The organism is Rhizobium sp. SRI_017 (assembly GCF_057586295.1).
Genome location: NZ_JBYCZP010000019.1, coordinates 1 through 55786 on the forward strand (window position 1 = coordinate 1; position 55786 = coordinate 55786).

A 55786-nucleotide genomic window follows, 5' to 3' on the forward strand; every position below is an offset into this window, starting at 1 on the left:
GAGCGTTGCGGAACCAGTCCGCATCGTAGCCGCGGTCTGCGAGCAGATCCTTTGCGCCTGGCAGTCGCTCGAGCAGGTGGCGCGCGCCTTGTAGTCACTGGTCTGGCCGGACGTCAGAAAGAGCAGCAAGGGGCTGCCCAAGCCGTCCGTGACAGCGTGCAGCTTGGAGTTCAGGCCGCCTTTCGTACGTCCGATACAGCGGGAAAGAGCCCTTTTTTAGCAGGCTGGCTGCGGTGCGATGAGCTTTGAGATGCGTGGCATCGATCATCAACCTGTCGGGCTGCCTCGCCGTTCACGCGAGCGCCTCGAAAATCCGGTTGAACACGCCGAGTTCGCTCCATCGCAGGAAACGATTGTAGAGCGTCTTGTGCGGACCGTATTCCTTCGGCGCGTCCTTCCACTGAAGTCCATGTTTCAGCACGTAAATAATGCCGCTGGGACCACGCGTCGGTCGTCGACGCGAGGGAAGCCGTGGGCCACTGGGAAGTACGGTCTGATCCGACCAGATTGCGACGGCGTCAGCAAAAACAAATCACTCATGGCAGTTTCTCCTGCCATCAGTGAATCAAAAACACGCAAAATGAAAAGCGCGTTAATCAATAGGGCCTGAGCCTAATCAGCTTGTTGACCGTGACAGATGACAAGAGATCGGCTTCACCCAATTTCTCTGCGCTGTCGGCGGCTTCAACGAGCGTCAACTTGCTGTACTCGGCCTTCTTGTGAGCGTTGGACGGTACGCGAAACAGGACCGACTTGAATTTTCGCCCATCGGCCTTGCTGCATGCGCCGATGGGGTTTGTCTCCGCAAGCCGCGGTGAAAGCTTCTAACGCGGCCTCGTGTTCATCTCGAGTGATCGTCGTCCATTCCTTGACGCGAAGCTTCTTCGCAAACCATTCCGGCGCGACGTCTGATAGCTTGGGGCCTGCGGCCGACGCGAGCGCAATGGCATTTTGTGCCGCAACGGGTTCGCCTATCGTCTCCCGCAAGACTGGCTCACGAGTGTGCCTGACGACTTCCTTGAGCGCTGCTTGCTTGGCCAAAAGAAGATTGCGGGCTTGCAGCGTGTCTCCGGCAGCCGCCGACAGAAACTGCCGGACATCGCCGCGGGTGAGGGCACGTCCTGTCGCCTCGAGCTCACCGACCCACTCCTGCCGTATACAATAGCTGAGGAATGGATCGAGGTCCCCGTTATGCAGCAGGTGTCGAGCGTACTCTGTTTCAGGAATCTGAATTAGCAGTCCAGACCCGACCTTGCCCGAATCTTGTTCGGCTTCAGCGCCGCTCGCATGCGAACGTCGTCTTCGATGATTCTTGCCCGCACCAGACCCGGTGACAGCGCCTCAGTTGACTGAGCCACACGAAAATTGTCGGCCAAGGCATCTGACTTCATGAGCTTGCGTTGCTGCTCAAAGTAGTCGTCAATTTTTCGTGGCTTCCACGCGATAGCGCCGAATGGCTTCGACTTCATCACCTGTTCTGAGAGGTCTCAGTATCTCCTTGCGCTTGAGGAACGCCTGTAGTTCGCCGGGTACCACCCTGCGAATCTGATAGGTCTTGCCTCTTTTGAAAAATCCAGCGTCCATCTTACACATAAATGTATTCGCTCCAATTCTGTAGCAAGAACTGCAGCAGTCAAGACGCGCAAACCCCTGCAAACCAGCAGGTTCAGGGTTTCCAATGGCTTAGGAGAAAATTGGTGGAGCTAAGCGGGATCGAACCGCTGACCTCTTGCATGCCATGCAAGCGCTCTCCCAGCTGAGCTATAGCCCCATCCGGTCCCCGGAGGGAGGAGGTGTCACCGAGGCGCTTCGGCTTCGGTGGCGGGTTATTACTTCTGCTTTTCCGCGTTGGCAAGCAGGAAATCGGGCGAGGCGGAGAAAAATCTGCCTCGCCCGATATAAAATCAGACTTCTTCGTCGTCGCCGGGCACGCCGATGAGGCCGGTCATGTCGTCGTCCTCCTCGTCTTCGTCCTGTTCGAGGAATGTGTCGTCGTCGTCATCGCCGATATCGACATCGTCGTCGCCGAGGTCGGGCAAGTCTTCGCCGGCCGCGGCTTCCTCGTCGGCATCCTCCAGCGACACGATCTCGACGCTCTCGTTCTCGGTATCGACTTCCGGCACTTCCTCCTCCTCGGCCACCTTCTCGAGAATGGCGGCAACCGAGGTCTCGGCGAAGAAGGAGAGCGGGTAGCTCTTGCCCGTATAGGGCGATACGACCGGATCCTTGTTCAGGTCGTAGAATTTCTTGCCCGTTTCCGGGTCGATGCGCTTGGTACCAAGTTCATTCTTAGCCACGTGTGGACCTCTTGATCGTCATGCCGCATTCGGCGGACCGGTCGTGCCGGCCGAGGGTAAAAAATGGGTGCTGAGCCCATAGCGATGTTGTGCGCGCCTGTCAAAGCCTAAGAATGCTGAGGGTTCGGCATTTTGCAACAACGGTGATGACCGGCAAAAAGCTTTGTGTTAACGAGCGGCCGGCTTCTCGCGGGGAGGGTGCTCTCCGCTCTGTTGTTCGCCCGATCGTTCAAAGGACTTTTTCATGTCGCATGCAGGCACACCGGCACCGGCCACGGCCCGGAAATCCGAAAATCTCAAGGGCACCGTTCGCATCCCGGGCGACAAGTCGATCTCGCATCGCTCCTTCATGTTCGGCGGACTGGCAAGCGGCGAAACCCGGATATCAGGCCTGCTCGAAGGCGAGGACGTCATCAACACCGGCAAGGCGATGCGTGCCATGGGCGCGAAGATCGAAAAGGTCGGTGACACCTGGATCATCCAGGGCACTGGCAATGGCGCGCTCCTCGCCCCCGAGGCCCCGCTCGATTTCGGCAATGCCGGCACCGGCTGCCGCCTGACCATGGGCCTGGTCGGCGTCTATGATTTCTCCTCGACCTTCATCGGCGACGCCTCGCTTTCCTCGCGCCCGATGGGCCGCGTGCTGAACCCGCTGCGCGAAATGGGTGTGCAGGTCGAGGCCCAGGCCGGGGACAAGCTGCCGGCCACGCTGCATGGGCCCAAGACGCCGAACCCGATCACCTACCGCGTGCCGATGGCTTCGGCCCAGGTGAAGTCCGCCGTGCTGCTTGCCGGCCTCAACACGCCGGGCATTACCACAGTCATCGAGCCGGTCATGACCCGCGATCACACCGAAAAGATGCTGCAGGGATTCGGCGCCAATCTCTCCGTTGAGACCGACAAGGAGGGTGTCCGCACCATCTGGCTCGAAGGGCGTGGCAAGCTGAGCGGTCAGGTCATCGATGTGCCGGGCGATCCGTCCTCCACGGCCTTCCCGCTGGTGGCTGCGCTGCTGGTGCCGGGCTCCGACGTTACTATCCTCAACGTGCTGATGAACCCGACCCGCACCGGCCTCATCCTGACGCTGCAGGAGATGGGTGCAAATATCGAGGTCATGAACGCGCGTAATGCCGGCGGCGAGGATGTCGCCGACCTCCGCGTGCGTCATTCCGAACTCAAGGGCGTAAACGTGCCGGCCGACCGCGCGCCGTCGATGATCGACGAATATCCGGTTCTCTCGGTCGCCGCGGCCTTTGCCGAGGGCGCGACGACGATGATTGGCCTCGACGAACTCCGCGTCAAGGAATCGGACCGGCTCGCAGCCGTCGCGCGCGGACTGGAGCTCAACGGTGTCGACTGCACCGAGGGCGAGACCTCGCTCGTCGTCCGTGGCGTTCCCGGTGGCAGGGGGCTGGGCAACGCGAGGGGCGAGGCGGTTGCGACCCATCTCGACCACCGCATCGCCATGAGCTTCCTCGTCATGGGCCTCGCCTCCGAGCATCCGGTCACGATCGATGACGCCCGCATGATCGTCACGTCCTTCCCGGAGTTCATGGACCTGATGGCCGGCCTCGGCGCGAAGATCGATCGGTAAGGTATGGATCCGCAGGCACCTGCGTCGCATTTCGCAGTCGCGTGCCGCATCATCCGACACGCCGCCACCATCGTTCTCCTGACGATTCTGACCCAGATCGGCGGGGTCCTATGGTTCGTGGCGCTGCTTCTCAGGCGATTCCTGCCTTCACGGCGACCAACGCTCTTCCTGCTTCTCTTCGTAGCACTCTACGCCGCCGCGACGCTTGTGACGCAACAGCTTGCGCCGCTCACGGGTCGTGTCGCCTTGCCCTGCTTTGCCGGCAAGGATGCGTCGCTGGCCGTCCGCTCGCCGTTCTTCTGCATGCTCAGTCGCAACTATGTCACGGCCGAACTGGCGGAAGCGGCGCAAGCCTATGCCGACCACATGGCGCAGACCTTCCCCGGCACTAAGACATTGGCGCTCGACGCCAACTTTCCTTTCTTCACCGGCTTCCCGCTGATCCCGCACCTGTCGCATGACGATGGACGCAAGCTCGATCTTGCGCTCTATTACCAGGACGCGGAGGGGAATTTCCGCAATGGCGAGACGCGTTCGCCGATCGGCTACTTCGCCTTCCAGGAGCCGGGTGTGAATGCACCTCAGCCGTGCGCGGATCGTGCCCGCTGGATGACGTTACGCTGGGATATGGGTTGGCTGCAGGGCGCCTTTGCGGATTGGCAGATCGAGCCGCAACGCATGCACGAGGCGCTGCGCTGGCTGTCGACCGAGGGGCAAAATCATGGCATCGGCAAGATTTTCATCGAGCCGCATATTCCCGCAAGTCTCGGCATTTCGAACGACGTGATCCGCTTCCAGGGATGTCGCGCCGCTCGCCACGACGACCACATTCATATTCAGCTCCGTTGATGGCTGACATCCCTCACGGCCTGCGCTAGAACCTCCTCGACAGATCGAGGAGACACCATGTTGAAACTCTTCTACGCCCCCGGGACTTGCGCTTTGGCATCCCGTATCGCACTCGAGGAAGCCGGTGCGGAATACGAGATTGCACGCATCAACTTTGCCCAGAACGAACAGCGCAGCGCGGAATATCTCAAGATCAATCCGAAGGGCCGTGTGCCGTCTCTTGTGACCGACAAGGGTATCCTCACCGAGACGCCGGCGATCCTGGCCTATATTGCCCAGACCTTCCCGGCGGCGAAACTTGCCATGCTCGACGATCCCTTCGAGTTTGCCCGCCTGCAGGCCTTCAATACCTATATCGCCTCGACCGTGCATGTGAACCACGCCCATGGCCGCCGTGGCGCGCGCTGGGCGAATGAGCAGTCGTCCTTCGACGACATGAAGGCCAAGGTGTCCGAGACTATGGCAGCCTCGATGCGGCTGATCGAGCTCGATTTCTTCGAAGGCCCCTGGGTCATGGGCGAGCAATACACCGTGGCCGACCCCTATCTCTTCACCATGTCCGGCTGGCTCGAAGGGGACGGCGTCGATATCGGCGACCTGCCGATCATCAAGGATCACTACGAGCGCATGCGCGAACGCCCGGCCGTGCAGCGCGCGCTCGCGGAAGTCTGAGCCTCTGCGGCATGGGCAGCGCCGCTGACAACATTATCGGTCTCTACGACCGCAATGCCGCGCTCTGGGATTCGTCGCGTGGCAAGACGCTGTTCGAAGCAGCCTGGCTCGACCGCTTTCTGGCGCTAATCCCGTGTGGTGGCACGATCCTCGACATCGGCTGCGGTTCGGGGGAACCGATCGCTCGCCACGTCGTCCAACGCGGTTATCGCGTCACCGGCATCGACAGTTCGGAGACGCTGATCGCACTTTGCCGTCAGCGAATGCCGGACAACGACTGGCATGTCGCCGATATGCGCCGGCTCTCTCTCGGGGCAAGGTTCGATGGGCTTATCGCCTGGGACAGCTTCTTCCATCTCACGGTCGAAGACCAGCGCGTGATGTTTCCAGTCCTCCGCGCCCATGCCGGCGCCGGCGCGCCACTGATGTTCACAAGCGGTCCCGATCATGGCGAGGCCATGGGCGAGTTTGGTGACGAACCACTCTATCACGCGAGCCTGGCGCCTGGGGAATACCGCGCCCTGCTCAACGCCAACCACTTCGAGGTCGTCGACTTCCGGGCGGAGGATCCGGACTGTGGCGGCCATACGATCTGGCTTGCGCGGGTTGCGGACTGAGCCTGTCTCTGGTCTTCTGCAGGCGCTTGAATCAGGAGACCATCATGACCGCTCTTACCCTCCCCCAGGACGGCAGCTGCCGCTGCGGTCGTGTAAAGCTTCGCATCTCCAAGGCGCCGCTTCTGGCGATGGCCTGCCATTGCACGGGCTGCCAGAAGATGAGCTCGAGCGCCTATTCACTCTCTGCCGCGGTTCCCGCAGATGGCTTCGAAGTGACCGAAGGCGAACCCGTCATCGGCGGCCTTCACGGCGCCGCACGGCATTACTTCTGCGGTCATTGCATGACCTGGATGTTCACCCGGCCCGATGGCATCGACTTCTTCGTCAATCTCCGCCCGACCATGCTGGATCACCCCAGCTGGTTCACGCCCTATGTCGAGACCTATACCGACGAGAAGCTGCCCTGGGCGACCACCGCTTCCAAGCACAGCTATCCAAAGTTTCCGGCGATGGAGGAATATGAGGAGCTGATAAAGGGCTATTCGGCGACGATCCTCTGAATTTCTGTGCCGCAGCGGGAAAGCCTTTCTTAACGATCATCAAGTTTCGAATTCTTCATTTGGATAATACCGACAATTTGAAGTACCCGCTTTCGGGTTGATTAAGCCGCGCCACCTAAGGTTTCATGCAGTGATGACGCAGGCCCGCCAGCCGCGCATTGCACGGGCGTTTGCGATGAGTTTACGGGGGCGCAATGAAGAACATACCAGAAGCCGGCTTTCATTGGCGAGCGGAGGCGGACGGCACGATTCTCTACCGGGTCAACGAGCATACACCGACCTATGTGATCTCGCGCGGCGAACTCGACCGCATTACCAATGCCGCCGAGCTTGTCGCCGCAGCGCTGTTCGCCAGCATCGCGTTCACCTTTGCCTTCAATGGCCACTGGTGGCTGACCGGCTTCCGCACGCCGGAATTTGCCTTTCTGATCGTGTCGATCATGGTGATCCCCGCCATCCTGATCGGCAACCTCGCCCGTATCAGGCACCAGGTCCTCTCGCGCGCCCCTCGGGCGGCGCGGGACATCGAAATCTTCGCGCTGGCAGAGTCGATCAACCTCGGCGCGCGCTATCTTACGCGCAACGTCGCCTCGTTCTGGCTCTGGCTGGCCAATGCCGTGCTGCTGTTCATCGGCTGCGAGCTTGCGATTGCAACCGTTCGCTTCCTTCGCGCGCCGGCCGCGGAGATCATGGGCAGCCATCGGCCCGGCCCGCTCGACGGCCTGTTCTATCTCGGCTTCGTGCTGTTTATCGTCTATGTGCTGACCGAAGAACTGTTCAGGCGCCGCAAGGTGAAGGCAGCCCCCTAGCGGCCATCGTCGTGCTGATAGCATCATGAGTGGCGGAGGCTGACCGAATGTCGGCGTCCGCAAATTGGTTTGTCGAAGGTTTGATATTGGTCTCGGCCAAGATCGTGCTATCCTGCCTCAAATCGGCATAGGCAGGTGCGGCGTCGGCCGTGCGCTACCCAGCGCCAAAGTCCACTCGGTCTTTCGCCTATCCGTATATTTTCATGGTCAAACTTCAGCCTCACGAGGCCGTGCTCATCCGGCGTGTCTACGACGCCATCAGCCAGGAATCCTGGTTCAATCTAAACGCGATCACCGAACGGGAACTGCTGAAGCTGATCCTCAGCAACTATGCTGAAGCCTTCAAGGACGAGGCGGCACTGCTGCTGACCTGCCGTGAAGAGGCGCGCGGCAGGTTCGCGAAGATGCGCTAGATCGTTCGGGCTATTTCCGCACGCTCGCCACGCCGAAGCACATTGCGAAGACAAGCACGATGATCCCGATCGAGATCGGTCCCGCCTGCGACGAGATGGCCTGCATGGCCGTACCGAACACCACCGTGCCGCTCGCACTTCCCACCGAATAGGCCAGCGCGAAGGCAGCACTGCCCGCCACCAGCATGCCACCGGAATATTTGTCGCCAAGCAGCGTCAGCGCCGCGGTGTAGAGGCCGAAGCTTGCGGTGCCAACCAGCGCGAGATCGATGAAAATCGCCGTCTGTGACGTGAGCGACGGCAGGCAGAGGAAGCCGCCCGCCGTGACCAAAGCTGCTCCCAGCGTCACCGTCTTGCGGTCGAACTTGTCGAGCAGGTAGCCGAACAGCGGCTGCGCCAGCGCGGTTGGCAGTGCCAGCATCGTGACCGAAACGGCAGCGAAGGACGGCGAGTATCCAAGCTCGGTGAAGTAGAGCGGAAGCCCCGAGACGGCGGCGATGTCGGCAAAGCCGAACACAAGGACCATGGCCACAAGCACGGGGGCTGCGACGACGAACTGCATGAACATGCCGGGCTGCGAGGCAGCCGGCGATGTGTAGGTCTTTCGGCTGAGGATGACGGTGACGAAGGCGACAAACGCGACATAGACGGCGAGCAGCGCGAAGGCGAAACCGTCCTCCATGCCGAACAGCGGGATGGCCAGCGGGCCCGCCGCAAAGCCCGCGCACATGCCGCCGCCGAACAGGCCGGACACGCGCCCGCGGATGCGATCGGGGCAGGCGGTGTTGAGCCAGGCTTCGCTGGTCATGAAGATGATGCTGGCCGAGACGCCGAGGAAAAAGCGTGCGATGAACCAGACCCAGAGCGCATCGAAGCTCGCAAAGGATGCGAGGCTGGCGGAGACGCCGACAAGCGCGCTGATGATCAGGCGGTGGCCGTTCATGACTGAGGTGATCGGGCCGATCAGCAGCGTGGAAACGCCGACGCCAACAGCGAAGACGGCGCCATTCAAGCCGATCACCGAAGTCGAGATGCCGCGATCAGCCAGCACCAGGGAGATCAGCGGATAGGTCAGGCCCTGCGAGACGCTGAAGGCCGTCACGCCGAAAACCACGACGGCAATCGCCGCCCAGTCGGCATCGACAACCCTGTTTTCAGCGATGTTCATGGCGACCTCCTGCATCGGCAATGCCCAGCTATCAGGTTATTGGGCAAATGGATAGCTGGGTCGGGAGCGCAAAATTTTAGCAATACTAAAAATCCGCTTGACAACAAAAAGTCCTTCCATAGATTGAAGTAATACTAAAAAAGAGGGGCAGGGTTTGAACCAGATCAAACCAGACGCCGCACCTTCCATGGCGGAGCCGGACCTGGCGCCGCTGGGCGAGCGGCTGCGCGTTCGGCGCAAGGAATTGAAGCTGACTTTGCAGGACGTGGCCGACAAGGCCGGGTTCTCCGTCGGTTTCATCTCGCAGATCGAACGTGGCATCACGGTTCCGTCGCTGACCTCGCTCGTGGCGGTCTGTCGGGCGCTGAAGCTCGAAATCGGCTCCTTTTTCCAGCAGCCAAGGGGCAACGATCCGGTGACGCGCCACGATAGCCGCCCGGTCTACGGCCTTGCGCAGAATGGCCAGACTGCGGTGACCTACGAGCGGCTGTCCGCATCCTTCCCAGGCAATGTGTTGCGCTCGACCCTGATCCACGAGCCGCCCGGCTTCCGAAGCGAACCGATGAGCCATGAGGGCGAGGAGATTTTCTACATCGTGTCGGGCGAACTGACGCTCGAGCTCGATGGCGAGCGCATGATCCTGGAAGCGGGCGACACCGTCCATTTCCCGTCCACCCGCACCCATGCCACCTGGAACCATACGACCGAACCGACGACCATTTTCCACACCTGCACGATGGACGTCTTCGGCGATGGCATTCCCAACGGAGATCCGCAGACGAGCCTGGCAGTGAACCGGGCCGTCCACCGGCGCAGTGCACCGAAGAAGCCTAAAGTCATCAAGGGGAACTAAAATGAAGACCAGATTCAGACTGCTTACGGCTGCCTTTCTGGCCGCCGCCTCCATTCATTCCTACGCGGCCGCCGAAACCGTGCTGCGTCTCGACGAAGTGCCAGTCGGCGAGATCGATCCGGCCAAGGCCACCGACTATGCCGACAGCGTCCTGATGTTCAATCTCTATGACACGCTCGTCATCCCCAAGCAGGGCCAGCCGGGTTACGACCCGTTCCTCGCCACGAGCTGGGAAAGCGACGGCAAGACCTATACGTTCAAGCTCCGCACCGATGTGAAGTTCCAGAGCGGCAATCCGCTGACAGCTGAGGACGTTGTCTTCTCCTTCGATCGCATGAAGAAGCTTGGCCAGGGCCTGTCCTATCTCTTCACCAATGTCGAGAAGGCGGAGGCCGTCGATGCCGCGACTGTGAAGTTCACGCTGACGCAGCCCTATGCCCCCTTCGTCTCCGCGCTCACCCGCCTTCCTGTCGTCGACAAGAAACTGGTGCTGGAGAATCTCGGCGAGGGCGAAGGTGAGATGAAGGATTGGGGCCAGGCCTATCTCTCCGGCCATGCCGCCGGCTCGGGCGCCTACAAGCTCGTCTCGCACAATCCGCAGGAAGAGACGGTCATGGCCAAGAACACGGCCTATTTTATCCCGATCTCAGCCAAGGCGCCGGACACCGTGCGTTACCGCTATGGCCTCGAGGCCGCGACCGTGCGCACCCTGATCGCCCAGGGTGAGCACGACATATCCTCGCAATGGCTGCCGCCGGAAGTGCTGAAGTCGGTCGCGTCAGAGGGTGGCCAGTTGCTCACCGAGAAGGGCACCAGCGAATTCTACATCAAGATCAATACGGCCAAGCCGCCCTTCGATGACATCAATTGCCGTCTCGCGGTGACCTATGCCTTCGACTACAGCGCCGGCATCCAGATGGTCGCCGTGACCGATACGGTCTCGCAGGGCTCGCCGGCCACCGGCGCGCTGCCGGTCGGCCTGCTCGGCTCGCTGCCGGCGGATCAGGTGATCGCCAAGGACATCGACAAGGCCAAGGACTATCTCTCCAAGTGCAAGTACAAGCCCGAGGAGATGAATGTCGAACTCTCCTGGATCGGCGAAGTGCCGCTCGAAGAGCGCTTCGCACTGCTGATGCAGGCGAATTTCTCCGAACTCGGCATCAAGTCCGAAGTCAAGAAGGTGCCGTGGGCGCTGTTCACCGAGCAGGTCACCAAGCCCGAGAATACGCCGAACATCAGCCAGGTCTTCGTCAACACCATGACGGGCGACCCTGATACCCTGCTCTACGGCATGTATCATTCCTCGGCCGCGGGCACCTGGATGTCGCCGGAATATCTCAAGGACGCCAAAGTCGACGAGTTGCTCGACAAGGGCCGTACCGCAGCCGATGCCGATCGGCCGGCGATCTATGAGGAGCTCAACAAGCGGCTCAAGGAACTGGCGCCCTCGATCTATGCACAGGACCAGACGGCGGTCTTCGCGGCCTCGAAGCGGGTGTCCGTGCCGGCGATGAGTGATCCGAGCAAGGCGTTTGCGCTGTCCGGGTTCGGGTTCACGTTCCGGCTGATGGAAATGAACGAATAGGCTGAAAGGTCTGAGGGGTATTGCGCTCTTGCTGCACCCCTCACCAAGTCCGTCCAGCCAATCGCCTTCGGCTCTTGGGGACTTCCTATCCTCTCCCACAGGGGGAGAGGTAGGTGCATCGAGTTCCGCCTCACTTGAGGCTCTGCGGACGCCACTGGCTTACCTCTCCCCTTGTGGGAGAGGATACGAAGGCCGCGAGAGGCAAAGCCGATTGCTTGGCCGAAGTTGGTGAGGGGTGAGCCACTCCCCTCGACGAAAGAAAGACCTCGAAATGCCGCCATTCGTCCGCCTCCTCGCGAAGCGGCTGGGAACCTCGCTCATCGTCCTGATCGGTGTGTCCCTGCTGATCTTCGCCATCGCCCGGGTGATCCCCGGCGATCCGGCCCGCATCGCGCTCGGCCCGAACGCGACCGCCGAAGCCGTGGCGACGCTGCGCGACAGGCTGCATCTCAACGAAAACTTCTTCACGCAATATGCCTATTTCCTCGGTGATCTGTTCCGTGGCGATCTCGGCATTTCTCTCTACACGAACCGCCCGGTCACAACAGATATCGCCCAGTTCCTGCCCGCGACGCTCGAACTGGTGATCGTCTCGGGCATCATGATGGTCGTCTTCGGCTTGCCGCTCGGCGTGCTCTCCGCCCGTTACCGCGGTAGCTGGATCGACCACACGGTCCGTCTGGTCACGCTGCTCGGCGTCTCCGCTCCCGGCTTCGTCTGGGCGGTGATCCTGATGCTGGTCTTCGCCTATTATGTCAGGATCTTCCCGATCGCCGGCCGCATATCCGATGTCTTCACGATCCCGCCCGTCACCGGCTTCATGCTGGTGGACACGATTGTGGCAGGCAATTTCAGGGCTTTCGCCGACGCGGCCTGGCACATCATCCTGCCGGCCTTCGCGCTGGCGCTGTCAGGCATCGGCCAGGCGGCGCGGCTCGTCCGCTCCAACATGGTCGAGACCTATGAGAAACCCTATATCGAGATGGCCGAGGCCTACGGCTTCCCGGAAAAGCGGATCGCCAACCGTTATGCCTTCCGCCCCTCGCTCATCCCGTCGCTCACCATCATTGGGCTCGATTTTGCCGCCATGCTCGGCAATGCCTTCCTCGTCGAGGCCGTCTACGCCTGGCCCGGCCTCTCCCGCTACGGCGTGGCCGTGATCCTGCGCAAGGATCTCAACGCCATCGTCGGCACCGTGCTGATCATCTCCGCCATGTTCCTGATCGTGAACCTGATCGTCGACCTCCTGGTTTCGGTGATCAATCCGCGCATCCGCCTGTCGCAGAGGACGTCGACATGAAGACGTTGTCGATCCTGGTGCGCAATCCGCTCTCGCTCATCGGCCTTGTGCTGGTCGCCATCGTGGTGCTCTCGGCCCTGTTCGCCGATTTCATTACGCCATTTCCGGCGCACGCCGGCGCTGTCGTCGACTTCACCAATTTCAACAAGCCGCCGCACTGGCCGAACTTGTTCGGCACCGATCTCGTCGGCCGCGATCTCTTCACCCGCGTCATCTACGCCTACCGCATCTCGCTGATCCTGGGCATCGTGGTGCTGGCGCTCGCCGTGCCCGTCGGCGTCGCCATTGGCCTGGCGGCCGGCTATCTCGGCGGCTGGACCGAATATGTGCTGATGCGCGTCACCGACGTCTTCCTGTCGATCCCGCCTTTGGTGCTCGCCATGTCGATGATGGGCCTGCTCGCGCCGACGCTGACCAATGGCATGATCGCGGTCACCGTCATGTGGTGGCCCTGGTACACGCGCCTCGTCTACAACATTGCCCGCTCCGAGAAGGAGGAAGGTTATGTGCTGGCCGCCGAGGTGATCGGCGCATCCAGGATGCACATCATGTTCCGCGAAATCCTGCCGAACTGCCTGCCTTCGATCGTCACCAAGATGACGCTCGATTTCGGCTTCGTCATCCTCATCGCCTCCTCGCTCTCCTTCCTCGGCCTCGGCGTCCAGCCGCCGACGCCCGACCTTGGCTCGATGGTGGCGGAAGGTGCCAAATACCTGCCCGACAGCTGGTGGCTCACCGTCTTCCCCGGCCTTGCCATCCTCGTCGCCGTCTTCGGCTTCAACCTGATCGGCGATGCGCTGCGCGAAATCCTGGGAGCCGACCAATGAGTGCTCCGACCCTCCGCATCGAAAATCTGAAACTTGGCTTCAAGAGCCACCGCGGCCTGATCGACGTGCTGCACGGCATTTCGCTCCACATCCGCAGGGGCGAGCGCGTCGCGCTGGTCGGCGAATCCGGTTCCGGCAAATCGGTCACCGCCCGCATCGTGCTCGGCATGCTGCAGCAACTGAAAAGCGCTCGCATCTCCGGCGCGGTGGAATTCGAGGGCACCAATCTCGAAACCCTCAAACCCGCATCGCGGCATGCGCTGCGCGGCACGCGGATGTCGATGATCTTCCAGGATCCGACCTCGTCGCTGAACCCGGTCTACCCGATCTTCACCCAGTTTCACGAAGTGCTGAAGCGTGCCGAGCCCGGCATATCCGTCGAGCGAGCCCGGCTGAAGGCGATCTCGGCGCTATCAGATGTCTCGATCAGCGAACCCGAACGCGTGCTCGATTCCTACGCCTTCCAGCTCTCCGGCGGCATGAACCAGCGGGTGATGATCGCGATGGCACTGGTCAACAATCCAGCGCTGCTCTTGGCTGACGAACCGGGCACAGCGCTCGACGTTACGGTGCAGGCGCAGACCCTGAAGCTGATGTCCGAGCTGGTCGAGAAGCACCACACCTCGGTGCTGTTCATCTCGCACAATCTCGGCGTCGTCCGCGAATTCGCCGACCGCGTCTATGTCATCTACAAGGGCAATATCGTCGAACAAGGCCCCACCGAGGCGCTGTTCGCGGGCCCGCTCCACCCCTATACGCGCGCGCTGCTCGCGGCAGTGCCTCGCATCACGGGCGGCGGCATCCCCGATATCGACGACGACCCGGCCACCTTCCTCGCGCCGCTCGAAACCCATCCCGGCGCCAGCGAGAAGGAGTTGCTGGCATGACCCCGCTTCTCTCCGTCATCGACGTCTCCAAGCAATTCGCGGTCAACGGCCGCAAGGTTCAGGCACTCGACAAGATCTCGTTCGATGTCTTGCAGGGCGAGTGCCTCGCGATCGTCGGCGAATCCGGTTCCGGCAAGTCGACGATCGCGAATATTATTCTCGGCATCTATGGCGCGACCGCGGGCGGCCTGGTGTTCAAGGGCCGGGAGCTGCCGGCGACCCGCCTGAAGGAGCATCGCCGCGCGATCCAGCTCGTGCAGCAGAATCCGCTCTCCTCGCTCAATCCTCGACGCTCGATCGGCGCCTCGCTCCGCCTCGCGCTCGATGTCCATGACATCGGCGATAAAGCCGGCCGCGTCAGCCGCATCGAGGAACTGCTCGAAGAGGTCGGCTTGCCCGGCGATTTCAGAACGCGTTCACCGTCATCCCTGTCCGGCGGCCAACGGCAGCGCGTCGCTATCGCCCGCGCGCTGGCCTGCCAGTCGGAACTTGTCGTGCTCGACGAGCCGACCTCGGCGCTCGACGTGCTCGTCCAGGCCCGCGTGCTGAAGCTCCTGAAGGAACTCAAGGACAAGCGCGGCCTGACCTATGTCTTCATCACGCATGACCTCTCGGTCGTGCGCAACATCGCAACCCGCGTCGCTGTCTTCGAACGCGGCAAGCTGGTCGAAATCGGAGCGACGGAAGCGCTCTTCGCCAACCCGCAGCATGAGTATACCCGCCGGCTGATCGGCGCGGTTCCGGTCGTCAGCCGGGAGGAAGCGGCGCTGCGCGACCGCATCATGGAGAATGGAAATGCCTGACTACCAGACTTTCATCGCAGCCCTGGAGGAGGGCGGCGGCCAGCCTGACAAGGCTTTTGCCGCGCTCGAGGTGATGACCCGCGAACTTGTCGGCGTGAAGCTGTTCACCGTCATGACGAGCGACACCAACAAGCATGAGTCCGAACGCGTCTATTCCAGCATGCCGGACGTCTATCCGGTCTCCGGCACCAAGCCCTATAACGAGACGCACTGGTCGGAGATAACGTTGAAGAACAAGCAGACCTTCGTCGCCAACACAATCGGCGAGATTGCTGAGGTCTTCGACGACCACGCGCTCATCCTGTCGCTGGGCTGCGAGTCCGTCATCAATGTCCCGATCATCGTCGACGGTTCGGTGATCGGCACGATCAACTGCCTCCATGAGGAGGGTTACTACACCGAAGCACGTGTGAAGGCCGCCGACCAGCTCAAGCTGCCGGCCGCCGCCTGCATGATGCTCCACGAAAGGATCAAAGGGGAAATGAGGTCATGAGCGCAAAGACGATCCGCGTCGCCACCGATGTCGGCGGCACATTCACCGATCTCGTCTGTTTCGAGACCGACACCGTCACCGGCGAAAGCCGCGTCATCACCGCCAAGTCCGACACGACCCCGCCGAATTTCGAAGAGGGCGTGCTCAATGTGCTGGAGAAAGGCGGCGTCGATGCCAGCACCGTGAACTTCCTCGCCCATGGCACCACCGTCGTCATCAATGCGCTGACCGAGCGCAAGGGCGTCAAAGTCGGCCTGATCACCACCGAAGGTTTTCGCGATTCGCTCGAAATTGCCCGCGGCAACCGCCCGGATTTCTTCAATCTCCACTACGAGAAGCCGGAAGTCTTCGTGCCGCGCTATCTGCGTCGCGAATTGCCTGGCCGCTTCACCTATCACGGGGTGGAAATCCGGCCGCTCGATCTCTCCGGCCTGCCCGCCATCCTCGACGACTTCAAGGCCGAGGGCGTCAAGGCCGTCGCCATCTGCTTCCTGCATTCCTACGCTAATCCCAGCCACGAGCGGGCGACAATGGCCGAAGTGCAGAGGCTCTGGCCGGAAGTCTCCGTCGTCTCCTCGCACCAGATCACCCGCGAATGGCGCGAGTACGAGCGCACCAGCACCGCCGTGCTCTCGGCCTATGTCCAGCCCGCCGCCCAGCGCTACCTCACGCGCCTGCGGGACGGCCTGCAGCAGAAGGGTTTTGGCGGCAATCTCTTCATCATGCAGTCCAATTGCGGCGTCGACTCACTCGAATCCGTGTCCAAAATTCCGATCACCATGGTCGAATCCGGCCCGGCCTCGGGCTTCTGGGGTGCGGCCGAACTCGGCAAGCTGATCGGCGAGAAGAACGTGCTTGCGCTCGATATCGGCGGCACGACCGCCAAGTGCTCGCTGATCGAGGACGGCAAGGTCAGGATCATGACCGACTACTGGATCGAGCGCGACAAGGTCTCCGCCGGCTATCCGATCATGGTGCCCGTGGTCGATCTCGTCGAGATCGGCAATGGCGGCGGCTCGATCGCCTGGGTCGATGATTTCGGAAAGCTGCATGTCGGCCCGCAATCGGCGGGCGCCATGCCCGGTCCGGCCGCCTATGGCCGCGGCGGCACCAGCGCGACGACGACAGACGCCAACCTTTGGCTCGGCCGCATCAACCGCGATTATTTCTGCGGCGGCGCCATAGAGGCCGACATGGCAGCGACCGAGAAGGCGCTCTCGGCCGTCGGCGCCAAGCTCGGCGTTTCCAACGAGGACGTGGCCCGCGGCATCATCCGCATCGCCAACAACAACATGGTCAATGCGCTGAAGCTGGTCTCGCTCAACCGCGGCCATGATCCACGTGACTTCACCCTGGTGGCCTTTGGCGGCGGCGGCGCGATGCATGCGGCGGCCCTCGGCGCCGAACTCGGCGTCAAGAAGGTCGTGGTGCCCGCCGGCGCCTCGGTCTTCTCGGCCTGGGGTATGATGATGTCGGATCTGCGGCGCGACTATTTCGTCACCACGCTCGCCGACCTCAAGCCCGGCAGCGCGGCGAATATCGAACTCGTCTTCGCCGAGACCGAGGCGCTGGCGCTCTCGCAATTTGGTGAGGAAGGCGTCGAGGCCGGCAAGGTGACGTTCCTGCGCTATGGCAAGTTCCGTTATCAGAACCAGGAGCACACGACCGAGGTTCTGGTCGAAGGCGCAATCACTGATCAGACACTGTCGGCCATCGAGAACGCATTTCACGAGACCTATGAGCGCGAATATACCTATCGCCTCAAGGCGCCGGTCGAACTCGTCGGCATCCATCTCGTCGCCTCGGCCGAGGTCGGCAAACTGACCATGCAGGAAAAGCCGCTCGGCCCGGCGGATACGTCTGCCGCCATCAAGGGCGAACGCAATGTCGACTACGCGCTCGAAGGCATCCACAAGGCCAAGATCTACGATGGCGAAAAGCTCCAGCCCGGCATGAAGCTCGCAGGCCCCGCGGTCATCGAGGATTCGGGCTCCACCGTCGTGATCCATCCCGGCAACCGCGTCGCGGTCGACGGCTTCGGCAATATCCACATCCATCTCGGGGAGGCGTGACATGAGCACGGCGACACACGATCCGATTACGCTCGAAATCATCCAGAATTCGCTTCAGGCAACCGCCGACGAAATGTTCGCGGCGATGAAGAAGACGGCGATGAGCTCGATCATCTATGAAGTGCTCGACATGGGCACCGGCATCACAGACGCCGTGGGCCAGCTCGCCTCGTCCGGCGCCGGCATTCCGGGTTTCATCGGCGTGCTCGACAAATCCGTGAAGGTGCTCCTGGAGAAATTCTCCAAGCCCGGCGATATCGAGCCCGGCGACGTCTTCATCACCAATGATCCCTATTACGGCGGCGTCACCCATCTCAACGACCTCGTCGTCTGCATGCCTGTCTTCGCCGAGGGCCGGATCATCGCCTGGACGGCCAACATCGCCCACAATTCCGACGTCGGCGGCAAGTCGCCCGGCTCGCTTTCCGCCGATGCGACCGAGATCTTCCAGGAAGGTCTGCGCCTGCCGGCGATCAAGATGATCTCCAAGGGCGAACCGATCCCGGGCATTTTCGACATCATCACCGTCAATTCCCGCATGCCCGATTTTCTCGAGGGCGACCTCTGGGCCGCCATCGCCGCCGTCCGCATCGGCTCGAAGCGTCTCAACGAACTCGCCACCAAATACGGCGTCTCGACTTTCGAGGCCGCCATGGCCAGCTTTATGGATCACGGCGAGAAGATCGCGCTCGCCGCGCTGGCGACGCTGCCGCACGGAACCTTCGAACTGACCGAGGAGCAGGACGACGGCCGCTTCTTCAACGTCAAGGTGACCATCTCTGACACCGAATTCGTCATCGACCTGCGCGACAATCCCGAGCAGGACGCCGGCCCCTCGAATGCCGGCTATGACGACACGTTGGTCTCGATGCAGGTCATCTTCAAGGCCCTAACCTCGCCGGATTCGCCCGCGAACGAAGGCTCGTTCCGGCCGCTCAAGGTGCTGACGACGGAGGGCACGACCTTCCACGCCAAGGAGCCGGCGGCCGTCGGCTTCTATTACGAGATCGGCATTCGCGGCAACGACCTGGTCTGGCGCTGCCTCGCCCCGCATATCCCGGAAAAGCTGCCGGCCGGCCACTTCTCCTCGATCGCCGGCACTTTCATCGGCGGCATCCATCCCGATACCGGCCGGCAATACACCATCATCGAGCCGCAGATCGGCGGCTGGGGCGCGAGCAACGGCCGCGACGGCAACAGCGCGATCTTCTCGGCGGTGCATGGCGAGACCTACAATTGCCCAGCGGAGATCTCCGAGGCCCGCAACGGCCTCTTCGTCGACCGCATGGAGCTCAACACCGAGCCGGGCGGCGAGGGCCAGTTCCGCGGGGGCCGTGGCATCCGCATGGATTACCGCATCCGCCGCGACAATTCCTTCCTGACGCTGGGCTACACCCGCTCCCGGATACTGCCCTGGTCGCTCGACGGCGGCAATGAAGGCTCCTCCAACCACGCGGTCGTCATGCGCACCGACGGCACCTTCGAACGTTACGCCTTCGGCTCCGGCATCCGTGTCGACAAGGACGATGTCATCCGCATCATGACTGGCGCGGGTGGCGGCATGGGCAATCCCCGGGATCGGGATCCGGCCAAGGTGCGTCAGGATGTGAAGAACGGGTACCTGACGGCCGAGCATGCTGCCGAGGTTTATGGCGTGAAGGTGTAGGCGTGACAGCGCATACCCCTCACCAAGTTCGTCCAGCCGATCGAGGACGAACTATCCTCTCCCACAAGGGGAGAGGTAGGTGCCACGAGCGCCGCGTGTCTACCTCTCCCCTTGTGGGAGAGGGTGAGCTTGCGAACGAAGGCCGGGTGAGCGGAGCGAACCCTTGGCCGAAGTAGGTGAGGGGTTAATCCCGCCATTTTCGTCTGGAAATTCATATCAGGAAATCACGACATGAACGAACAAACCTCAAAACGCCTCGCCGCGCTGCGCGAGCGCATGAAAGCCACCGGCACGGGCCTGATCGCCATCGGCCCGGGATCGCACATGGATTGGATGCTCGGCTTCCATCCGCATCCCGACGAACGGCCTTGCCTGCTGCTGATCGCCCAGGACAAGGAGTGCTTCCTGATGCCGGTGCTCAACGCCGAGGGCTCGCGCGAGCGGACGGACATCGAGTTCCACACCTGGGCCGATGATATCGGCCCGGACGCTGCACTCGCGGAAGCGCTCGAAGCCATCGACGCCACCGCGCCCGGCCTCGTCGCGCTCGATGAAACCATGCGCGCCGATTTCGCGCTTCTGCTCCTCGGCGCGCTTCCGTCCGACACGCGTCATACCTTCACACCGGAAACGCTCGGCGGCTTGCGCATGTGCAAGGATTCGGCCGAGTACCAGAAACTCAAGATGAACGCCGGCATCGCCGATCGTGCCATGCAGAAGGCCTTCAGCGTATTGAAGTCCGGCATGACCGAGCTCGAACTGGCCGACGCCATCAAGGAACACTTCTCCTCGGAAGGTGCCTCCCCGCAATTCTGGATCGTCGGTGCCGGCGGCAATGGCGCGTTCCCGCATCACGCCACCAGCGACCGGGTGATCCAGGACGGCGATGCCGTCGTCATCGACATTGGTGGCCGCAAGCTGGGCTTCCCCTCTGATATCACCCGCATGGCCGTTGTCGGCCAGCCGCCCGAAGGCTATGGCCAGATCCACTCGATCGTCGAGAAGGCCGTCCAGGCTGCGCTCAAGGCAGCCCGCCCCGGTGTGCTTGCCAAGGAGGTCGATGCGGCCGCGCGCAATGTCATCGCCGATGCCGGTTATGGCGAGTACTTCGTCCACCGCACCGGCCACGGCATGGGCATCGACGGCCATGAGCCGCCCTATATCACCGCGACTTCCGAGACTGTACTGGAGGAAGGCATGGTCTTCTCGATCGAGCCCGGCATCTACATCCCCGGCCGCTTCGGCATCCGGCTCGAGGATATCGTCATCCTGCGCGAGGATGGCCCCGAAATCCTGTCCAGCCTACCGCGTGACCTGCATATCGTGAAGACCTGATCGATCTCCGCGCGGCGCCGGGGAAAATTTCGGCGCTGCGCCGCCCCGGCGGCGTATGCGGGGAAGGCGCACAACGCTCCAACGTCGAAAGATCTGGATTGAGAAGTGGTGCCGCTTACAGGACTCGAACCTGTGACCCCATCATTACGAATGATGTGCTCTACCACCTGAGCTAAAGCGGCTTATCGATCCTTCCAGCCGGACCGGAAGCGCGATCGAGACGGCTGATAGCGCCAACCGGCCGAGAATGCAAGGTGGGCGGGAAGGAAAATCGCGCTGGGGCGATTGGCCTCGCCAATTGGCTGTGGTGAGCGTGCCTCAGCCGCAGATGCGGGCCTTGGCTGCCCTGTACTCGGCATCCAGCCGCTCGACCAGCGTCCGGGTTGGGACCACGGCCTTTACGGCACTGATCCCCTGGCCGGAGCCCCAGATCTCCTTCCAGGCCTTGGGTCCAGCGGTTGCCTTCTCGAAATCCATCTTGGAGGGATCGGCGGCCGGCAGGTTGTCCGGATCCATGCCCACGGCGCGGATCGAGCCCTTGAGATAATTGCCGTGAATGCCGGTGAAATAGTTGGAATAGACGATATCGGCGGCGTTCGATTCGACGATCATCTGCTTGTATTCGTCGGTCGCGCGGGCTTCTTCGGTGGCGATGAAGGGGGTGCCGATATAAGCGAGGTCGGCGCCCATGGCCTGGGCTGCGAGGATCGCGCCGCCATTGGCGATGGCGCCCGATAGCAGCAGCGGGCCGTCGAACCATTCGCGGATCTCCTGGATCAGCGCGAAAGGCGAGAGCGTGCCGGCATGGCCGCCGGCACCGGTGGCAACCGCGATCAGGCCATCGGCACCCTTGCGGATCGCCGAATTGGCATGGCGGTTGTTGATCACGTCATGCAGCACGGTCCCGCCATAGGAATGGATCGCCTGGTTGACTTCAGGCACCGCTCCGAGCGAGGAAATCACGATCGGCACCTTGTATTTGACGCACATGGTCAGGTCGTGCTCCAGCCGCTTGTTGGACTGGTGGACGATCTGGTTGACGGCGAAGGGTGCCGCCGGCGCCTCCGGATGGGCCGCATTATGGGCGGCCAGCGTCTCGGTGATTTCGGCCAGCCATTCGTCGAGTTGGGCCTCGGGCCGCGCGTTGAGTGCCGGGAAGGAGCCGACGACGCCCGCCTTGCACTGGGCTATGACCAGCGCCGGATGGGAGATGATGAACAGCGGCGCTGCCACGACCGGCAGACGAAGATTGTCTCTGAGAATAGGCGGCAGCGCCATCGGCATTTCCATCGTTCGAATAGGTGCGCAGCTAAGCCGAAACCCCGGGATTGTTCAAGGTTGAATTTTCTATCCACCGGAAACTTGCCACGATTTGCGCGCAGTGCCTGCGGACGTATCGGTTGCCGCGTGCCGTCCCGCTTGCCAAGGCCGAAGCGAATGGTTACCGGAGAATGAATCGGCGCATGCGCGCCGCGCAATAGGGAATATCGGGTTGAGCGGACTGGAACAGGCGATCAGGAATGCGCTGGAGCGCGCCGAGCGTTCGGATCCCGATATCCGCGCCCGGATCTACCAGTCCGCCCGCAATGCGCTCGATGTCGGCCTGCGCAAGCAGGAGATATCAGACATGACTGTCGTCGAGCGCCAGCGCCAGCGGCTCGAGGTCACGATCCGCGAGATCGAGGACGAGGAGCTGTCGCGTCTGCGCTCGATCGCACAGTTCGAGCGCGTGGCGCTGGAGCGCGAACCCGAGGAAGAGCCTGAGCCCGTCGTCGAGGCACAGCAGCCACATTCGTGGCCGGTCGAGCCGCCGAGCCGCAGCCATCAACCCACGCCGCTACCAGGCTCTGAACCGCTTGACGCAGAATTCGAGGATGAGCTTCCGACATCCGCGCCCGCCATCGAGCATGTTCGACAGTCAGAGCCGGCGCAGGGTGAACGCGCCACAGAACGCGTGGAACCCATGGCGGAGTTCGCCGCCCAGAGCCGGCCTGCAGCCAATGTGCGCGGCAACGAACCTGACATTGACGACTATCTCACCGGGCTGACGGCAACGCGCGAGGCGCAGTCTTCTGCGCCGGCAGCGCAGCCACAGGCCGCCGAATGGGACGACAAGGCTGCCGAGGCCATCGCACCGACGACGAAGCGCCGCCGCAGCTTCGCTTCATTCCTCGCTTCGACCTTTGTCTATCTTTTCCTCCTCGGTATCATCGGCGGGGGCGTCTGGTGGGTCTATGACACCGGCATGATCGAGGCGGCCATGAAGGGCGGCGGCGACTTCAACCTCGTGCCCGATGCACTGCGTTCCGAGAAGACGGACCCGGCGCAAGAGGAAGCGCGGCTCGATACGCTGCGCGGCTTTTCCGGCGACTGGATTGATATCTTCAAGCCGGGCACCAATGCCGATGCAGCCAAGCCACGCGCGAAGGCGGCCATCACGGAGCATCGCGACAGCGACGGGCTTGCCACGGTCATAACCTCGAATGCACCTGATCAGGACGGCGACGTGCTGGTCGAGGTGCCGGCCGGGCTTCTACAGGATTTGGCTGGCAAGACCTCGACCATCGCGATCACCGTCAAGTCCAATAGCGACAAGCCGGCCCAGATCTACATTCAGTGCGAATTCAAGACTCTGGGCGACTGCGGCCGCCATCGCTATACGGTCACCAACGAGCGTGCCGACGAACTCATCCAGGTGAAATTCGACGGCAAGATGAGTCCGAGCTCCTCTGGCCATATCGTCATCAACAGCGATCTCACGGGCGAGGGCAGTTCGATCCGCCTCTACGGCATCCGCGTCCTGCCGGGCTCCTGACCGCTCCGGAACGGAAAACGGCCCGCCTCCTGACTGGAAGCGGGCCGTTTCTCTTTCAAAACTTCCCGTCAGACTTCCATCGCATAGCCCGCGCCGCGCACGGTGCGGATGATGTCGGGCATGTTGGAAATGTTGAGCGCCTTGCGCAGGCGGCCGACATGGACGTCCACGGTGCGTTCGTCGACATAGATGTCGTGGCCCCAGACGCCGTCGAGCAGCTGTGAGCGTGAGAAGACGCGGCCGGGCGAAGACATGAAGAACTCGAGCAGCTTGAACTCGGTCGGTCCGAGCCGGATCTCGCGCGACCGGCGATGGACGCGATAGGTCTCGCGGTCGAGCTCGACATCGCCGCATTTCAGCACCGACGAGATCGCGCTGGGACGCACGCGGCGGAGCATGGCCTTGACGCGGGCCATCAGCTCCGGCGTCGAGAACGGCTTGACGACATAGTCGTCGGCGCCGGTGGAGAGGCCGCGCACGCGCTCGCTCTCCTCGCCGCGGGCGGTCAGCATGATGACCGGCAGGCGTTCGGTCTGCGGCCGCATCCTGAGCCGCCGGCAGAGCTCGATGCCGGACACGCCAGGCAGCATCCAGTCGAGCACCAGCAGGTCCGGCACCCGTTCCTGGAGCCGGATATCGGCCTCGTCGCCGCGGCCTATCACCTCGACGTCATAGCCTTCCGCTTCGAGGTTGTAGCTGAGCAAAGTACCCAGCGCTTCCTCGTCTTCCACCACCATGATTCTCGGCTGCATCGATACTATCCTGTAGGCCGCTATTCAGCGGGCTGGACGACGGACGCGGTATTGTCGTCCTTCGGCCGTTCGCCGGCCGGCTGCTCGCCGGTCGACATGTAGTAGATGGTCTCGGCGATGTTGGTCGCATGGTCGCCGATGCGCTCGATGTTCTTGGCGCAGAACAAGAGATGCGTGCAGGGCGTGATGTTGCGCGGGTCTTCCATCATGTAGGTGAGCAGCTCGCGGAACAGCGACGTGTACATCGCGTCGATCTCTTCGTCGCGGGCGCGGATCTGCTCCGCCTTCTCAGGAGAGCGCGTCGAGTAGACGTCGAGTACGTCTTTGAGTTGGGAGAGCGCCAGTTCGGAGAGATGCTCGATGCCGCGGGCGAGCGGACGGGGGATGCCCGTCGTCTGGACTGCAATCACGCGCTTGGCGGTTGACTTGCCGAGGTCGCCGACTCGCTCGAGGTCCGAGGCGATACGGATCGAGCCGATGATTTCGCGGAGGTCCGAGGCAACGGGCTGGCGCTTGGCGATCATCAGGATGGCCTTGTCGCCGATCTCGCGCTCGGTGGCATCCACGATCGTGTCTTCCGAAATCACGCGCTGGGCAAGTGCTGCATCGGAAGTCACGAGTGCGTGAATCGCGTCGGAAACCATCTGCTCGACCATGCCGCCCATTTCGGCGATGCGGCGGGCGAGCGTCTTCAGTTCGTCGTCGAAGACGGAATAGATATGTGCGGTGGACATGTCAGTACCTCATACTGTCGGGATACGTCTAAGGGCTTCGTCGGCTGGGATCAGCCGAAGCGACCCATGATGTAGTCCTGGGTGCGCTGGTCGTCCGGATTGGTGAAGATCTTGTCGGTGTCGTTCTCTTCCACGAGATAGCCGAGGTGGAACATGGCGGTCCGCTGGGACACGCGCGCCGCCTGCTGCATCGAGTGGGTGACGATGACGATGGTGAAGTTTTCGCGCAGTTCGTGGATGAGCTCCTCGACCTTGGCGGTCGCGATCGGGTCGAGCGCCGAGCAGGGCTCGTCCATCAGGATGACTTCCGGGCTGACGGCGACGGCGCGGGCAATGCACAGACGCTGCTGCTGACCACCGGACAGGCCGGTACCGGGCTCGTGCAGGCGATCCTTGACTTCGTTCCAGAGACCGGCGCGCTGCAGGCTCTTCTCGACGATCTCGTCGATCTGCGCCTTGTTCTTGGCGAGGCCGTGGATGCGCGGGCCGTAGGAGACATTCTCGTAGATCGACTTCGGGAACGGGTTCGGCTTCTGGAACACCATGCCGACGCGGGCGCGAAGTTCCACGACGTCAAGCGACGGGCGATAGACGTCGCCGCCGTCGAGCGTGATGCTGCCGGTGACGCGGCAGCCTTCGATCGTATCGTTCATGCGGTTGAGGCAGCGCAGGAACGTCGACTTGCCGCAGCCTGACGGGCCGATGAGCGCGGTCACCGTGTTCTGGCGAACGTTCAGGTTGACGTCGTACAGCGCACGCTTCTCGCTGTAGTAAACCGACACGTCCTTGCCGATCATCTTGTAGTTCTGTTCAGTCGCCATGGTCTTGCCAACAGCCTTTTCGACTTCAATATCCGTAAGCATATTCATGATGGAAACTCCTTACCAGCGGCGTTCGAAACGCCGGCGCAACAGGATTGCGGCGAGGTTCATGATGATGAGAAAGATGAGCAGCACGATGATCGCGCCTGAGGTGCGTTCGACGAAGGCGCGTTCGGCCTCATTCGCCCACATGTAGATCTGCACCGGCAGGGCCGTCGCAGGTTCGAACGGCGTCGTCGGGTAGTCGACGACGAAGGCCACCATGCCGATAAGCAGCAGCGGCGCGGTTTCGCCGAGCGCGTTCGCCAGGCCGATGATCGTACCGGTCAGGATTCCCGGCATGGCGAGCGGCAGGACGTGATGGGTCACGGTCTGCATCTTCGAGGCGCCGAGGCCGAGGGCAGCCGCGCGGATCGACGGCGGCACGGCCTTGAGGGCAGCGCGGGTTGCGATGATGATCGTCGGCAGCGTCATCAGAGCCAGCACGAGGCCGCCGACGATGGATGCGGAGCGCGGCATGCCGATGAAGTTGATGAAGATTGAAAGGCCGAGCAGACCATAGACGATGGATGGAACGGCGGCGAGGTTGTTGATGTTGACCTCGATCAGGTCGGTCCAGCGGTTCTTCGGTGCGAATTCCTCGAGATAGATCGACGCACAGACACCGATCGGAAGCGCCAGCGCCAGCACGATCAGCATTGTATAGATCGAGCCGAGAATGGCGACGCCGAGACCCGCCGCTTCCGGGCGGCTCGATGCGCCAGCCGTGAAGAAAGCCGGATTGAAATGCTCGCGGAGCGCGCCGGCGTCAGAGAGCTTGTTCATGATCTGAACTTGCGTGTCGGAGATCTTGCGGTCGCTTTCAGGCACGGTCAGGTCGATCTGACCCTTGAAGGCGGAGTCGATATTGGCCGAGGCCAGGAAGGTGACTGGGATCGTCTTGCCGATGATATCAGGATTGGCGATCACCAAATCACGCAACTGGGCACGCACGCCGTCGGAAACGAAGCCCTTGAGCTTGGCGATCTCCGGACGATTCTTCGGATCGATGCCGACGATCTTGGCGACGGCGTCGCGCGCAAGATTCGGATAGTTCGCCGTCACCAGCACCTTGGGGTCGGTGGCGCGCTTGTTCAAGGGGTCGATGATCTTTTCCGAGAACTCGACTGGAACTGTGATCATCGTCTGGAAGAAGGCGGTATAGCCCTTGGAGAAGATCGAGACCAGCAGCAGCACGAGGAAGGCGAGCCCGATGATGATGGCCGCCGCACCATACATGCGGAACCGCTTCTCTGCGGCGCGGCGGCCCTTGATGCCGATATCGCGAGAGCCAGTAGCGGACGTGGGCGAAGAGGCTGTGGGATTAAGGACAGCGTCGGTCATTCGTACTGCTCCCGGTACTTGCGGACGATGTAGAGGGCGTAGACATTCATGGCGAGCGTCAGCACGAAGAGCGTGATGCCGAGCGCGAAGGCGACGAGCGTCTGCGGGGAGTTGAATTCAAGGTCGCCGGTCAACTGGTTGACGATCTTGACGGTGATGGTGGTCATCGGCTCGAAGGGCGAGAACTGCAGGTTGGCAGCAACGCCGGCCGCGAGAACCACAATCATGGTTTCGCCGATGGCCCGCGAGCCGGTGAGCAGCAGCGCACCCATGATGCCCGGCAGGGCGGCGGGCAGGATGACCCGCTTCATGGTTTCGGACCGCGTGGCGCCAAGGCCGAGCGAACCGTCGCGCATCGCCCGCGGCACCGCGGTGATGATGTCGTCCGACAGCGAGGAGACGAAGGGGATGAGGCGGATGCTCATCACGAAGCCTGCTGTCAGGACGCTCTGCGCTTCGATGAAGTTGGTGTAGTTGCCCGACAGCGCGCCCCACAGGCCCGCCGAGAAGTCCCGGAAGAACGGTCCGATCGTGATCAGCGCGAAGAAGCCGTAGACGATGGTCGGGATGCCGGCGAGGATTTCAAGCAGCGGCTTGACGATCGAGCGGACCCGCCTGGAGGCGTATTCGGCCATGTAGATGGCCGCAAAAAGACCGATCGGAACAGCAATCAGCATTGCAACGAGGGCGATATACATCGTGCCGAGCAGCAGAGGGATCAGGCCGAATTGACCGGCGGAGTTGCCCTCCGTCGAGAAGCGCGGGTCCCAAACCGTTCCGAAGAAGAAGTTGACCGGCGAGACCTGGCCGAAGAACCGGACCGTCTCGGAAAACAGCGAGCCGACAATGCCGAACGTGGTCAGGATCGCGATCGTTGAAGAGATGATCAGCGCCCAGAGCATGAAGCGCTCGACATTGTTGCGTGCGCGGAAGGTCGGGGAGACCCGGGTATAGGAGTAGGCGGCCCCGGCGAGCGCAAGCAGGATCGTAACGATCGCAACGCCCCACTTCATGGTGGCGGTTTCGCTGACCAGCCGTTTGGCGGCCTCGACCATGAAGGGCTGCGGATCCTGCGCGAGCGGTAGTCCCTTGGAACCCAGCATGGACTTGAGTTTTGTGATGTCCCCATCGACGGAGGTGCGTTCTTCGGTCGTGAGACGGCCATATCCGGTCGCGATCGAATTGACCATGCCGTAGATCACGTCCTGCTCGTTCTGCGACTTTGCGAGATGTTCCGATGGAAGCGAGGCGCGGACGGAGCGGTCGACGTAGTTGGCGCCGATCGCGGAGGCGACGAGGAGGAAAATCGTAGCGGGCAGGATCGCCCAAATTGCTGCATGCGAGCCGAAATAGCTGGGGCGGGAGTGCAGCTTGCGCACATCTCCGTTCACCACAGCGGCGGATCGAGAGCGGGTCAGAAAATAGGCGACCACGCCAATGATCACGATTATCAGGAAAACGGAGGCGCTACCCATCACAATACCCTAGCCGGAATTTTGGGGCCTCATGCCCGAGGAAAGCGGATATGAAAATGCCGGCAGGCCCGAGAGCCCGCCGGCAGCATGCAGATTACATGTTCTTCCAGCTGGTGACGGCAGCGCGGATTTCTTCACGCTCGGCGTCCGGAGCCGGGATCAGGCCGTATTCAGCGAGCGGCGAGTCGGGGCCGATCATCGAGTCGGCGGTGAAGAACTCGACATATTCCTTGAGGCCCGGAACGGAGTCGAGATGTGCCTTCTTGACGTAGAAGAACAGCGGACGCGAAACCGGATATTCGCCCTTGGCGACGGCTTCGACGGACGGCAGCACGCCGCTGACGGTCGAGACCTTCAGCTTGTCGGCGTTGTTTTCGTAGAAGGACAGGCCAAACACGCCCACGGCCTTCTTGTCGGCGTCGATGCGGGCGAGCGTCTCGGAGTAGTCGCCGTCGATGTCGACTGCCTTGCCGTCCTTGCGGACTGCCTTGCACTTGCCTTCGGCTTCCTTCTTGTCGATGCCGGCCTTTTCCATGGCTTCGAGCGCGCCGGTGGCCTTGCAGCCGGCGATCAGGAGCTTTTCTTCGAAGACTTCGCGGGTACCGTGCTTTTCGCCCGGGATGAAGGCCTGGATGTCGAGGTCGGCGAGCTTGGCGTTGACCTGCTTCCAGTTGGTGTTCGGGTTGGCGACGACCTTGCCATCGACAACGATTTCAGCGGCAAGCGCCGTGTAGATGTCGGCGGGCTCGAATGCGAGGTCCGGAGCGGACTTGTCGAGGGCGAATACGATGCCGTCATAGCCGATCTTGACTTCGGTGATGTCGGTCACGCCGTTCGACTTGCAGGTCTCGAGTTCCGAGTCCTTGATCTTGCGCGAGGAGTTGGCGATGTCGATGGTGTCGGCGCCAGCGCCCTTGCAGAATTCCTTGAGGCCCGCGCCCGAGCCGCCGGATTCAACGACCGGAGCCTTGAAGTCCGGATAGGTTTCGGCGAACTGCTCGGCGACGATCTTGGCGTAGGGCAGCACGGTCGAGGAGCCGGCAATATGGATCTGATCGGCGGCGAAGGATACGCCTGCGAATGCGACGGAGGCGACGAGGGTCGCCACAGTGGTCTTTACGAGTTTCATCTGATCTCTCCCGTTCGGGCTGGATTTGGCGGCGCCTTGGCCGGCGCCCTGGCCTGCTTGGATGGCCCGGCTCTCTCTAGACCCTGGACAGCTATCCTTTTATGTCATTTTCACGAAAGATTTGTGACAGACTAAGTATATGAAAATACTTAGTAAGATCGCCAACGTGGGCCGCAGCCTCAAGTTTTGTGTCAGAACCGCACGGTAAACGTGCTGCCCTTGCCGACCTCGGACCGGATGACCAGCCGGGCCCGGTGGCGGGTGAGGATGTGTTTGACGATGGCGAGCCCCAGCCCAGTGCCCTTTTTCGATCGGCTGCTCTCGACATTGACCCGGTAAAAGCGCTCGGTGAGGCGCGGCACATGTTCCTCGGGTATGCCCGGCCCGTAATCCTGAATGCTGACCTCGACCGGCTGGCCCTTGACCGCGGATAGCCTCACTTCCACCTTCTTGCCTTCCTGGCCATACTTGCAGGCGTTCTCGATCAGATTCTCGAACACCTGGGTGAGTTCGTCGCTATCGCCGCTGACATTCACCGGGCCTTCAGGCACGATGCGCTTGATCTCGACGCCGACATCTGCGGCAAGCGGCGCGAGTGCATCGCAGACGGAGCCGATCAACGGCACCAGGTCCACGGCATCGTCAGGCGTCACCTTGGCTTTCAGTTCAAGCCGCGACAGCGACATCAGGTCGTCGACCAACCGGCTCATGCGGGTTACCTGCTCCTGCATGATGCCGAGGAATTTCTCCTGCGCCCGCGGATCGTTGCGGGCCGGTCCCTGCAGGGTCTCGATGAAGCCGCGCAGCGAGGCGAGCGGCGTGCGCAGCTCGTGCGACGCATTGGCGACGAAATCCGTTCGCATGCGATCGATGCGGCGGGTCTCCGAGATGTCACGGAAAATCAGCACGAAGAAATCCGTCGCGTCCTGCGCCTTCACGATGCGCACCTGATAGACGCCTTCCGACGGCATCGGCGTGGTGATTTCCGTCATCCCTGCCTTGCCCGACGCCAGCGAGTCCTTGATGACGTCGAGAACCGCGGGCTGGCGAACGCGTGCCGACACATGCTGGCCGACCACGATTTCGCCGAAGGCATGATGGGCGGAGGGATTCTGGTAGATCACATTGCCGTCGCCATCGAGCAGGAAGACGGGGCTGTCGAAGGCCGCAAAGGCCGCCTTGACGCTCAGGAAAGGATCGGCCGGCTGCGGCTCGGGAATGTCGAGCGCGGGCTTCTGGGACGGTGCCGTCTGCAAGGCAAAGAACATGGGCAGGAGAGCGATGGCGCCGCCCGCGAGCGCCGCGGCCGGCGACTCGGATATCAGATAGACAACGGTCAGCGCCGCGAAGACGGTGACAAGCTGAATGCTGCGCCGTGATAGCCAAGCCGTCATTGCGACCATCCCTTGTACTCCACGAACCGACTCCAATCCTTCCTTGCTATCTTCGATTTATGACAGGTTTTCCATGGAGCGCTTGAATTCACAAGGCGAATATGGACAACTCACGCCATTACATAAGCAGACAGTCCGGGAGAAAAGCATGCTGGATGAGGTTAAGACCGACCCGGTGGAACTGGAGATCGGCGGCAAGAAGCGCCTGTTTGATATCGATAATCCCGACCTCCCCAAGTGGATCGGCGACCAGGCGCTCGCGTCCGGCGACTTCCCCTATGACAAGAAGCTGGACGAAGAGGCGTATGAGGCAGACCTAGAAAAACTTCAGGTCGAGCTCGTCAAGCTGCAGATCTGGCAGCAGAAGAGCGGTGCCCGCGTGATGACCATCTTCGAGGGCCGTGACGCGGCGGGCAAGGGCGGCTCGATCAACGTCATCAAGATAAACATGAATCCCCGTTCAGCCCGCATCGTCGCGCTGACCAAGCCGACCGAGACCGAGCGCGGCCAGTGGTACTTCCAGCGCTATGTCTCGACCTTCCCGACCTCGGGCGAGTTCGTGCTGTTCGACCGCTCCTGGTATAACCGCGCCGGCGTCGAGCCGGTCATGGGGTTCTGCACGCCGGAACAGTACGACGCTTTCATGAAGACTGTGCCGCGCTTCGAGAAGCTGATCGTCCAGGACGGCATCTTCTTCTTCAAATTCTATCTCGATATCGGTCGAGAGATGCAGCTCAAGCGCTTCCACGACCGGCGCCACGATCCGCTCAAGTTCTGGAAGCTGTCGCCGATGGATATCGCGGCGCTGACCAAGTGGGACGACTACACCGCCAAGCGCGACCGCATGCTGAAGGAAACGAACACCGACGAAGCGCCATGGCATGTCGTGCGCAACAACGACAAGCGCCGCGGCCGGCTGGAGGTGATCAAACACATCCTCGACGCGATCGATTATGAAGGTAAGGACAGGAACGTCATCGGCAAGGTGGACGGCGCAATCATCGGCCGCGGTGCGAAATTTCTGAAGTAAGCCGGCTAAAGAAGGCCTAATCGTGCGTATCATTTGCCTGAATGGCTGGGGCGGCAAGCTGCATGATGCTTTGGCGGACTATGTCCGTGCGGCGGCGCCCGATGTGCTCTGCCTGCAGGAGGTCGTTCACACGCCTGCCTCCGAGAAAGCCTGGCTCGACTATCGCGACGGTGATCATATCCTGCCGCAGCGCGCCAATTTCTTCCGCGATATCGCAGACACCTTGCCGGACCATGTCGCGACCTTCTGCCCCGCGGCACAAGGGGATCTCTGGGACGGCGACCGGGTCATCCCCTCGCAATGGGGTCTTGCGACATTTGTCCGCAAGTCCTACCCGATCATCGGCCAGATCCAGGCCTTCGTTCACAAGGGCTTCTCGGCCGACGGCTATGGCGACCACCCCCGCTCGCGCAATGCTCATGCCGTCAGACTCTATGATTTCGAGCAGAACCGGCCCGTCTGTGTCGTTCACACCCACGGTCTCAGGGACCTAAACGGCAAGATGGATACGCCGGAGCGCGTGGCGCAGGCGAACAGGCTTGTCGACCTCGTGCGCGCCATCGCAATGCCGGGCGACCAGATTGTCCTGTGCGGCGATTTCAACGTCGGACCCGATAGCCAGACCTTCGATATTCTGGCTGATCTCGGCTTAAGGGATCTCGTCACCAGCCGCGGCTATACCAGCACACGGACATCTCATTACAAGAAGCCGGGCCGCTTCGCCGACTACATGCTGGTGAACGATGTTGTGGACGTAAAGCGCTTCGAGATCGTGACCGACCCGGAAGTGTCCGACCACTGCCCGCTTCTGCTGGAAATCTAGACACGAAAAAGCCGGGAGCGGTGGATGCGCTCCCGGCTCTTGGACCTGCCTGCCTCAGCGAACGCGACGGCGCTCGGCAGAGGGCTGATAGGCCAGTTTCTGGTGGTACGCGCAGTAGGGCGTATTGTCCGGGGAGTCGTTGCCGCAGAAGCAGAAGTCATCCTTGAGCGGGTCGCCAAGCGGCCACTTGCAGGTCCGCTCGGTGAGGCGGATCAGCGGGACGCGCTTGAAGATCGGCACCACCACGTTGTCACGGGCGACATGCACTTCCTCGTGGGCATCGACCTCGATGTCTTCCTTGAGCATCGTCGCACCGGCAGGACGGGTCACGGTGCGGGTGATCGTACGCGGGGCAAAGGTTGTCGGACGTGCCTGTGCCGGGATCGAAGCCCGCTTCTGGGACCGGGCAGATGTGGCCCCGCCGGCCTTGGCGCGGCCCGGAAGGTTCAAGCGGTGTACCTTGCCGATCACGGCATTGCGGCTGACGCCGCCGAGTTGTGCCGCGATCTGACTTGCGCTCAACCCCTCCGACCACAACTTCTTGAGTCTATCGACTCGTTCGTCGGTCCAGTTTGCGCCATTTTCCATAATGTTGTCCTTCTAACGGAATCCATCAGCGCGCCCAGGCAAGCCTGAGGGCGAAGACCCCTGATATTTTTGGTGACTAGTTCCGCCGCATGCAGTCTAGTTTTGTTTGTCCTAACCTAATGACCCCGGGACTCGCTGACAAGAGTCGGGCGAATCTGATGGAATCGTTTTTCGGGTTATCCCCAACATTGATCTGTCAAGTCCCATTCTGCTGAGGCAGGATGACACCTTCGCGACGACGCCCGAACACGGCCGTTGGGCAGGCCCATCGCGTGGAAATGCGGGTTTTTGTTGACGTTGGCCGATGAGGTGATAATAGTGCCGCTGCCGCCTGCGAGGGCGGCTTTTGCTTTTTCTCGGGCCCGGTCAAATCCCTGACATGCCGGCCCTAGACCTGTCGCCGATGAGGAGAACCGTTATGGCGGACACCGCTACGCTCTATGAAACCTACGCTCGCGCCCCGATGCGCTTCGAGCGAGGTGAGGGCGTGTGGCTGATCACCGAGACGGGCGAGCGCTACCTCGATTTCGCGGCCGGCGTCGCCGTCAACTCGCTCGGCCATGCCCATCCGCATCTCGTCGAGGCGCTGAAAAGCCAGGCCGAAAAGCTTTGGCACACCTCCAATCTCTATGAATCCCCCGGCCAGGAAAAGCTGGCACGCCGGCTGACCGACAATACCTTCGCCGACAAGGTATTCTTCACCAATTCTGGTGCGGAAGCACTGGAATGCGCGATCAAGACGGCGCGGCGCTACCACTATTCCAAGGGCCATCCGGAAAAATTCCACATCATCACCTTCGAGGGCGCTTTCCACGGCCGCACAATTGCGACGATCGCCGCCGGCGGCCAGCAGAAATACATCGATGGCTTTGGCCCGAAGGCACCCGGCTTCGACCAGGTTCCGTTCGAGGACATGGATGCGGTCAAGGCAGCGATCACGGACGCGACCGCTGCCATCCTGCTCGAACCCGTTCAGGGCGAAGGCGGCCTGCGCTCCTTCTCCAAGGAATTCCTGCGCGAGATACGCGCGCTTTGCGACGAGCGTGGCTTGCTGCTCGTCCTCGACGAAGTGCAGTGCGGCATCGGCCGTACCGGCAAGCTCTTCGCACATGAACATGCCGGGATCACCCCCGACATCATGGCGGTGGCAAAGGGCATCGGCGGCGGCTTCCCTGTTGGTGCCTGCCTCGCGACCGCTGAAGCGGCCTCCGGCATGGTCACCGGCACGCATGGATCGACCTATGGCGGCAATCCGCTCGCCATGGCCGTGGGCAATGCCGTGCTCGATGTCGTGCTGGCAGATGGTTTCCTGCAGCATATCAATGACGTCTCGATTGTCTTCCGCCAGGGCCTTGCCTCGCTCAAGGATCGTTTCCCCGAAGTGATCGAGGAAATCCGCGGCCAGGGCCTAATGATCGGCATCAAGGCCAAGGTGCCGGCGGGCGATCTCCTGCAGGCGATGCGCGGCGAAAAGCTGCTTGCCGTTCTCGCCGGCGACAATGTCGTGCGGCTGCTGCCCCCGCTCGTCACGACGGCCGAAGAAGCCCGCGAAGGTCTTGCCCGGCTCGAAAAGGCCGCCGAAGCCGTCTCCAAGCGATGAAGCTTGTCCTGTCCTGAAATTCCACTAACGTTTCAAGATTGACGACAAGGATAACGCATATGGCGTCCAAGAAGCATTTTCTCGATCTCTCCGCCGTTTCCGCCGAAGACCTCCGGCTCATCATGGAGGACGCGAAGACCCGCAAGACCAATCTCAAGGCCGGCAAGGGCGACAAGCCGCTCGCTGGCAAGATGCTGGCGATGATCTTCGAGAAGCCCTCGACCCGCACCCGCGTTTCCTTCGATGTCGGCATGCGCCAGCTCGGCGGCGAAACGCTGTTCCTGTCAGGCACCGAAATGCAACTCGGCCGCGCCGAGACGATCGGCGACACAGCCAAGGTGCTGTCGCGCTATGTCGATGCGATCATGATCCGCACCACCGATCATTCACGGCTGCTGGAGCTTGCCGAGCACGCGACTGTGCCCGTGATCAACGGCCTCACCGATGCGACCCATCCCTGCCAGATCATGGCTGACATCATGACCTTCGAGGAGCATCGCGGCAATGTCGCCGGCAAGACCATCGCCTGGACCGGCGACGGCAACAATGTGCTGCATTCGCTGATCGAGGGCTCCGCTCGTTTCGGCTACCGCATGAACATGGCTGTGCCGCTCGGCAGCGAACCCGATGACAAATATCTCAACTGGGCACGCAACAATGGCGGCAACGTCATGCTGACGCACGATGCCGAGAAGGCCGTTGATGGCGTCGATTGCGTCGTCACTGACACCTGGGTCTCGATGAACCAGGAACATCGCGCGCGCGGCCACAATGTGTTCCAGCCCTTCCAGGTCAATGGTGCGCTGATGAAGCACGCCAAGCCTGACGCTCTCTTCATGCACTGCCTGCCAGCCCATCGCGGCGAGGAAGTGACCGATGAGGTGATCGACGGCGCCCAGTCGGTGGTCTTCGACGAGGCGGAAAACCGCCTCCACGCCCAGAAGTCGGTTCTGGCCTGGTGCCTCGGCGCAATCTGATCGGTCGGGCTGAACGATGCGTTCAGCAGCGCAGCCTTGAATAGGCTGCGCAATTGCCTACTTGAAGGCCAACGCAAAGCAGCCGATGATGTGCTGCTTGGACACCATTTGAGACTCCGATGACCGAAATACATGTCAATCCGGGCCGCACAGGGCCCGCCGGCGATGATCGCGTTGTTCCCTTCCAGGTCGAAGGGCTCGATGTGCGCGGCCGTGCGGTCTCTCTGGGTCCGCTCACCGACGCGATCCTGTCGCGCCATTCCTATCCTGCACCCGTCGCACGCCTGCTGTCCGAAACGATCGCGCTGACCGTTCTGCTCGGCACATCGCTGAAGTTCCAGGGCAAGCTGATCGTGCAGACGCAGACCGATGGACCCGTCAACTTCCTCGTCGCCGATTTCACGGCGCCGGACGGCGTTCGCGCCTATGCCCGTTTCGACGCCCAGGCGGTCGAGGCGGCAAAGGCTGCCGGCCGCATCGAGCCGCATGAACTGCTCGGCAAGGGCATCTTGGCCTTCACCATCGACCAGGGCGAACACACGCAGCGCTACCAGGGCATCGTCGCGCTCGACGGCGAGACGCTGGAAGAGGCGGCGGCGGCCTATTTCCGCCAGTCCGAACAGATCCCGACCCGCGTCAAGCTCGCCTCGGCCGAGCTCTTCGCCCGCGATGCCGAAGGCAAGCTGCGTCACAGCTGGCGCGCCGGCGGCATGGTCGTGCAGTTCCTGCCGCAGGCCCCCGAGCGCATACGCCAGCGGGACCTGCATGGCGGCGACGGCTATACGGACCACGAGTTCGAGGAAGACGAGACCTGGACCGAGGCGCAGATGCTGGCCTCGACGGTGGCGCCCGAGGAACTCACCGACCCGGATCTTGGCGTCGAGCGGTTGCTCTATCGCCTTTTCCACGAGCGCGGCGTACGCGTCTATGACGCTCAGCCGGTCCACGATCGCTGCAGTTGCTCGCGCGAAAAGCTCCATGGCGTGCTCTCCGGCTTCTCCGCAGAGGAGATCGAGAGCACGATCGAGGACGGCGAGATCCGGGTGGAATGTGAATTCTGCTCGACGGTCTACAAGTTCGATCCGGTGGAGTTCCAGAAGCCGAACTGAAGGTCTCAGCGACGACCCTCCCCGTCCCTCCCCACAAGGGGGAGGGCTAACCCGCGGCGATACCTGCGCGTCCAGCAACCCTCAGCTTGTTGCAGCGCCGCGTTGGTCGCGGAGAATAAGGCGAATTAAGTCCTCCCCCTGGTGGGGCGGATTTAGGAGGGGCCTTCCTTCAAGTGAATCTCTAATTCAGCGTCCGCTGCAGCCCCGGCGTATCCAGCGAAAACGCCGGTATCGCCACGTCGAATGTCTCGCCGGAATCGGCCAGCATCTGGTAATGGCCGAACATCACGCCGGAGGGCGTATCGAGCGGACATCCGGAATTGTACTCGTAGGTATCGCCCGGGTTGAGCACGGGCTGTTCACCGACCACGCCGGGGCCTGAGACCTCGTCGACCTGGCCGTTCTCGTCGGTAATGTTCCAGTAGCGATTGAGAAGTTTCACGCGCTGATCGGAATGATTGGCGATGACGATCTTGTAGCCCCATACGTAGCGGCTATCTTCCGGGTCAGATTGCTCCGGCAGATAGTAAGGCTCCACGGTCACTTCTATTTCGCGCGTCGTCGCGTGATACATACTACTGATACCGCAATCCTTCCTCTCGCCGCATATGCCCGCGTTCTAACGCCCATGATGCACGTGGGTCAAGAATATCGCAGACGGAGCTTGCCCTAGGCTAGCCTGTGATCTGGACCGAATTCAGGTCGTGGGCAGTGCCGAGACGCCGCCATGCGCCGCCGACCAGGCGAGCGGGTCGTCGAGGAAGGACTGGACCGAGGCCAGCTTGTCCTTGTCGAACAGCGCTTGCGCACGAGCCACGTCCAACACCTGCCGCCAGGTGGAGATGTGATGCAGCTGAACATGGCCGTTGGCAAAGCGTGCCTCGGCTTCGCGGAAGATGCCGTAATAGAACAGTGCCATGCCATGCTCCACCACGCCGCCTGCGGCGCGGATCGCATCGATGAAGGTGAACATCGAACCGCCGGCCGTCGTCAGGTCCTCGATGACGAGCACGCGCGCGCCTTCCCGCATCTGCCCTTCGATCTGGGCATTGCGGCCGTGCCCCTTGGGCTGCTTGCGGACATAGATCATCGGCAGCGACATCCGCTCGGCCAGGAAGGCCGCAAAGGGGATGCCCGCCGTCTCGCCGCCCGCCACGCAATCGAACTGCTCGAAACCGGCTTCGGACATCACGGTCGCTGCTGCGAAATCCATCACCGCCGAGCGGATGCGCGGGTAGGAGATCAGCTTGCGGCAGTCGATATAGACCGGGCTCATCATGCCCGACGCGAGCTTGTAGGGCTCCTCAGGCCGGAAATGCACCGCCTTGATCTCCCACAGCATCTTCGCCATCAGCTCGGCCATCACGGCCTTGTCGGTGAATGCATTGGAAAACATCGGTGGGCCTCGTTCAACGGAAGTTAACTGCGCTTAACAGGAAGCGTCCCAGCTGAAAAGTGCGGCGTGGAACTTTTGAACGAGCTTGCTATTCTGCGGCCAATATCCGGGGGAGATCTCATGACCTTTGCCTTGCGTCCCGTCCGCCTGCCCGATTTCGAAGTGCCGCATGCCCGGCCTGAGATCCCGGCCGAGACCTATGCTGCCCGCGCCGACGCCGCCTATGCCGGCGCCGGCCGGGATTGGCTGGTCGTTTATGCCGATCGCGAACATCTCGCCAATATGGCGTTCCTGACCGGCTTCGAGCCGCGCTTCGAGGAAGCCTTGTTGATTCTCGGCAAACGCGGGCGCCGTGTGCTCGTCGTTGGCAATGAAAGCGGCAGCTATGCCGTACTGGCGGGCTTGCCCGACATCGAGGTTGTGCTCTGCCAGTCGCTCAGCCTGCTCGGCCAGCCGCGCGAGGCAGCGCCCAATCTCGAGGACGTGCTCGGTGAGATCGGTATCCGTCAGGGCGATACGATCGGGCTGGTTGGCTGGAAATATCTGGCACCGGACGAATGGCGCGGCCCCCTGCCGAGCTTCCAGGTCTCGGCTTTCATCGTCGATACGCTTCGCGCTGCCGCCGGAGATCCCGCGGCCGTCACGGATGCCACCTCGGTGCTGATGCATCCCGAGACCGGCCTTCGGGCGGTTGTCGATGTCCATGAGATTGCAGCGCTTGAATGGGGTGCCGCCCGCGCCTCTGCCGCGGTCTGGCGCATCGTCCAGGGCGCGCGCGAGGGTGATGACGAGTTCTCGGCGGCAAGCCGCATGAACTATGCGGGCGAGCCGCTGAGCTGCCATGTGATGTTCGCCTCAGCCTCGCCGGGCAACCCGGTCATCGGGTTGCGCAGCCCTGTTGGACGCAAGCTCGCCAAGGGCGATGGTGTGACGACGGCGGTCGGCTACTGGGGCGGTCTCTCCTGCCGCGCCGGCCTGTTCACCGACCACGACGCGGTCTTCCTCGAGACCGCCAAGGCCTATTTCCGCGGCCTCGCCGAATGGTACGACATCGCCGATATCGGCGTCGAAGGCGGCCAGATCTTCGCTGCCGTCACCGAGGCACTCAACGAGCATGGCCTCGACCAGGCGCTCAATCCTGGTCATCTCGTTGGTCACGACGAGTGGGTCCATACGCCGGTCCGTCCGGGCTCGACCGAAAAGCTCCGCTCCGGAATGCCCTTCCAGGTCGATATCATCCCGGTGCCGATGAAGGACAATTGGGCGCTGAACCACGAGGATTCGGTGACCTTCGCCGATGAGGCCCTGCGCGCTGACTTGGCGCGTCTCTATCCCGCCGTCCATGTCCGCGTCGAGGCGCGGCGCGCCTTCATCCGCGATGTGATCGGCATAGAGTTGAAGCCGTCGATTCTGCCCATGTCGCATGCGCCTCTCGCGCTGCCGCCCTTCTGGCTGGCATCGGACAAGATCCTCGTGCGGCAATAGGGGCAGGCGCCGATCTCAGACGGCGTGATCAATCGGCGGCAAAGGCAGTGGCAGGCCGGTCACATCGTAGGTCCAGACGCGGAAATGCTTCAGTTCGTGCGGACCGAACGAATTGATCAGCGGCACGTCGGCGGCATCGCGCCCGCGTGCCACGACGATGCGGCCGATGCGAGGAATGTTGTTGCGCGGGTCGAAGGTCATCCACTTCCCGCCGATAAAGACCTCGATCCAGGCGGAGAAATCCTGCGGATCGAGGATCGGCACGCCGATGTCGCCGAGATAGCCGTTCACATAGCGCGCCGGGATGTTCATGCAGCGCAGCAGCGTGATCGCGAGATGGGCGTAGTCGCGGCAGACGCCGATTTGCTCCTGGTAGGCCTCGTAGGCCGTCCGGGTGCTGCGTGCATCCATGTAGCCGAACTTGATGCGTTTGTTGGCGAAGTCGCAGATCGCCTGCACGCGACCCCACCCGGGAGCAATATTGCCGAACAGGTCCCAGGCGATCTGGCTCAGGCGATCGGTCTCGCAATAGCGGCTGCCCATCAGGAAGACCAGGCATTCGTTCGGCAGATCGGCAACGGCGATTTCCTCAGCCTCGGGAACCACGGGGTCGTGAAGTCCGCTATCCTCGATCGTGCCGTCGCCCCATATTGAGAAATCTCCCGCAGGCGCCACGAAGCGGCGGCAGATATTGCCGAAGAGATCGTCATAGACGGTGCTCGGCACGGAGGGCTGCGTCACCACCTGTTCTTGAGAACGGATATCGCCTGCGCGGTCGCGGTGGGAATTGAGAAGGCAGACCAGCGGCGTGGGCTGCGGGCAGTTGATGGTGATGTCGTAACCAAAGCGGATCAGCATTGCAGGTTCCTTGCGCGTTGCGGGCAGGGGACCGGCATGGCCAGTCTGCTGGGCCAGTCTGCCGGGCCAGTCTGCTGGCGCCGGAGCGACGCAAAAGCACTGTCGCATTCCTGTTGCATTGCGGCAAGAAATGTTTTCACGGTGGCTCAGGCGCGGTCTGTCATCCGCCGGGGTCAAGACCTCCGCTGTTCGCTGCCCGGAATTTCGACGTAACCCAATCGGCAAGCGCTGCTGCGGGCTTCGGCAGCGCGCTGAAGCTGCGCGCCACGAGATAATAGGCGCCATAGGGCAATTTTGTCTGGAACGGCTGGACAAGTCTTCCGGCCAGCAGGTCCTCCTGAACGAATGCCTGATCGGCGAGGCCTACGCCGTGCCCGCGCAGCGCCGATTGCAGGACGAGCGCGCCATCTGCGATCATCGGTCCACGGTCGCCGCGGATGTCTGGGGCTCCGGCCAGCCGGAACCATTCGCTCCAGCCCTGGCGGTTCTCTTCGTGCAGCAATTCGAATTGCTGAAGGTCGACCGGCGCTGCGATCGGCGCGCGCGCCGACAGCAGGGATGGCGCCAATACCGGCACCAGCGCGGTGTCGACCAGATGCCGGCTCTCGGTTCGCGGCCAACCTGCATGTGAACCGCTCTGTCTAATGGCCAGCTCGGCTTCGTTGGCGCGGAACTCGATGACGCGCGGATCGGATTCGATCCGAACTTCGATGTCGGGGAAGAGCGTCCTGAATTCGATCAGGTTCGGCACCATCCAGAGCGTTGCGAAAGTCGGCTCCACACTGATCGTGACACTCTGCAGTCCTTCGCGCGCTGTGATCGTTGAAAGCGCCGCGTCGATCCGGTCGAAGGATTCGGTGAGCACGCCAAGCAGGTCCTCACCCTCGGGCGTCAGCGCGACGGCGCGATGAAGCCGCTCGAACAGCGGATGGCCGAGTGCTGCTTCGAGCTCCCGAATCTGCCGGCTGATCGCAGCCTGGGAGACGAAGAGCTCCTCCGCGGCCTGCGTGAAACTCAGCAGCCGCCCCGCCACCTCGAAGCTCCTCAATGCCGTCAATGGCAGGCGACCCCGCTTCATCCATAACCTCAAGTCATGTGAAGCCGGCAATATACTCGTTTGAGCGATCGGGGCAACAGCGCGACAATGCTGGTCATGGAAAGGAGCAAGCCAATGATCAAGCAGATCATCGAGATCCTGATGGCGGCCATTGCGATTGCCACCGGCATGCCGCGTGGCTGGCCCCATCAACCTCATCAGCCTTGTCGGCGATACGAGGACAGATGATGGGATGGACAAAAGAAAATCCGGGCCGTGATGTTGGCACGACCCGGATTTCCTGTCTTCAAGTTAGGTCTTAGATGGCCGGCGGGCCGAACTGGTTGGCACCCGGCGTACCCGGCTGGCAGAACCAATAGAGCAGCACCAAAGCGCCGATCAGCGGAATGAAGGCCAGGAGCAGCCACCAGCCAGACTTGTCAAGGTCGTGAAGGCGACGGACGCCAACAGCGATGCTCGGGATCAGTGTCGCGAGAGACCAGATCGCACCGAGCACGGAAGCGCCGAGGACAAAATTGTCGACCATGGCCAGCACGATTGCAACGATGACGACGAAGAGTGTGTACCACCAATATTCGGACCGAATAGCGCGCCCGGAGAAAGTGGCATATTTTTGCGTAAGAACAGTTTTAGCGGCCGTAGCAAAATCCATTGGATCCCCCTGAAATGAACAGAACGACGGCCTTGATCCGCACCCCGCGAGAACAAGACCGTTGGCGGCATGACGGGGCGCAGGGTCGCTTTATTCGCACGGCCCGAGTTTTTCCCCCGTCGCGAACTTACGGCAAGACTGTGACATTGTCACACTGATTTCAGCGCGTGGGATAGGCGGCCGGAGAAAGGCCCGAGGCGGCGCTACTGCGCCGCCTGCTGCTGCTCTTCGTGGCTATCGGGCAAGTCCTCAAGCTGCGTTGTCGAGAGTTCGCCCAGCCGGTTCCAGGCATCAAGCCCGGCAATCTTGTAGGCCTCTGCCAGCGTCGGATAGTTGAAGGTGTTCTCGACGAAATAGTCCACGGTGCCTTTGAGGTTCAGCACGGCCTGGCCGATATGGATGAGCTCCGTAGCACCCTCGCCGACGATGTGCACGCCGAGCAGCCGGCGTGTCTTCATCGAGAAGATCATCTTCAGCATGCCGGTATCGAGGCCCATAATGTGGCCGCGCGAGGTTTCCCGGAAGCGGGCAATGCCGCATTCATACGGAATATGCCGCTCCTTCACCTCTTCCTCGGTCAGACCGCAGGTCGAGATCTCAGGTACGGCATAGATACCATAGGGGAAATATTGCGGCGGCTCGGACGTGCCGACGCCGGCGGCGTGGCGGGCAGCGATGCGGCCCTGTTCCATAGCGGTCGAGGCGAGGCTCGGGAAGCCGACGACGTCGCCTGCGGCATAGATGTTCGGCACCTCGGTCTGGAACGTCTCCGGATTGACCTTGATGCGACCGCGCGCGTCGGCCGTCAGGCCGGCGGCTTCCAGGTTGAGTGCGGCTGTGGCGCCCATCCGTCCTGCAGCATAGAGCACCATTTCGGCGGTCACGACCCGACCGTTCGACAGCGTCACCTTGCACTTGCCGCCCGGCTCGCGCTCGATCTTCTCGGCGGACTGGCCGAAGAGAAGCTTCATGTTGCGGTCGCGCAGTTGATAGGAGAAGTCTTCCACGATCTCGCGATCAATGAAGTCGAGCATCGTCATGCGGGGCTCGATCACGGTCACGGCCGTGTCGAGCGCGCTGTAGATCGTCGCATATTCGATGCCGATGACGCCGGCACCGACCACGATCATCGAGCGCGGGATCTCCTTGATCTCGAGCAGCTCGTCGCTGTCGATGATCTTCTCATGGTCGAAGGGCACGCTCGGCGGACGGAACGGCTTGGTGCCGATCGAGAGCAGAATGGCGTTGCCGCGCACCTGCACGACCTCGCCGTCGGCCTTCTCGACTTCCAGCGTATGTGGATCGACGAAACGGGCAAGACCGCGGAGGTGGTTGACGCGGTTGCGCGAAAACTGATGCTCCAGCACCTCGACTTCGTGGTCGAGCGTGATCAGAAGGCGCCGCCGCAGGTCCTCGGCGCTGATCTCGGCCTTGACGCGGTAGGCGCGGCCGTAGAAGCCACGTTCGCGCCAGCCGGTGAGGTTGAGCGCCGTCTCGCGCAGCGTCTTCGACGGGATGGTGCCGGTATGGACCGAAACGCCGCCGACGCGCGTGCCCTTTTCGATCACCAGTACCCGCTTGTTGAGCTTGGCCGCCTGGATGGCCGCACGCCGTCCCGCCGGGCCGCTGCCGATGACGATGAAATCGTATTGCATCATGTGAGGTTGCCCCGCTATTGCTGCTCGCCTATGGGCTTTGCAGTCTGTATCGAACCGCTCCGGACGTGGCTTTATCAGCTACGCTGTCAGGCACTTTTTCGGCAGAGACATGCTGCGCCGCATTATCAGTCCAGAACAGATCGCAAATCAACCTGAAGATTTGATGATAAACCGGTAAGAACCCATTAAACAGGCCGACTTTTGCGGGCCTTACTCGACCAATTTGAATTCGAGCAGCAGATTTCGCTCGATCAGCGAGTGGTTGTCGTCGGAGACCACGATCAGATGGGTTGAACCATCCTCCGCGGTGAAGGCATCGAGCCCTTCCATATTGTCGATCTGGTGCGAAAAATCCGCCTCCATCACCACGGTACCAGAAACCGTCTTGCCCGGTGCGATATCTTCGCCCTTGAAGCGCCGGATACGCATGCCGATGCCGTCCCTGATCCCGAACTTGCGTTCGAGCAGCAGAAGTGTGCCGTCCTTCAGGAACACGCCGTCAGTGACATCATAAGGCGCAATGCGCTCGACAAAGAAGGTGCCTTTGGCGGGGCCGGACTGCACGCCGGCGATGAAGTCGCCCTTGTCGTTGTAGCTGCGCTCGGCGACCCAGACGATGGCACCCTTCAACGGCCCATCCGGCGATGATTTCATCACGGCTTCCAGGCCGCCATTGCCGCGCAGCTTGACTTCTCCGGTCAGCGGCTTCTCGACAGAAACCGGCTCAGATGTGGCATATCCCTCGATGGGATAGGCCGCGATGCGATGGTTGCGTTCGAAACTGACCAGGATCTTGTCGCCGTCGAGCACCATGCCCTCGGCATCCATATTGTCCTTGTGGTCCTTGCTCTTCGTGCTTCCGGCATCGAGCATGGTGGTGATCGTGTAGTCCTTGATGCCGGAGAGCCTGCCTTCGGCATCACGCTCGATCTCGCCAGTCGCCCAGTGACCGGTGTCCATGATCGAGATGAAATGCTTGCCGTCGGGCAGCATGCGGATCGAGGAGACCGCGCCCATCTCGCCATTCTTCGTCGCCATGACGAGGCCGCCGAGATATTCGAGGCTGCCGAAGCGATTTCCCGCGCCGCTCTTGAATTCCGGGATGACCAGCGACTTGACGGGGAGGGGTTCGCCGTCCACGGCAGGCTGGCTGCCGAAGGCGACCGGGAAGGCAAAGGCGAACAGGACAAACGGCAGGAAGGCGACCAGCGACCATCTCTTCTTCACTGCCACATCAGATCCTTCCAAACGTCCGCTTTATGCGGTGGCGATGACGCTCAAGCTCGCCGGCGCCCGCGCACCGGGCCTTGACCCGCGCCGGTGTCTTCCTCGAAAAGCGCCGCAAGCTGCTCGGTCATCGCGCCGGCCAGTTCGTCGGCATCAATGATGGTCACGGCCTTCTTGTAATAGCGTGTCACGTCATGGCCGATACCGATCGCCAGAAGCTCCACCGGAGACTTTGTCTCGATCTGCTCGATGACGGCGCGCAGATGCCGTTCGAGATAGTTGCCCGGATTGACCGACAGCGTGGAATCGTCGACCGGGGCGCCGTCCGAAATCATCATCAGAATACGCCGTTGCTCGGGCCGTCCCAGCAGACGATTATGCGCCCAGATCAGCGCCTCGCCGTCGATATTTTCCTTAAGCAGGCCTTCGCGCATCATCAGTCCGAGATTGCGCTTCGAGCGCCGCCAAGGCTGGTCGGCAGACTTGTAGACGATGTGGCGCAGATCGTTGAGACGGCCTGGGGAGGCCGGCTTGCCGCTGCCGAGCCATTTTTCGCGGCTCTGGCCGCCCTTCCACGCCTTGGTGGTGAAGCCGAGGATTTCGACCTTGACGCCGCAGCGTTCCAGCGTTCGGGCGAGGATATCGGCACAGGTGGCGGCCACCGTGATCGGCCGGCCGCGCATCGAGCCCGAATTGTCGATGACCAGCGACACGACCGTGTCGCGGAACTTGGTATCCCGCTCCATCTTGAAGGAAAGCGGCTGCATCGGATCGATCACCAGGCGCACCAGGCGTGCGGTATCGAGATAGCCTTCTTCAAGGTCGAAATCCCACGAACGGTTCTGCTGCGCCATCAGCCGGCGCTGCAGCTTGTTGGCGAGCCGGCCGACGGCGCCTTGCAAATGCGCGAGCTGCTTGTCGAGGAAGGCACGCAGGCGATCGAGCTCGGCTTCGTCGCAGAGTTCCTCGGCCGTGATCTCCTCGTCGAATTCCTGGGTGAAGACCGCGTAATCGATCTTCTCGTTGAGATCGTCGAACGGGTTGTTCGGCCGCTTGACCTCGCCTGGAGTCTCGGATTCCTCGTCGCCCTCTTCCATGAGGTCGTCTTCGGAAATCTCGGCGCCGTCGGTCTCGCCTTGCTCCATCTGGTCGTCGGCAGCTTCGTTGTCTTCGGCGGGCGCCTCTTCGGTGCCGGCGTCGTCCTCGGAATTATCCTCGTTCTGCTCCTGGTTGCGCGGCTGCTCTTCCTCGGAATTGGAATCGTCTTCGTTGGTCTGCGAATCTTCGTCGCCGAGGTCTTCGGCCAATTCCATCGAAGCCAGCATGTTGCGGACCAGGCGCGCGAAAGCCTCCTGGTCGTCCATCACGGTCTTCAGCGAGCCGACTTCCTTGTCGGCCTTTTCCTGGAAAAAGGAGCGCCAGAGATCGAGCACCTTGCCCGCACTTTCGGGCGGGCGTTCGCCGGTCAGCGCCTCGCGCACCATGAGAGACATGGCCTCTTCGATGGGCGCGTCCTCGCGGCCATTGATGCCGCGGAAATTCGCCTTGGCGTATTTCTCCGTCAGCATGGAATTGAGGTTTTGCGCCGTGCCGGCCATGCGGCTCGCACCGATCGCCTCGACACGGGCCTGTTCGACGGCGTCATAGATCGCCCGGGCATCGGGGCCAGCGGGGGCAAGCTGCGTATGCAGCCGCTCATCGTGGCAGGCACGGCGCAACGCCATGGAATCGCCAAGGCCGCGCAACACGGAGAGTTCCTGCGCGGTTGGCTTCCGCGACAGTTCGGGTAGCCGCATCCGGTCACCGGTCATGCCGGGCCGGTCGTTGGCAAAGTTCACCTCGACCTCGGCCGAACCCGCGATCGAGCGGACGCAGCCGGTCAGCGCCCGGCGGAACGGCTCCAGGTCGACTGCCTGGCTCGGCTTTGCCCGTGAATTGTCGCCCGGTCCTGCCATGATCCTGCCTGAGATGCTTTCTCGCCGTCAGACACCCAGAACGAGGTTGGCGGCGCTCTCCTTGAGTTCAACGCCGAAGACCCGCTGGTACTGCTCGGCGACGAGCGCGCGCTCGAGATCGTCGCACTTGTTGAGGAAGGTCAGCCGGAAGGCAAAGGCGATGTCGCCGAAGATCGCGGCATTTTCCGCCCAGGTGATGACCGTACGTGGGCTCATGACCGTGGAAAGGTCACCATTGATGAAAGCCGCGCGCGTCAGTTCGGCGACCCGCACCATCTTGGCCACCGTGTCGCGGCCCTTGCTCGCCGTGAAATGCTTCACCTTGGAGGCGACGATGCCGACTTCATGCTCGAAGGGCAGGTAGTTCAGCGTGGTGACGATCGACCAGCGGTCCATCTGCGCCTGGTTGATCTGCTGCGTGCCGTGATAGAGGCCAGTCGTGTCGCCGAGGCCGACCGTGTTGGCGGTCGCAAACAGACGGAAGGCCGGATGCGGGCGGATGACGCGGCTCTGGTCGAGCAGGGTGAGGCGGCCGGATGCTTCGAGCACGCGCTGGATCACGAACATCACATCCGGACGACCCGCATCATACTCGTCGAAGACGAGCGCGATATTGTGCTGGTAGGCCCAGGGCAGGATGCCGTCACGGAACTCGGTAATCTGCTTGCCGTCCTTCAGCACGATCGCGTCCTTGCCGACGAGGTCGATACGGCTGACATGGCTGTCGAGGTTGATGCGGATGCAGGGCCAGTTGAGGCGCGCCGCGACCTGTTCGATATGGGTCGACTTGCCGGTGCCGTGATAGCCCGAAACCATGACGCGTCGATTATGGGCAAAGCCCGCCAGGATGGCCAGCGTCGTGTCGCGATCGAAGAGATAGTCCGGGTCAACATCCGGCACATGCGCATCGGCTTCCGAATAGGCAGGCACGCTGATGTCGGAATCGATTCCGAACACCTCGCGGACCGAGACCTTCGTGTCCGGCAGCTTCACAATATCGAGATCCATCTTGGTCATCATAACTCCAGCGCGACCGTGGGGAACGGCCGTAGAAATCACCGGCGCCTGTCCTATCGCGGGTTTTCGTCGGTGACAACAATATTAAAGCATGCTCCCGAAAGTGGGCACCGGTTTCGGGACAAAGACATGCGCAGGCTCAGGAATCACAGCAAGCGTCAGCAAAAGCCGGCCTGCTTGAGCAGTTGATAGGCCTGGATGACGGCGCGGAAGCGCTCCTCCGAGCCGCGGTCGCCTCCATTTGCGTCAGGATGGTGCTTTTTCACCAGTTCCTTGTAGCGCGACTTGATGTCGCTGGCGGTGGCGTTGTGGGCCAGTTCGAGTGTTTCGAAGGCTTTGCTCTCCAGCGTCTTCAGCTTGCGGTCCGGCGCCGGGCCATGCCGCCCGCCATTCACCCGCCATCCGGCGAAACCGAAGGGGTCGCGCATCTTCGCGGCCCCGGCGCGCGCCTGGTTCATCGTCGGCGACCACTTGGCATTCTTGTTGACGCCCATGGTCCAGGTCGGCCGGTTTCCAGTCACCGCTTCCTTCTGGTAGCGCGACACCTCGGTGTCGGAGAGACCCGAGAAGTAGTTGTAACCCTTATTGTATTCCCTGACATGATCGAAGCAGAACAGAAAATACTGGCCCTCGGCGTTGCGGCCGACGGGTGCGCGATGGACGCCCGGCTTCTCACAGCCGTCCCACTGACAGGTGGGCTTCGCAGGCGGCTCGTCGACGCGCTTTCCCTTGCGGCGCGTACGGATCGAGTCGAAATATTTGGAATCCAGTTTCATCCACACATTATGGGTCTCGGCATGTCGCACCGCAAGAATTGACAAACCGGAAAGTTGGGGTCTTTCTGGAGGGCTTTGCACGGAAGCCAAATCATGTCTCTGGAACCAAGGATGCGGGCCGCGCTCGAAGCTGCCTTTGCGCCGACTAATCTCGAAATCGTCAATGAAAGCAACCTGCATGCAGGTCACAATCCGGAAGCTGCTGCGACCAATGATACGCACTATCGCATCCGCATTGCAGCCGTTTCGCTGGCCGGAAAGAGCCGGGTGAACCAGCATCGTGAGATAAATGCAACGCTGAAATTTGCCTTCGACGAAGGATTGCATGCGCTGGCGATCGAGGTGGTGCCGACGAATTGAATCTTGGCGTCGAAAATGGTATATCCCATCTTGAAGGCGAGGATATACCATGGCGCTTTATGTGAAGGATCCGGAAGTGAATCGCTTGGCCACTCAGTTGGCCGAGGCGCGCGGGACGACCAAAACCGAGGTCTTGAAGCAAGCGCTCCAGCATGAGCTGGAGCGCGAGGAAAAGGACACATATGTGGAGCGGGCCATGGCATTTGCGCGGAGGTTGCGAGCCAAGGGAAATCCCGATCATATTGAAACGGTGGACAAGGCGTTCATCGACAGTCTCTACGAAGATTGATCGCCGATGTTTGTCGACGCATCCGCATTTTGCGCAATGCTCATGAGCGAAGAAGACGCTGAATTTTTCGCGGCGAAACTTAGCGGCGCTTCGCGCCGCATTACGTCTCCAATGGCCGTATGGGAGACGACAGTGAATGTGTCAAAGGGCTTGGACATCGAACTTGAGACGGCCCAACTTGAGGTCGAGGAATACCTTTCCGAATTCAAGATCGAGAATCTTGCTATAGCGCCGGAAACCACCGCAATCGCCCTCGATGCATTCCGCCATTATGGCAAAGGCCGCCACCCTGCGGCCCTGAATTTCGGCGACTGCTTCGCGTATGCCTGCGCCAGGCACCATAATGTCCCCTTGCTCTACAAGGGCAACGACTTCGTACTGACAGACATAGAGACTGCTTGATACGTCTTACCCGTCCACATCCCAATGCGACTTGAAGATCGGGTCGAAGACCGTAACCGGCCCGTCGCCCGTCTCGATCCTCACCGGAAACTCCACCGGCGCATCACGCTTGATAAGTCTGATCGTCTCCTCGTTCGGCTTCACGCCATACCAGGCAGGACCATTCAACGACGCAAAGGCCTCGAGCTTGTCGAGCGTCTTCTCTTCCTCAAACACATGCGCCAGGCAGGATAGCGTGTTGATCGACGTAAAGCAGCCGGCGCAGCCGCAAGCGCATTCCTTGAGCGGGTCGACATGCGGCGCCGAATCCGTGCCGAGGAAGAATTTCGGGTTGCCCGAGGTCGCGGCCTTGCGCAGCGCCAGGCGGTGCTTCTCGCGTTTGGCCACAGGTAGGCAGTAATAATGCGGCCGGATGCCGCCGACGAGAATATTGTTGCGGTTGATGATCAGGTGATGGGTGGTGATCGTGCCGGCGATGTTGTCCGACTGGTTCACATAGTCGACGCCATCCTCCGTCGTGATGTGCTCCATCGTCACCCGCAGGTCCGGCAGCCGCTTCTTGAGCGGTTCGAGCACCGTCTCGATGAACGCCGCCTCGCGGTCGAAAATATCGACATCAGGCGTCGTCACTTCGCCATGGATGCACAGCGTCAGGCCAATCTTCGCCATGCGCTCCAGCACCGGCATTGCGTTTTCGAAATTGCGAACGCCGGAATGCGAGTTGGTCGTCGCACCCGCCGGATAGAGCTTCACCGCCGTGATCAATCCGGACTTCGCCCCTTCCTCGACATCGTCTGGCGAGGTGCCCTCGGTGAGGTAGAGCGTCATCAGCGGCTCGAAGCTGTGGCTTTCCGGCACCGCTGCCAGGATCCGTTCGCGATAGGCGCGGGCGTCCGCCGTTGTCACTACCGGCGGCACGAGGTTCGGCATGATGATCGCCCGGGCGAAATGCCGCGACGTATAGGGCAAGACGCCCTCCAGCATGGCGCCGTCGCGCAGGTGCAGGTGCCAGTCGTCGGGGCGGCGGATGGTGAGCGAGGTCATGGAAATCTCCTGCGGCTGGCGGTTTCCCGCTCATAGAGCAAGTCCGGGAAATCTGTGAAGCGCTTTTCGATCTAGAAGGCGCCAGAGTAGAAACAAAAAAGCCGGCGGATTGATCCGCCGGCAGTCAGACACTTGAAAGGTGGAGAAGATCAGGCCGCCATCGCTTCCGCCGGCGGCGCCTTGGCGCCGGTCATGAAGGCAACGGCGTCGGACATCGTATAGTCCTTGGGATTGATCACGCAGAGCCGCTTGCCGAGGCGATGGATGTGGATGCGATCCGCCACCTCGAAGACATGCGGCATATTGTGCGAGATCAGGACGATCGGCATGCCGCGCGATTTCACGTCGAGGATGAGTTCGAGCACCTTGCGCGATTCCTTGACGCCGAGCGCCGCTGTCGGCTCGTCGAGGATGATGACCTTCGAGCCGAAGGCCGCGGCGCGGGCCACGGCAACGCCCTGGCGTTGGCCGCCGGACAGCGTCTCGACCGCCTGGTTGATGTTCTGGATCGTCATCAGCCCAAGTTCGGAGAGCTTGTCGCGCGCGATCTTTTCCATCCTGGGGCGGTCGAGCATGCGGAAGATCGAGCCAAGCGGGCCCGACCGCCGGATTTCCCGTCCGAGGAACATGTTGTCGGCGATCGACAGAGCCGGCGACAGCGCGAGGTTCTGGTAGACCGTCTCGATGCCGGCCGCACGCGCTTCCATCGGATTGGAGAAATGCACGACATTGCCTTCAAGACGGATCTCGCCCTCGTCCGGCTTCACGGCGCCCGAGATCGCCTTGATCAAGGACGACTTTCCGGCGCCGTTGTCGCCGATCACGGCGAGGATTTCGCCGGGATAGAGATCGAAGTCCGAATAATCGAGAGCGGTGACGCGGCCATAGCGCTTGACGATGCCGCGCGCGGTGAGAAGAGGTTCCATCAGCCTGCCACCTTTCTGATCCACTGGTCGATCGCGACCGCCGAGATGATGAGGACGCCGGTCAGGCCGACCTTCCATTGCGGGTCGGCGCCCAGCATGTTGAGCCCCATCGAGACGACGCCGACGATCATCGCGCCGATCAATGTGCCGAGGATCGAGCCGCGCCCGCCGAACAGCGATATGCCACCGATCACGGCCGCGGTGATGGCCTGAAGATTGTAGTCGGTGACGGCCCAGGACGGCGAGATCGAGCCGTTGCGGCCGATCGATACCCAGGCGGCGAGCGCCGCGATCAGTCCGGCCAGGGTGTAGGTTCCAAGCATCACGCGATCGACGCGGATACCCGACAGTTTGGCGGCTTCCGGATCGTCACCCACCGCATAGAGGTGGCGACCCCATGCCGTATGGTTGAGCGCGTACCAGAGCACCAGGACAAGGACGACCATGACGATGACGCCGAGCGTGAACACCGCCGATCCGATCTTGAAGCTCGTGCCGAACAGGCCGAGCAGCGGCGCCGAGGTCTCGATGTCGGCGCGCCGGATCGTCTCGTTGGCCGAATAGATGAAATTCGTCGCCATGATGATGTACCAGGTGCCGAGCGTCACGATGAACGGTGGAAGCTTGACCTTGGCGACGAGAAAACCGTTGAGCAGGCCGCAGACCGCGCCGGTCAGCATGCCGATCGGGACGGCAAAGATAGCCGGTATGCCATAGGTGACCGCGCAGTTGCCCATGACCACGGCCGACAGAACCATGATCACGCCGATCGACAGATCGATGCCGGCAATCAGGATGACAAGCGTCTGGCCCGCGCCGAGAATACCCACGACGGCGATCTGCTGCAGGATCAGCGTCAGCGTGCCGGCGGTGAAGAAGCGCTCGCCCTTTAGCACACCGAAAACGATGATGGAGAGGATAAGAACGATAGCCGGGGTCGCCGCCGGCTTGGAATGCAGAAAATGCTGGATGCGCTGGAGTATCGACTGACTCTCGAAACTGGCGACCGTCGTGTCGCTCTTGTCGAGAACCTTCTCGAATTCCTGAATGCTGGCCATGTATCCCTCCCAAGGGTCAGAATCGGTTCCGGCCTATGGCGCCGGTTACGCCGGTTCGAAAGAGGGCGGCTGTGCCGCCCTCGATCGATAGTGTACCCGATGGGTCAGCCGATCAACCCCAGCACTTCTCGGTGCCGGTCTTGACGTCGATGGATTCGACGCCGGCGGCAGGCTTGTCGGTCACCAGAGCGACGCCAGTGTCGAAGAAGTCCTTGCCTTCGGTCGGCTTCGGCTTCTCGCCGGTGTCGGCGAACTTCTTGATCGCTTCGATGCCGAGCGACGCCATCAGCAGCGGATACTGCTGCGAGGTCGCACCGATCACGCCTTCGGCAACCGATTTGACGCCTGGGCAACCGCCGTCGACCGACACGATCAGCACGTCTTTTTCCTTGCCGACGGCCTTGAGCGCTTCATAGGCGCCGACAGCGGCCGGTTCGTTGATCGTGTGGATCACGTTGATGTCAGGATCCTTCTGGAGAAGGTTTTCCATGGCGGTGCGGCCGCCTTCTTCGTTGCCATTGGTCACGTCATGGCCGACGATGCGCGGATCATCTTCGTCGCCGATCTTGTTCGGGTCCTTCGGGTCGATGCCGAAACCGATCATGAAGCCCTGGTCGCGCAGCACGTCGACGGTGGGCTGCGACGGGACGAGATCAAGAAAGCCGATCTTGGCGTCCTTGGCCTTGTCGCCGAGCGTGGCGGCAGCCCATGCGCCGATCAGCTTGCCGGCTAGCAGGTTGTCTGTGGCGAAGGTCGCGTCGGCAGCGGTCGCCGGGTCAAGCGGGGTGTCGAGAGCGATGACAAGCAGGCCGGCGTCCTGGGCCTTCTTGACCTGGTCGACAATCGCCTTGGTGTCGGATGCGGCGATCAGGATACCCTTGGCGCCATCGGCAATGCAGGATTCGATCGCGGCGACCTGGCTGTCATGGTCACCATCGACCTTGCCGGCATAGGACTTGAGATCGACGCCGAGCTCAGCCGCCTTGGCGGCCGCGCCTTCCTTCATCTTGACGAAGAAGGGGTTGGTGTCGGTCTTGGTGATCAGGCAGGCGGAAATGCCAGCGGCGCTGGCGCTGCCGCAGAAAGCCACGCCGAGCGCGAGTGCGCCGAGAGTGGCGGAAAGAACGGATTTCTTCATCGTGAACTCCTCCCAAGGAATTGTTGGCGACGGCGGACGATCCGCCGCTCCTCCGAGCGACCGCACCCGTGCGGGTGACGCTTGCTAAGGCTTCCTCCTGCCTCATGCGGTCGGTCGAGGGAAAAATAACCACCGAATGAGACGAGTGTCAATAAATAAATTCGATTGATTTATTTATTCGCTGTGGCATGCTTCTACCTTGAAGAGTACCAATGCCCGGGAGGAGAAAGGGCAATGGCCAATATCGAAGCTGACCAGGAAATCGCCGCCGGGATCGTCGATCCCATGGGCGGGGCCAACCAGACGCGTGTGCGTGCCTACAATGAGCGGCTGGTCCTGTCGCTCGTGCGCCGGCATGGCTCGCTATCGAAAGCCGAGATCGCCCGTCGCACCGGCCTTTCCGCACAGACGGTTTCCGTCATCATGCGTGCGCTCGAAAAGGATGGCTTGCTGACACGCGGCAGTCCCCAGCGCGGCCGTGTTGGCCAGCCCTCGATCCCCATGAGCCTCAATCCCGATGGCGTGCTGTCTCTCGGCCTCAAGATCGGCCGCCGCAGTGCCGATCTCATCCTATTGGATTTCACCGGCCGCGTCCGTTTCCAGCTGCACGAGGCCTATCGCTATCCGACTCCGGCGGGCGTGCTTGCTTTCGTGGAAGCCAGCGTGTCCAAGGTCCTGGCAGATATGAGTCCCGCTGACCGCGGCCGGATCGCCGGGCTTGGCGTCGCGCTGCCCTTCGAGCTCTGGAATTGGGTGGAAGAGGTCGGTGCGCCGATGGCGGATATGGACGCGTGGCGCCATGCCGATATCGCCGCGCTGCTGGCCGAGCGTCTGCCTTTTCCCGTGCTGCTGCAGAACGACGCCACGGCGGCCTGTGCTGCCGAGCTCGCCTTTGGCCATGGTCCGCGCTTCTCGGATTTCGCCTATTTCTTTCTGGGCTCTTTCATTGGCGGCGGCGTGGTGCTCAACCATGCGCTCTATCCCGGCCGGACCGGCAATGCAGGCGCCTTCGGTTCCATGCCCTTTCCCGCGAAAGAAGGCGGACATGACCAACTCATCGATCACGCCTCCGTTGTTCTTCTCGAAAAAATGCTGCTTGAGGCCGGACGCAATCCGTC

General features: G+C 61.9%; 55 protein-coding genes, 2 tRNA genes and 1 pseudogene (1 of these 58 cut by a window edge). 28 read left to right on the forward strand and 30 right to left on the reverse strand.

Translation table 11 applies throughout. The features are described 5' to 3' along the window. The 5 genes and pseudogenes from AC2YI2_RS29085 to AC2YI2_RS29105 form a co-directional block, all read right to left on the reverse strand. A pseudogene (locus AC2YI2_RS29085) lies at positions 1-540 on the reverse strand (IS5 family transposase); the annotation flags it as partial. 692 nt (positions 541-1232) lie between these two features. After that, positions 1233-1469, reverse strand: a complete 237-nt coding sequence (locus AC2YI2_RS29090; protein ID WP_487390138.1) for a hypothetical protein — start codon at positions 1467-1469, stop codon at positions 1233-1235. Continuing rightward, the gene (locus AC2YI2_RS29095) at positions 1420-1593 is read right to left on the reverse strand and encodes a DUF6538 domain-containing protein (RefSeq protein ID WP_487390032.1); all 174 of its coding nucleotides are present in this window, start codon (positions 1591-1593) and stop codon (positions 1420-1422) included. Before AC2YI2_RS29095 ends, AC2YI2_RS29090 begins: the two co-directional genes overlap by 50 nt. A 102-nt stretch (positions 1594-1695) precedes the next feature. After that, a tRNA-Ala gene (locus tag AC2YI2_RS29100) sits at positions 1696-1771 on the reverse strand. A gap of 133 nt (positions 1772-1904) precedes the next feature. After that, positions 1905-2297 carry a TIGR02300 family protein gene (locus AC2YI2_RS29105; RefSeq protein ID WP_487390033.1) on the reverse strand — a complete coding sequence of 131 codons (393 nt, stop codon included), beginning with the start codon at positions 2295-2297 and terminating at the stop codon, positions 1905-1907. A gap of 244 nt (positions 2298-2541) precedes the next feature. Between AC2YI2_RS29105 and aroA the strand changes: the two genes are divergently transcribed. The 7 genes from aroA (at position 2542) to AC2YI2_RS29140 (ending at position 7751) form a co-directional block, all read left to right on the forward strand. Continuing rightward, positions 2542-3891 (forward strand): 3-phosphoshikimate 1-carboxyvinyltransferase, encoded by a 1350-nt coding sequence (gene aroA, locus AC2YI2_RS29110; protein WP_487390034.1) that lies wholly within the window; start codon positions 2542-2544, stop codon positions 3889-3891. A gap of 3 nt (positions 3892-3894) precedes the next feature. Then, entirely contained in the window at positions 3895-4740 is an 846-nt protein-coding gene (locus AC2YI2_RS29115) for a hypothetical protein (RefSeq protein ID WP_487390035.1), read from the forward strand. A 57-nt stretch (positions 4741-4797) separates the two neighbouring features. Continuing rightward, positions 4798-5412: a glutathione S-transferase family protein gene (locus AC2YI2_RS29120; RefSeq protein WP_487390036.1), complete on the forward strand. Its 615-nt coding sequence runs from the start codon at positions 4798-4800 to the stop codon at positions 5410-5412. An 11-nt stretch (positions 5413-5423) separates the two neighbouring features. Continuing rightward, positions 5424-6029, forward strand: coding sequence for a class I SAM-dependent DNA methyltransferase (locus AC2YI2_RS29125; protein WP_487390037.1), 606 nt, complete (start codon positions 5424-5426; stop codon positions 6027-6029). Between the two features lie 44 nt (positions 6030-6073). Next, positions 6074-6529, forward strand: coding sequence for a GFA family protein (locus tag AC2YI2_RS29130; protein WP_487390038.1), 456 nt, complete (start codon positions 6074-6076; stop codon positions 6527-6529). A gap of 194 nt (positions 6530-6723) precedes the next feature. Further along, positions 6724-7338 (forward strand): hypothetical protein, encoded by a 615-nt coding sequence (locus AC2YI2_RS29135; RefSeq protein WP_487390039.1) that lies wholly within the window; start codon positions 6724-6726, stop codon positions 7336-7338. 203 nt (positions 7339-7541) lie between these two features. Further along, positions 7542-7751 (forward strand): hypothetical protein, encoded by a 210-nt coding sequence (locus tag AC2YI2_RS29140; protein WP_487390040.1) that lies wholly within the window; start codon positions 7542-7544, stop codon positions 7749-7751. Between the two features lie 10 nt (positions 7752-7761). On the opposite strand, the gene AC2YI2_RS29145 is transcribed toward AC2YI2_RS29140, so the two are convergent. Continuing rightward, a complete protein-coding gene (locus AC2YI2_RS29145) occupies positions 7762-8919 on the reverse strand; it encodes an MFS transporter (protein ID WP_487390041.1) in 1158 nt (385 codons plus the stop codon). 154 nt (positions 8920-9073) lie between these two features. Between AC2YI2_RS29145 and AC2YI2_RS29150 the strand changes: the two genes are divergently transcribed. The 10 genes from AC2YI2_RS29150 (at position 9074) to AC2YI2_RS29195 (ending at position 20740) form a co-directional block, all read left to right on the forward strand. Beyond that, positions 9074-9772, forward strand: a complete 699-nt coding sequence (locus AC2YI2_RS29150) for a helix-turn-helix domain-containing protein (RefSeq protein WP_487390042.1) — start codon at positions 9074-9076, stop codon at positions 9770-9772. A 1-nt stretch (position 9773) separates the two neighbouring features. Beyond that, positions 9774-11357, forward strand: a complete 1584-nt coding sequence (locus AC2YI2_RS29155) for an ABC transporter substrate-binding protein (protein WP_487390043.1) — start codon at positions 9774-9776, stop codon at positions 11355-11357. A 271-nt stretch (positions 11358-11628) separates the two neighbouring features. After that, positions 11629-12657: an ABC transporter permease gene (locus tag AC2YI2_RS29160; protein ID WP_487390044.1), complete on the forward strand. Its 1029-nt coding sequence runs from the start codon at positions 11629-11631 to the stop codon at positions 12655-12657. Beyond that, positions 12654-13484 (forward strand): ABC transporter permease, encoded by an 831-nt coding sequence (locus tag AC2YI2_RS29165; protein ID WP_487390045.1) that lies wholly within the window; start codon positions 12654-12656, stop codon positions 13482-13484. The genes AC2YI2_RS29160 and AC2YI2_RS29165 overlap by 4 nt, the downstream gene beginning before the upstream one ends. Further along, on the forward strand, positions 13481-14371 hold the full coding sequence (locus AC2YI2_RS29170) for an ABC transporter ATP-binding protein (RefSeq protein ID WP_487390046.1): 891 nt from the start codon (positions 13481-13483) through the stop codon (positions 14369-14371). Before AC2YI2_RS29165 ends, AC2YI2_RS29170 begins: the two co-directional genes overlap by 4 nt. After that, complete coding sequence (locus AC2YI2_RS29175) at positions 14368-15174, forward strand: ABC transporter ATP-binding protein (protein WP_487390047.1); 807 nt, start codon at positions 14368-14370, stop codon at positions 15172-15174. The genes AC2YI2_RS29170 and AC2YI2_RS29175 overlap by 4 nt, the downstream gene beginning before the upstream one ends. Then, a complete protein-coding gene (locus AC2YI2_RS29180; RefSeq protein ID WP_487390048.1) occupies positions 15167-15667 on the forward strand; it encodes a GAF domain-containing protein in 501 nt (166 codons plus the stop codon). The genes AC2YI2_RS29175 and AC2YI2_RS29180 overlap by 8 nt, the downstream gene beginning before the upstream one ends. Next, the gene (locus AC2YI2_RS29185; protein WP_487390049.1) at positions 15664-17739 is read left to right on the forward strand and encodes a hydantoinase/oxoprolinase family protein; all 2076 of its coding nucleotides are present in this window, start codon (positions 15664-15666) and stop codon (positions 17737-17739) included. The genes AC2YI2_RS29180 and AC2YI2_RS29185 overlap by 4 nt, the downstream gene beginning before the upstream one ends. A 1-nt stretch (position 17740) precedes the next feature. Then, positions 17741-19405 (forward strand): hydantoinase B/oxoprolinase family protein, encoded by a 1665-nt coding sequence (locus tag AC2YI2_RS29190; protein WP_487390050.1) that lies wholly within the window; start codon positions 17741-17743, stop codon positions 19403-19405. Positions 19406-19636: 231 nt separating this feature from the next. After that, positions 19637-20740, forward strand: a complete 1104-nt coding sequence (locus AC2YI2_RS29195; protein WP_487390051.1) for a M24 family metallopeptidase — start codon at positions 19637-19639, stop codon at positions 20738-20740. A 106-nt stretch (positions 20741-20846) separates the two neighbouring features. Here the strand turns inward: AC2YI2_RS29195 and AC2YI2_RS29200 are convergent. Then, positions 20847-20922, reverse strand: a tRNA-Thr gene (locus AC2YI2_RS29200). A 136-nt stretch (positions 20923-21058) separates the two neighbouring features. Continuing rightward, positions 21059-22018 (reverse strand): NAD(P)H-dependent flavin oxidoreductase, encoded by a 960-nt coding sequence (locus tag AC2YI2_RS29205; protein ID WP_487390052.1) that lies wholly within the window; start codon positions 22016-22018, stop codon positions 21059-21061. A 214-nt stretch (positions 22019-22232) separates the two neighbouring features. Here AC2YI2_RS29205 and AC2YI2_RS29210 point away from each other — a divergent pair, with 214 nt between their 5' ends. After that, positions 22233-23555, forward strand: a complete 1323-nt coding sequence (locus AC2YI2_RS29210; protein ID WP_487390053.1) for a hypothetical protein — start codon at positions 22233-22235, stop codon at positions 23553-23555. 68 nt (positions 23556-23623) lie between these two features. Here AC2YI2_RS29210 and phoB read toward each other — a convergent pair whose 3' ends face one another. The 7 genes from phoB to phoR form a co-directional block, all read right to left on the reverse strand. Continuing rightward, on the reverse strand, positions 23624-24307 hold the full coding sequence (phoB, locus tag AC2YI2_RS29215; protein WP_449113313.1) for a phosphate regulon transcriptional regulator PhoB: 684 nt from the start codon (positions 24305-24307) through the stop codon (positions 23624-23626). Positions 24308-24327: 20 nt separating this feature from the next. Continuing rightward, positions 24328-25041: a phosphate signaling complex protein PhoU gene (gene phoU / locus AC2YI2_RS29220; protein WP_487390054.1), complete on the reverse strand. Its 714-nt coding sequence runs from the start codon at positions 25039-25041 to the stop codon at positions 24328-24330. A 50-nt stretch (positions 25042-25091) separates the two neighbouring features. After that, positions 25092-25910 (reverse strand): phosphate ABC transporter ATP-binding protein PstB, encoded by an 819-nt coding sequence (gene pstB, locus AC2YI2_RS29225; RefSeq protein ID WP_487390055.1) that lies wholly within the window; start codon positions 25908-25910, stop codon positions 25092-25094. 12 nt (positions 25911-25922) lie between these two features. Then, on the reverse strand, positions 25923-27245 hold the full coding sequence (gene pstA / locus AC2YI2_RS29230; protein WP_487390056.1) for a phosphate ABC transporter permease PstA: 1323 nt from the start codon (positions 27243-27245) through the stop codon (positions 25923-25925). Beyond that, positions 27242-28720, reverse strand: a complete 1479-nt coding sequence (pstC, locus tag AC2YI2_RS29235) for a phosphate ABC transporter permease subunit PstC (RefSeq protein WP_487390057.1) — start codon at positions 28718-28720, stop codon at positions 27242-27244. The genes pstA and pstC overlap by 4 nt, the downstream gene beginning before the upstream one ends. 94 nt (positions 28721-28814) lie before the next feature. After that, on the reverse strand, positions 28815-29849 hold the full coding sequence (locus AC2YI2_RS29240) for a PstS family phosphate ABC transporter substrate-binding protein (protein WP_487390058.1): 1035 nt from the start codon (positions 29847-29849) through the stop codon (positions 28815-28817). Positions 29850-30040: 191 nt separating this feature from the next. Beyond that, positions 30041-31243 (reverse strand): phosphate regulon sensor histidine kinase PhoR, encoded by a 1203-nt coding sequence (phoR, locus tag AC2YI2_RS29245; protein ID WP_487390059.1) that lies wholly within the window; start codon positions 31241-31243, stop codon positions 30041-30043. Between the two features lie 148 nt (positions 31244-31391). Here phoR and ppk2 point away from each other — a divergent pair, with 148 nt between their 5' ends. After that, positions 31392-32273, forward strand: a complete 882-nt coding sequence (gene ppk2 / locus AC2YI2_RS29250; RefSeq protein ID WP_487390060.1) for a polyphosphate kinase 2 — start codon at positions 31392-31394, stop codon at positions 32271-32273. Positions 32274-32295: 22 nt separating this feature from the next. Then, positions 32296-33096, forward strand: a complete 801-nt coding sequence (locus AC2YI2_RS29255; RefSeq protein ID WP_487390061.1) for an endonuclease/exonuclease/phosphatase family protein — start codon at positions 32296-32298, stop codon at positions 33094-33096. 54 nt (positions 33097-33150) lie between these two features. On the opposite strand, the gene AC2YI2_RS29260 is transcribed toward AC2YI2_RS29255, so the two are convergent. Beyond that, positions 33151-33684, reverse strand: coding sequence for a GcrA family cell cycle regulator (locus AC2YI2_RS29260; protein ID WP_487390062.1), 534 nt, complete (start codon positions 33682-33684; stop codon positions 33151-33153). A gap of 418 nt (positions 33685-34102) precedes the next feature. Between AC2YI2_RS29260 and AC2YI2_RS29265 the strand changes: the two genes are divergently transcribed. The 3 genes from AC2YI2_RS29265 to AC2YI2_RS29275 all read left to right on the forward strand — a co-directional run bounded on the left by AC2YI2_RS29265 (position 34103) and on the right by AC2YI2_RS29275 (position 37370). Then, positions 34103-35284 (forward strand): acetylornithine transaminase, encoded by a 1182-nt coding sequence (locus tag AC2YI2_RS29265; protein WP_487390063.1) that lies wholly within the window; start codon positions 34103-34105, stop codon positions 35282-35284. Between the two features lie 59 nt (positions 35285-35343). After that, positions 35344-36261: an ornithine carbamoyltransferase gene (gene argF, locus AC2YI2_RS29270; protein WP_487390064.1), complete on the forward strand. Its 918-nt coding sequence runs from the start codon at positions 35344-35346 to the stop codon at positions 36259-36261. Positions 36262-36380: 119 nt separating this feature from the next. Further along, positions 36381-37370: an Hsp33 family molecular chaperone gene (locus tag AC2YI2_RS29275; RefSeq protein ID WP_487390065.1), complete on the forward strand. Its 990-nt coding sequence runs from the start codon at positions 36381-36383 to the stop codon at positions 37368-37370. Positions 37371-37551: 181 nt separating this feature from the next. Here the strand turns inward: AC2YI2_RS29275 and apaG are convergent, their stop codons facing one another. Next, positions 37552-37944 (reverse strand): Co2+/Mg2+ efflux protein ApaG, encoded by a 393-nt coding sequence (gene apaG, locus AC2YI2_RS29280; RefSeq protein ID WP_487390066.1) that lies wholly within the window; start codon positions 37942-37944, stop codon positions 37552-37554. Between the two features lie 123 nt (positions 37945-38067). Further along, the gene (locus AC2YI2_RS29285) at positions 38068-38766 is read right to left on the reverse strand and encodes an orotate phosphoribosyltransferase (protein ID WP_487390067.1); all 699 of its coding nucleotides are present in this window, start codon (positions 38764-38766) and stop codon (positions 38068-38070) included. A gap of 120 nt (positions 38767-38886) precedes the next feature. On the opposite strand from AC2YI2_RS29285, the gene AC2YI2_RS29290 reads away from it, so the two are divergent. Beyond that, positions 38887-40251, forward strand: a complete 1365-nt coding sequence (locus AC2YI2_RS29290) for a Xaa-Pro aminopeptidase (RefSeq protein WP_487390068.1) — start codon at positions 38887-38889, stop codon at positions 40249-40251. A gap of 15 nt (positions 40252-40266) precedes the next feature. Here the strand turns inward: AC2YI2_RS29290 and AC2YI2_RS29295 are convergent, their stop codons facing one another. The 8 genes from AC2YI2_RS29295 to AC2YI2_RS29330 form a co-directional block, all read right to left on the reverse strand. Beyond that, entirely contained in the window at positions 40267-41109 is an 843-nt protein-coding gene (locus tag AC2YI2_RS29295; RefSeq protein ID WP_487390069.1) for a transglutaminase-like domain-containing protein, read from the reverse strand. A 160-nt stretch (positions 41110-41269) separates the two neighbouring features. After that, positions 41270-42187 carry a LysR substrate-binding domain-containing protein gene (locus AC2YI2_RS29300; RefSeq protein ID WP_487390070.1) on the reverse strand — a complete coding sequence of 306 codons (918 nt, stop codon included), beginning with the start codon at positions 42185-42187 and terminating at the stop codon, positions 41270-41272. A gap of 277 nt (positions 42188-42464) precedes the next feature. Continuing rightward, the gene (locus AC2YI2_RS29305) at positions 42465-42818 is read right to left on the reverse strand and encodes a DUF805 domain-containing protein (protein WP_487390071.1); all 354 of its coding nucleotides are present in this window, start codon (positions 42816-42818) and stop codon (positions 42465-42467) included. Positions 42819-43021: 203 nt separating this feature from the next. Then, positions 43022-44476, reverse strand: a complete 1455-nt coding sequence (gene sthA / locus AC2YI2_RS29310; RefSeq protein ID WP_487390072.1) for a Si-specific NAD(P)(+) transhydrogenase — start codon at positions 44474-44476, stop codon at positions 43022-43024. 210 nt (positions 44477-44686) lie between these two features. Next, complete coding sequence (locus tag AC2YI2_RS29315; RefSeq protein ID WP_487390073.1) at positions 44687-45709, reverse strand: esterase-like activity of phytase family protein; 1023 nt, start codon at positions 45707-45709, stop codon at positions 44687-44689. A 44-nt stretch (positions 45710-45753) separates the two neighbouring features. Beyond that, the gene (gene cobT, locus AC2YI2_RS29320) at positions 45754-47658 is read right to left on the reverse strand and encodes a cobaltochelatase subunit CobT (RefSeq protein WP_487390074.1); all 1905 of its coding nucleotides are present in this window, start codon (positions 47656-47658) and stop codon (positions 45754-45756) included. A gap of 27 nt (positions 47659-47685) precedes the next feature. Next, positions 47686-48675 (reverse strand): cobaltochelatase subunit CobS, encoded by a 990-nt coding sequence (gene cobS / locus AC2YI2_RS29325; RefSeq protein ID WP_487390075.1) that lies wholly within the window; start codon positions 48673-48675, stop codon positions 47686-47688. Between the two features lie 158 nt (positions 48676-48833). Then, on the reverse strand, positions 48834-49451 hold the full coding sequence (locus AC2YI2_RS29330) for a J domain-containing protein (protein WP_487390076.1): 618 nt from the start codon (positions 49449-49451) through the stop codon (positions 48834-48836). Between the two features lie 93 nt (positions 49452-49544). Between AC2YI2_RS29330 and AC2YI2_RS29335 the strand changes: the two genes are divergently transcribed. Genes AC2YI2_RS29335 through AC2YI2_RS29345 form a run of 3 tightly spaced genes read left to right on the forward strand, consistent with a single transcriptional unit; the run spans position 49545 to position 50502 of the window. Then, a complete protein-coding gene (locus AC2YI2_RS29335; protein ID WP_487390077.1) occupies positions 49545-49811 on the forward strand; it encodes a BolA family protein in 267 nt (88 codons plus the stop codon). A 49-nt stretch (positions 49812-49860) separates the two neighbouring features. After that, the gene (locus AC2YI2_RS29340; RefSeq protein WP_487390078.1) at positions 49861-50100 is read left to right on the forward strand and encodes a type II toxin-antitoxin system VapB family antitoxin; all 240 of its coding nucleotides are present in this window, start codon (positions 49861-49863) and stop codon (positions 50098-50100) included. Positions 50101-50106: 6 nt separating this feature from the next. Further along, the gene (locus AC2YI2_RS29345; protein WP_487390079.1) at positions 50107-50502 is read left to right on the forward strand and encodes a type II toxin-antitoxin system VapC family toxin; all 396 of its coding nucleotides are present in this window, start codon (positions 50107-50109) and stop codon (positions 50500-50502) included. Positions 50503-50508: 6 nt separating this feature from the next. On the opposite strand, the gene pyrC is transcribed toward AC2YI2_RS29345, so the two are convergent. From pyrC to AC2YI2_RS29365, 4 genes are all read right to left on the reverse strand, one after another. After that, positions 50509-51546, reverse strand: a complete 1038-nt coding sequence (gene pyrC / locus AC2YI2_RS29350) for a dihydroorotase (protein WP_487390080.1) — start codon at positions 51544-51546, stop codon at positions 50509-50511. A gap of 149 nt (positions 51547-51695) precedes the next feature. Next, a complete protein-coding gene (locus AC2YI2_RS29355) occupies positions 51696-52472 on the reverse strand; it encodes an ATP-binding cassette domain-containing protein (protein ID WP_487390081.1) in 777 nt (258 codons plus the stop codon). After that, positions 52472-53530: an ABC transporter permease gene (locus tag AC2YI2_RS29360; protein ID WP_487390082.1), complete on the reverse strand. Its 1059-nt coding sequence runs from the start codon at positions 53528-53530 to the stop codon at positions 52472-52474. Before AC2YI2_RS29360 ends, AC2YI2_RS29355 begins: the two co-directional genes overlap by 1 nt. Before the next feature lie 112 nt (positions 53531-53642). Then, positions 53643-54668, reverse strand: a complete 1026-nt coding sequence (locus AC2YI2_RS29365; protein ID WP_487390083.1) for a substrate-binding domain-containing protein — start codon at positions 54666-54668, stop codon at positions 53643-53645. 234 nt (positions 54669-54902) lie between these two features. Between AC2YI2_RS29365 and AC2YI2_RS29370 the strand changes: the two genes are divergently transcribed. After that, positions 54903-55786: the 5' portion of an ROK family transcriptional regulator gene (locus AC2YI2_RS29370; RefSeq protein ID WP_487390084.1), read on the forward strand. 343 nt of this gene lie beyond the right edge of the window; the window shows 884 of its 1227 coding nt (coding positions 1-884); it begins with the start codon at positions 54903-54905; its stop codon lies beyond the right edge, outside the window.

Excerpts from the sequence above, each read along its gene's own strand:
- AC2YI2_RS29090 (WP_487390138.1), bottom strand. The coding sequence starts at position 1,469 with ATGAAGTCGAAGCCATTCGGCGCTATCGCGTGGAAGCCACGAAAAATT.
- AC2YI2_RS29095 (WP_487390032.1), bottom strand. The coding sequence starts at position 1,593 with ATGTGTAAGATGGACGCTGGATTTTTCAAAAGAGGCAAGACCTATCAG.
- aroA (WP_487390034.1), top strand. The coding sequence starts at position 2,542 with ATGTCGCATGCAGGCACACCGGCACCGGCCACGGCCCGGAAATCCGAA.
- AC2YI2_RS29115 (WP_487390035.1), top strand. The coding sequence starts at position 3,895 with ATGGATCCGCAGGCACCTGCGTCGCATTTCGCAGTCGCGTGCCGCATC.
- AC2YI2_RS29120 (WP_487390036.1), top strand. The coding sequence starts at position 4,798 with ATGTTGAAACTCTTCTACGCCCCCGGGACTTGCGCTTTGGCATCCCGT.
- AC2YI2_RS29125 (WP_487390037.1), top strand. The coding sequence starts at position 5,424 with ATGGGCAGCGCCGCTGACAACATTATCGGTCTCTACGACCGCAATGCC.
- AC2YI2_RS29130 (WP_487390038.1), top strand. The coding sequence starts at position 6,074 with ATGACCGCTCTTACCCTCCCCCAGGACGGCAGCTGCCGCTGCGGTCGT.
- AC2YI2_RS29135 (WP_487390039.1), top strand. The coding sequence starts at position 6,724 with ATGAAGAACATACCAGAAGCCGGCTTTCATTGGCGAGCGGAGGCGGAC.
- AC2YI2_RS29140 (WP_487390040.1), top strand. The coding sequence starts at position 7,542 with ATGGTCAAACTTCAGCCTCACGAGGCCGTGCTCATCCGGCGTGTCTAC.
- AC2YI2_RS29145 (WP_487390041.1), bottom strand. The coding sequence starts at position 8,919 with ATGAACATCGCTGAAAACAGGGTTGTCGATGCCGACTGGGCGGCGATT.
- AC2YI2_RS29155 (WP_487390043.1), top strand. The coding sequence starts at position 9,774 with ATGAAGACCAGATTCAGACTGCTTACGGCTGCCTTTCTGGCCGCCGCC.
- AC2YI2_RS29160 (WP_487390044.1), top strand. The coding sequence starts at position 11,629 with ATGCCGCCATTCGTCCGCCTCCTCGCGAAGCGGCTGGGAACCTCGCTC.
- AC2YI2_RS29165 (WP_487390045.1), top strand. The coding sequence starts at position 12,654 with ATGAAGACGTTGTCGATCCTGGTGCGCAATCCGCTCTCGCTCATCGGC.
- AC2YI2_RS29170 (WP_487390046.1), top strand. The coding sequence starts at position 13,481 with ATGAGTGCTCCGACCCTCCGCATCGAAAATCTGAAACTTGGCTTCAAG.
- AC2YI2_RS29175 (WP_487390047.1), top strand. The coding sequence starts at position 14,368 with ATGACCCCGCTTCTCTCCGTCATCGACGTCTCCAAGCAATTCGCGGTC.
- AC2YI2_RS29180 (WP_487390048.1), top strand. The coding sequence starts at position 15,167 with ATGCCTGACTACCAGACTTTCATCGCAGCCCTGGAGGAGGGCGGCGGC.
- AC2YI2_RS29185 (WP_487390049.1), top strand. The coding sequence starts at position 15,664 with ATGAGCGCAAAGACGATCCGCGTCGCCACCGATGTCGGCGGCACATTC.
- AC2YI2_RS29190 (WP_487390050.1), top strand. The coding sequence starts at position 17,741 with ATGAGCACGGCGACACACGATCCGATTACGCTCGAAATCATCCAGAAT.
- AC2YI2_RS29195 (WP_487390051.1), top strand. The coding sequence starts at position 19,637 with ATGAACGAACAAACCTCAAAACGCCTCGCCGCGCTGCGCGAGCGCATG.
- AC2YI2_RS29205 (WP_487390052.1), bottom strand. The coding sequence starts at position 22,018 with ATGGCGCTGCCGCCTATTCTCAGAGACAATCTTCGTCTGCCGGTCGTG.
- phoB (WP_449113313.1), bottom strand. The coding sequence starts at position 24,307 with ATGCAGCCGAGAATCATGGTGGTGGAAGACGAGGAAGCGCTGGGTACT.
- phoU (WP_487390054.1), bottom strand. The coding sequence starts at position 25,041 with ATGTCCACCGCACATATCTATTCCGTCTTCGACGACGAACTGAAGACG.
- pstB (WP_487390055.1), bottom strand. The coding sequence starts at position 25,910 with ATGAATATGCTTACGGATATTGAAGTCGAAAAGGCTGTTGGCAAGACC.
- pstA (WP_487390056.1), bottom strand. The coding sequence starts at position 27,245 with ATGACCGACGCTGTCCTTAATCCCACAGCCTCTTCGCCCACGTCCGCT.
- pstC (WP_487390057.1), bottom strand. The coding sequence starts at position 28,720 with ATGGGTAGCGCCTCCGTTTTCCTGATAATCGTGATCATTGGCGTGGTC.
- AC2YI2_RS29240 (WP_487390058.1), bottom strand. The coding sequence starts at position 29,849 with ATGAAACTCGTAAAGACCACTGTGGCGACCCTCGTCGCCTCCGTCGCA.
- phoR (WP_487390059.1), bottom strand. The coding sequence starts at position 31,243 with ATGACGGCTTGGCTATCACGGCGCAGCATTCAGCTTGTCACCGTCTTC.
- ppk2 (WP_487390060.1), top strand. The coding sequence starts at position 31,392 with ATGCTGGATGAGGTTAAGACCGACCCGGTGGAACTGGAGATCGGCGGC.
- AC2YI2_RS29260 (WP_487390062.1), bottom strand. The coding sequence starts at position 33,684 with ATGGAAAATGGCGCAAACTGGACCGACGAACGAGTCGATAGACTCAAG.
- AC2YI2_RS29265 (WP_487390063.1), top strand. The coding sequence starts at position 34,103 with ATGGCGGACACCGCTACGCTCTATGAAACCTACGCTCGCGCCCCGATG.
- argF (WP_487390064.1), top strand. The coding sequence starts at position 35,344 with ATGGCGTCCAAGAAGCATTTTCTCGATCTCTCCGCCGTTTCCGCCGAA.
- AC2YI2_RS29275 (WP_487390065.1), top strand. The coding sequence starts at position 36,381 with ATGACCGAAATACATGTCAATCCGGGCCGCACAGGGCCCGCCGGCGAT.
- apaG (WP_487390066.1), bottom strand. The coding sequence starts at position 37,944 with ATGTATCACGCGACGACGCGCGAAATAGAAGTGACCGTGGAGCCTTAC.
- AC2YI2_RS29285 (WP_487390067.1), bottom strand. The coding sequence starts at position 38,766 with ATGTTTTCCAATGCATTCACCGACAAGGCCGTGATGGCCGAGCTGATG.
- AC2YI2_RS29290 (WP_487390068.1), top strand. The coding sequence starts at position 38,887 with ATGACCTTTGCCTTGCGTCCCGTCCGCCTGCCCGATTTCGAAGTGCCG.
- AC2YI2_RS29295 (WP_487390069.1), bottom strand. The coding sequence starts at position 41,109 with ATGCTGATCCGCTTTGGTTACGACATCACCATCAACTGCCCGCAGCCC.
- AC2YI2_RS29300 (WP_487390070.1), bottom strand. The coding sequence starts at position 42,187 with ATGAAGCGGGGTCGCCTGCCATTGACGGCATTGAGGAGCTTCGAGGTG.
- AC2YI2_RS29305 (WP_487390071.1), bottom strand. The coding sequence starts at position 42,818 with ATGGATTTTGCTACGGCCGCTAAAACTGTTCTTACGCAAAAATATGCC.
- sthA (WP_487390072.1), bottom strand. The coding sequence starts at position 44,476 with ATGATGCAATACGATTTCATCGTCATCGGCAGCGGCCCGGCGGGACGG.
- cobT (WP_487390074.1), bottom strand. The coding sequence starts at position 47,658 with ATGGCAGGACCGGGCGACAATTCACGGGCAAAGCCGAGCCAGGCAGTC.
- cobS (WP_487390075.1), bottom strand. The coding sequence starts at position 48,675 with ATGACCAAGATGGATCTCGATATTGTGAAGCTGCCGGACACGAAGGTC.
- AC2YI2_RS29330 (WP_487390076.1), bottom strand. The coding sequence starts at position 49,451 with ATGAAACTGGATTCCAAATATTTCGACTCGATCCGTACGCGCCGCAAG.
- AC2YI2_RS29335 (WP_487390077.1), top strand. The coding sequence starts at position 49,545 with ATGTCTCTGGAACCAAGGATGCGGGCCGCGCTCGAAGCTGCCTTTGCG.
- AC2YI2_RS29340 (WP_487390078.1), top strand. The coding sequence starts at position 49,861 with ATGGCGCTTTATGTGAAGGATCCGGAAGTGAATCGCTTGGCCACTCAG.
- AC2YI2_RS29345 (WP_487390079.1), top strand. The coding sequence starts at position 50,107 with ATGTTTGTCGACGCATCCGCATTTTGCGCAATGCTCATGAGCGAAGAA.
- pyrC (WP_487390080.1), bottom strand. The coding sequence starts at position 51,546 with ATGACCTCGCTCACCATCCGCCGCCCCGACGACTGGCACCTGCACCTG.
- AC2YI2_RS29355 (WP_487390081.1), bottom strand. The coding sequence starts at position 52,472 with ATGGAACCTCTTCTCACCGCGCGCGGCATCGTCAAGCGCTATGGCCGC.
- AC2YI2_RS29360 (WP_487390082.1), bottom strand. The coding sequence starts at position 53,530 with ATGGCCAGCATTCAGGAATTCGAGAAGGTTCTCGACAAGAGCGACACG.
- AC2YI2_RS29365 (WP_487390083.1), bottom strand. The coding sequence starts at position 54,668 with ATGAAGAAATCCGTTCTTTCCGCCACTCTCGGCGCACTCGCGCTCGGC.